We start from the raw sequence: 52,910 nt of genomic DNA, 5'->3' as shown, positions 1-52,910 counted from the left end.
GGACTTGGCGTCAGCACCCAATCCCTAAGCCACATCAATGCTTTACGCTACGCTCGCCACCACAGATCCACTGCCCTCGTGAATAAGACGGGCTAAGATCCTGACTGCGTCCGTGCGCGGCGCTTGAGGTCGGCCATCGCGAAATAGGCCGACGCCTTCCGGAGAAGCTCATTGGCCTGCGCGCCGGGTGTCGAGGCGTGTGCGGCGGTGAATCGACCTGGAGCGGCCGGCGCGTCCGGGGCCGTCGCGTCGGACACCGGTCGCGGGCCGTACATTTCGAGCATCAGGGACGCCGATGCACCCAGGATCAGACCGAACACGACGCCGAGCCCGAGGAATTGAGCCCCGTTGGGAAACACGGCTCGGAGCGGAGTCGTCGCCGACTGAATCACACGGATGTTCGTCAGCTTTGCCGATCTGAGATCGGCATTGATTTGCTCCTCGGTGGTCCGCTTCGCGTAGAGTTCAGCATTCAAGGTCGCCTGGGCGACGTCGCGTTTCAGCCTCTCGAATTCGGTTTGTTTGCTCACAAGCGTCGTCAGGTCTCGGTTGACGGTGCTGATCTCCTGCTCCTGCTGCTTGACGAGATCGAGAAGGCCGGCGATCTCGGAATTGACCTTCAGCAGCGCGACCATTGAGTCCTGATAGACGCGCACCATCAACAAAGGCGGGTCGCCCGCGCCGGCCGTGTTCTCTGAAGGGCCGCGTGACGGCGACCGACCTTTCTCGTCACTGCCGAGATTTTCGACCAGATTCGACACGAACGGAGATTGTGTCACCGGCTTGAGAAGTCGCAGCTGTGCGACAAGCGCCCCCTTTTGACCCTGTTTATCGACCAGCGAGCTGCGCGTTGCCGTCAGAGCCGCCGCAATGTCGCTGGCCCGATGCAAAAGCAGGCTTCGCTCATCCTCCACGGAGTACATTCGTTCCCGGCGGGAGAAATGCTCCAACAGTCGCGAGCGCATCTCCACTTCTTCGTTGAATCGCTTTTTCTGCTCGCGAAAGAAATCGATTGCGCCCGGCGTATCGGCGAGACGGATCTGGCGCTCGATGAACGATTCGGCGACGGCGTTCACGAACGCCGCCGTCAGACGTGGATCCGTGTATTGAAACGAGATTTTCAGGACCTCGGAATTGGGTTCAGTCCGCACCGTGAGGCGTCGGCTCAAGACGGAAGCGACCAGATCGATATCGGAGATGCCGGAGTCCTTATCCCCAGCGTGCTCCGGGACTACCCCCTCTGTGTCACGCCGGCCATGGACGATCTGCCTCAGCCATCCTCCCAATCCGGGAAGGCGGGATTGGCCGACGCCTTTGAATTTATCGAGCCCGACGCGATTGATTGCGCCGCGCACGACATCCTCGCTTTCCGCGATTCGAGCTTGAGAGGTGATCAACTCAAGCTGCTTCCGGCTGCCATCGGAAATATTCTCCGAAGCTTGACTGACAAGAAGCGATGTAGACGCTTCATAGACCGGTGCGATCAACAAATAAGCAGATAAAAACAGGGCAATACCGGCGCCCACCGCCAGGATCATCAATGCCTTATGTTTCCACATGCATCGCAACACCGTGCCTATCGAAGGCTTCATGTCTTGATCGTGCAGCATAAACGACATCCTGCTGGCGTGCGCTCTATTTATATTCGAGCCGCGGATTTAACGGCGAAACTAAAAAACGCACAAATTACTGCGAGCGTTACTCCATTTTAAGGACTTGATATTTTCTGCGATTGGGCGTTCATTCAAAAGTCGGCGCTTAATCGCTAGTGCTAAAGGATATCGTGACCTTAGCAGGATTCGTGCCTGAATTGCAACAACGCTCTTTATTCGCCCTTCGAGGCGAGACGTTTATATTTGAATTGGTGCTGGAATGCTCGTTTGGAAACGAAATCTTTCCATGAAGATCGCCGTTGCACAGGCCGTGCAAATCATCGCGCCCTACATGCTTGCCGTGTCCGGCCCATTGGTGCTGTCAGCGACACAATTCGTTCTGTCAGTCGTTCTTGTCCATCTGATGAGCCCGAAGGACTTTGGCACTTTTTCGTTCCTTATGGTGACATCACAATTTCTGATGAGCTTTTCCGGCGCCTTTCTGTGTGCTCCCCTTCCCGTCGTGATGGCGAGAGCCAGTAACACACGCGATGCCGCTACTGTCGAGTGTTTGTTTGGTGTGAATATTATTATCGGACTATTAGTTTTTGTGGTGATTACCGCGCTCAGTGCTGCTTTCGGGATTGAAATACTACCTTCAGCCCTATTCGGAGGATTTGCAAGCCTGACAATGCTGCGCTGGTTCGGTCGCGCCTACGCGTATGCAATCGGCCTGCCGCAACGTGCCACCCTGTCCGATATTGTATCCGGCGTCGTCCTCGGCGTCGGCATCGGGTTGATCGCGTGGCAGGGCAGCGCTTCCCCCCTCTTCGCTTACGGATTTCTGATGCTCAGTGCCGCCGGCGGCCTGCTGGCGTTCGGGCCTCGCCATCTCGCGGAACACCTTCGATTGCCACGCCTCGAAGAATTGTCGCGCTATGGTGCCGTCTGGAAAGAGCATTCGAGCTGGTCGCTGCTCGGACTGGTCACGACGGAGGCCACCGGCAACGCACATGCTTATTTCGTGACCCTGATCTCGGGTGCCGTCGCCTTTGCGGCGCTCGCGGCGAGCGCACTCCTGATCCGGCCGGCCATCATCCTTATGAACGCCCTCGGAGAATTCGAGAGACCGCGTCTCGCAAGGCTCGTCGCCCAACAGCGATGGAGCGACGTCGATCGCACGCTGTCCCTGTTTCGATTCATTCTCATGAGCGGCTGGTTCGCAACCTTGGGTCTCGGCGTCATTGTCGCCTATTTCGCGCCCTCGCTTCTGTTTTCGAAAGACTACGATCTGCTTTATGTTCAGAAGGCATTTGTCCTCTGGTTGGCGATCATGGGCCTCCGCCTTGTCCGCACCCCGGAAAGCATCTTGCTGCAAGCCGCAGGGCAGTTCCGGGTGCTCGCTTTCTCAAGCGTCTACTCGTCGGTGATCTCAATCATCCTCGTCGTTGTCATGGTCTGGGCGGTGGGGCCGCTGTACTCGATGGTCGGCGTTCTCGCAGGCGAGGCGATCTTCACGCTGGCTGTATGGCGCGTCGCGCGCGCCTGGCGCTGGAAGGGCAGGCAGGCGTCTCCGCACGTGCAGTTGCCGTGAACGCGTGCAGTCTTCGCGATCACCGCCGCAGACGGCTCATCGTGGCCAGCCGGACGCGCCCGGGCGGCACGGGTCGCGCCGGTCTGCGCCGCTGACGGTCGCCGCGCCCGGCACGACGCCTGCCCCGACCCCGGTTCACCATTCCGAGGGCGGTCTGCAACTGAACTGTGGACTCACCTCGAAGACACGGAGAGCGCTTTCCGTGAACGCGGAGGCCGTCCACACTTGGGTCTGGTCCCGCGGCGGCCCGTCTTGCTCAGACGAGTAGGCGGTCTCGCCGCGCGGCGGCCGCCGATCTCGGCGTCAGGCTCCCGACCGTGCGCAACGGGATCGACGGCCGGCGTGATCGCGAGATGGACGCGGCACCCGCAGAGCGGCTGGACGGCATGGCTGCCGCGCTGAGGCGCCTGCACCGCGGGAACGCCGTGCAGCGTCAGGACGGCCCGAGACACATCATTTCATCCTGAGCCATAGCCCGTCCGAAGCCGACTCGATCTCGAACAGGCGAAGGGCACGAAACGACCAGCCCGGTGAGACGGAGCCATCTCGGAGATCGAAAGAGGCGAGATGCCTGGGGCAGAGCAGCCGTCCACCGACGCACTGGCCGAGAGACAAGTCTGCCCCCTCGTGCGGGCAGGCCCGCTCGGCGGCTACGATCCGCTCGCCATCGCGCACGAGAAGCAGATGGTATCCTCGGACGGTGATCGCCACCGAGTTCCGCCCGGCGAGAAGGTCGTGCGGGCCGAGGCAAATCCGCTCTGGCCCGTCCGTCTCAGCCACCGAGATAGGCGTCCCGCACGTGGGGATCGGCGATGAGGTCCTGCCCGCGCCCCGCGAGGACGATGCGGCCGGTTTCGAGCAGGTAGGCGTAATCGCAGAGTTCTAGGGCCGCGAACGCATTCTGCTCGACGAGCAGCACGGTCGTGCCGGCATCGCGGATCGCCCCGATCACCGAGAACATCCGCTCGACGATGTTGGGGGCGAGCCCCAGGGAAGGCTCGTCGAACAGCACGAGCTTCGGGCGCCCCATCAGCGCGCGGCCGATCGCCAGCATCTGCTGCTCGCCGCCCGACAGCGTGCCGGCCGCCTGGTCGCGGCGCTCCGCGAGGCGCGGAAACTCCCCGTAGATGCGCGTCAGATCCGCCGCGACCGCCGCCCGGTCGCGGCGGAGATAGGCGCCCATGGCGAGGTTCTCGGCGACCGTCATCTGCGGGAAGACGCGCCGGCCCTCCGGGCAATGGGCGATGCCTGCCGCCAGGATCCGGCGGGGCTCCGCCCCCGCGATGTCCCGGCCGGCGAACCGGATCGCGCCGGAGCGCGGCGCGACGAGGCCGGAGATCGCCCGGAGCGTCGTGGACTTGCCGGCCCCGTTCGCACCGACGAGGGCCACGAGTTGGCCCTCGCGCACGTCGATCGTCAGCCCTTTCAGCGCCGTGACGTGGCCGTAGCCGCAGACGAGGTCGCGGATCTCAAGCATGGACCGCCTCCTGCGCGGCAGCGGCGGCCTGCCGGGCCGCGCTGCCCTGGCCGAGATAGGCCTCGATCACCGCCGGATCGCTGCGGATCCGGTCCGGCGGCCCCTCGGCGATCAGGCGGCCGTAATTGAGGACGACGATGCGGTCGGAGACCTCCATCACCATCGGCATGTCGTGCTCGACGAGCAGGATGGTGACGCCGCGCTCCCGGATCTGCCGGATCAGGCGCACGAAGACCCGCGTCTCGGAGGCGTTCATCCCCGAGACCGGCTCGTCGAGGAGCAGCATGGCGGGCTCGGTGGCGAGCGCCAGCGCCACGCCGACGAGGCGCTGCTCGCCGTAGGCTAGGGCGCCGGCCTTCTCCTGCGCCCGGCCGGCGAGCCCGACCCAGTCGAGCAGCGCCGCGGCGCGGGCGCGCAGCTGCCTCTCGCCGGCCCCCGCGCGGCCGAGGAGCGCGTCGAGAACGGGCGCGCGGCCCGCGGCGGCGCCCATCTGGTGCAGGCCGATCATCACGTTGTCGAACACCGTGTCGTCCGGGAAGACGCTGGTGCGCTGGAAGGTGCGGGCGAGTCCGAGCCGCGTGATCGCGTGCGGCGGCAGGCCCTTCAGCGACGTGCCGCGGAAGCGGACATCGCCCTGGCTGGGCTTGAGGAAGCCCGTCATCACGTTGAAGGCCGTGGTCTTGCCAGCCCCGTTCGGGCCGATCAGGCTGACGATCTCGCCGGCCTGGACGTCGAAATGCAGGTCGGCGATGGCGACGAGGCCGCCGAAGCGGACGCCGACATGCTCGACCGAGAGGATCGCGCTCATCGCTGCACCGCCGGGTTGGCTTCGAGGACCGGGATCGACCGGACCTGCCGGCGGCCGAGCAGGGCCGAGAGACCCGGCACGATGCCTCGCGGCATCACGAACAGGATCACGATCAGCACGAGGCCGTAGACGATCCACTGCGCCTCCGGCGCCATGACCGGGCGGAGCGCCACCGGCAGCAGACCGAAGATCAGGCCGCCGACGACCGGGCCCATCAGGCTGCCCTTGCCGCCCGCCACCACCATGATGACCATGGTGACCGTGGTGGCGAACAGGAACACGTCGGGATCGATGATCCGCAGGTAATGCGCGTAGAGGCTGCCGGCCGCGCCGGCCATCGCCGCCGAAATCACGGCCGCGACGGTCAGCGTGCGGGTGGCGTTGATGCCCACCGAGAGCGCCAGGGACTCGTTCTCCTTCAGGCCCCGCATCGCCCGGCCGAAGCGCCCGCCGACCAGGCGGGCGATGATCAGCCAGCACAGCGTGCCGACGGCCAGCACGAGGTAGTAGTTCTGGAGCTTGGTCTTCAGGGTCCACATCCCGAGGCCCGGTAGACCGAGGGTGATGGCCGGGATGTTGGTCAGCGCCAGCGGTCCCTGCGTCAGCTCGACCCAGTTGAGAGCCACGAGCCGTACGACCTCGGCGAAGGAGATCGTCACGATGACGAAATAGGCGCCCCGCACCCGGAAGGAGAGCCGCCCGATCAGGTAGCCGCAGCCGCCCGCCGCGACCGTCGCCAGCAGGAACCCGACCGCTGCCGGCCACGGCTCGTGGACCGCGCGGATGCCGAACCCGAGATCGACGTCGAAGCCGAGGCTCGTCAGCGCGCTGACATAGGCGCCGATGCCGAAGAACGCGATGTGGCCGAGGCTGAGCTGCCCGGTAAAGCCGAGGAGCAGGTTCAGGCTCATGGCGCCGATCGTCAGGATGCCCGTCACGATCAGCGCGTTGAGGAGGTAGGGGTTGGCGCCGAGACCCAGGGGCAGGGCGACGAGGCCGGCGAGCAGGGCGAGGGGGAGAAGCCGGGTCATCCGATGCGCTCCGCCTTCGCGAACAGCCCGGTCGGCCTGTAGAGCAGGACTGCGATGATGATCAGGAAGCCCATCGCGTCCCGGTAGCCGGAGGAGACGTAGCCGGCCCCCAGTTCCTCGGCGAGCGCCAGGATGAAGCCGCCGATCGCCGCGCCGGTGACGTTACCGAGCCCGCCCAGGATGACGATGGCGAAGGCCTTCAGCTCGGCGAGGCCGCCCATCTGCGGGAACACCACGTAGACGGGACCGAGGAGCGCGCCGGCGGCCGCCGCCAGCGACGAGCCCAGCGCGAAGGTCGCGGTGTAGATCCGGCGGACGTCGACGCCCATCAGCGCCGCCGTGTCGGAATCCTGGAAGGCGGCGCGCATGGCGAGCCCGAGCTTGGTCCGGTTGATCAGCGCATAGGTCAGGGCGATCAGGGTCAACGCCGCGCCGAGCACGAACAGCCGCAGCCACGACACCGAGACCGGGCCGATCTCCAGCGGCGCCTCCGGGAAGGGCGCGGGGATCGCCTTGGCGACGCCGCCGAAGATCCAGAGCGTGCCCGATTGCAGGATGATCCCGGCGCCGATCATCACCAGCATGGTGGTGTCGATGTCCGAGCCCCGGAACGGCCGCAGCAGCACCAGCTCGATCGCGGCCCCGAGCAGGAGGCCGCCGAGAATCGCCACCGGCAGCGCCAGGAAGAAGTTCAGCCCCAGCGCCGCGACCGCGAGGTACATAACGTAGGCGCCGACGGTGTAGAGCGCGCCGTGGGTGAAGTTCACGACGTTCATGATCCCGAAGATCAGCGTCAGGCCGATCCCCAACAGCGCGTATGTACCGCCGAGGATGAGCGCGTTGACGAGGTGCTGGACCAGTTCGTTCATGGGCTTCTCCTGGCAGGTTGCGTGCCGGACGACCGGCGCCTCGCTGCGTGCGGGGACACGCGGGTTGCCAATTCGGGAGCCGGCACCGCGCGTCTCCCTCTCCCGCAGCGACGATGGTCACACATCTTCGTTTTGCACCGCCGCGGGCCGCAGAGCGCGACAGGCCCCCTCTCCCGTGCGGGAGAGGGTTGGGGTTGAGGGATGAGAACTCTTCGGATCGAGAGCGCGATCGATGCGCGACAGGACGCGCCTCGTTCTGAAAGCTCTCGTCCCTCACCCTATCCCTCTCCCGCTCGGGAGAGGGGACCCGCGCTCGGTCCTGAAACCGCGTGGCCGAACCCGATGTGTGATTCTGTAAGCCCCCGCCGAGGGGGGAGGGACGGCGCGCGGCGGCAGCCCTACAGTGCCGGCACGATTACCTTCCCGTCCTTGATCTCGATGAGGTAGACGTCGGGCTTGCTCTGCCCGCTCTCCTTCCCGGCGGGGCCGGCCTTGGCGAAGCGGATCGGACCGTTGAGCCCGACGAAGTCGACCGACCAGAAGGCCTTGGTGATCGCGGCCGGATCGGCCGAGCCCGCCTTCTCGATGGCGTGGGCGATCGCGCGGATGCCGTCGTAGCCGCGGAAGCTCTCGGTCACGCCGGCGAAGTCGAAGCCGCGCTTCTTCCACGCGGCGATGAAGGCCTCCGTGGCCTTCGGGTCCGGCGTCCTGTCGGGCGACCAGGGCAGGAACGTCGTGAGGTGCATCGTGCCGTCGGCGGCCGCGCCGGCCTGGGCGATGATCTGGTCCGGGTTCTGCGATCCGCCGGTGGTGATAACCCGCTTCTTCAGGCCGAGCGCCGCCATCTGCTTGAACAGCAGCACGAGCTGATCGACGGAGCTCGTGATCATGATCGTGTCAGAATCCGAGGCCTTCAGCTTGGCGAGCTGCGCGCTCATGTCCTGCGCGCCCTGGTCAATGGTCTCGACGAGGCCGACCGCGACGCCCTTGTCCTTGAGCATCTTACCGAAATCGGTCGCTGCGCCGCGGCCGAAATCGTTGTTGAGGACGAGGAAATCGACCTTCTTCAGCCCGAGGCGGCCGACCATCGGCGCGAAGGTCTCGGCCTCCAGCGACGAGGGCGGCGAGATCCGGAACACGTAAGGGTTGCCGGAGGTCGTGATCTTGCCGGACGAGGAGGTCTCGACCAGCATCGGCGTCTCGTAATCCGCGAGCTTGGGCATCACGGCGAGCGTCAGGCTGGAGCCCCAGGCGCCCATCATCACCGGGGTCTTGTCGCTGGTGATCAGCTTCTCGGCGACCGCGGCGGCCTCGGTCGGGTTGCTCTTGTTGTCTTCGATCACGAGTTCCAGCGTCTTGCCGAGGACGCCGCCCTTGGCGTTGATCTCGTCGGCGGCGATCTTGGCGCCGTTCACCACGTAGGTGCCCGAGGCCGCGAACGGCCCGGTCAGGGGCTCGTTGACGCCGATGCGGATCGCGTCCGCCCGGGCGCCCGTCGCCGTCAGCGCCAGCAGGATCGCGGTCGTGAGGGTGAACCTGCTGGGCATTCGCGTGTCTCCGGTGCGTTCAGGCGGGGTGGGATCAGGCGCGGCCGAACCACGCCGCGAGGCGCGCGCGGGCGAGGCCGAGGAGCAGGCGGAGCGGGTTGAGGCCGGCGGGGGCCGGGGCCGCGACGCCCGAGAGCCGGGCATCGAGGTTGCGGGCGAACTCCGCCGCGATGCGGCCGGCGAGGTCGCGCACGAGGCCGGGGCGGCCGAACTGGGCGAGTGGCCCGGTCAGGGTGTAGCCGACGTCGAGTGCGACCCGGGCGGTGCCCGGCGCCGGTCCAGCCTCGACCCGGTAGCGGATCCGGCCCTCGGTGGCCGAGCGGCCGCCGGAGTCGGTTCCGGCGCCGTGGACCGAGCCGGTCCGCGCCGCCTCCTGCCGCGTGAGGCGGGCGCGACCGCGGAACGTCACGGCGATCGGTCCGATCCGCGCCTGCAGGCCGCCCTCCACGGCGTCAGGCGCGGGCCGCGCCGTCAGGACCGCGCCGGGCAGGCAGGCGGCGACCGCGTCGATATCGCCCAGCAGCGCGAAGACGGCCTCCGGCGGATGCGCGAGGTCGACCGCCTGCGTGAAGCTGTGAGCCGGCTCAAAGGTGTCGGACAGATCCGCCACCGCGGCGGGCGCGACCGGGGCGAGGGGCTTGGCCGGCGGAGTCAGGGGCGCGACCATCGCCTCGCCGACCCGCGCGCCGACCGGGCCGAGGGCGCGCGCCGCGCCGGTCTCCGGGAGGATTCCGCGCCCGCGCCGGTCCGCGATCACCGCCATCACGGCCCGGACGATGCCGGCATAGCCGGTGCAGCGGCAGAGATTGCCCGACAGGCCGACGCGGATCCGCCGCTCGTCGGCCTCGGGCAGCCGCAGGACCAGATCGCGGGCGGCCACAAGCATCCCGGGCGTGCAGTAGCCACACTGGAGCGCATGCTCGCGGTTGAAGGCGGCCCGCAGCTCGCCCGCGATCGCGTCCGTGTCGAGGCCCTCGATCGTGGTGACGGCGGCGCCCGCGCAGGCGCCCGCGAAGGTCAGGCAGGCGCGGGCGGGCTCGCCGTCGAGCAGCACCGTGCAGGCGCCGCAGATGCCGTGCTCGCAGCCCAGATGCGTGCCGGTGAGGTCGAGCCCGTCGCGCAGCACGTCGCCGAGATGGCTGCGTGGCTCGGCCGCGACCCGGACGGCGCGGCCGTTCACCGTCAGCGCGAGGGCCATGCGGGACGCCCCGGGTTCGGCCAGCGCGGCGCTCATGCGGCCTCCGGAAGGGGCTTGGCGTGGGGAACGGGCCCGGCCGCCGCCACCGCGCGGGCGAGGACGGTGACGTGGATGTGCCGCTCGACCGCGTCGGCCATGCCGGCCTCCCGCAGGGCCTGATCCGCGACCCGGGGATCGAAGCGCGCGGCGAAGTCGGCGCCGATGCGGCCGCCGAAGAGCGGGCGCGCATCGGCCAGGAGCACGGGCGGCCCCTCGACCGCGCCGATCACGGCCCGGCCCAGGCCCGCGCCCGGTTCGAGGCGCACGGCTCCGATGGCATGGGCGAACTCGCCGATCTTCGCACAGTGCTTGACGTAGCCCCAGGCGGCGCCCGCCGGCAGCGCCGGCACGCGCACGGCGACGAGGATCTCGCCCGCGCCGAGCGCCACTTCGAGGGCGCCGGTGACGAAGCGCTCCACCGGCAGGGTGCGGCGGCCGTTCCGGCCCGCGATCTCGACCTCGGCACCGAGGGCCGTCAGGGCGCTGACCCAGTCGGCGGCCGGATCGGCGTGGACGAGGCTGCCGCCGACCGTGCCGCGGTTGCGCACCGGCCGGTAGGCGATCGCTGACGCCACCCGCTGCAGGGCGCCGCCGGTGACGTCGGCAACGCGCCCGTCCTCGATGTCGGCATGGGTCACGCAGGCCCCGAGGACGAGCGTGTCGCCCTCGACCCGGGCTTCGCGGAGCTCGGGGATGCCGGTGATGTCGAGGATGAGATCCGGCTCGACGAGGCGCAGGTTCAGCATCGGCCCGAGGGACTGCCCTCCCGCGATCAGCTTCACGTTGCAGGTGGCCTGTGCGAGGCGGTCCAAGAGCGCGGCGAGGCTGCCCGGCCGCTCCCAGGCGAAGGGTGCGGGCTTCATGCGGCCTCCCGCGCGGTCTCGGCGGGCGCGCGGGCGGCGAGCACGGCCTCCACGATGCGTCGGGGGGTGACGGGGGAATGCAGCATCTCGACGCCCAGCGGCGCCAGCGCGTCGTTGACGGCGTTGGCCAGCGCCGCAGGGGGTGCGATGGCGCCGCCCTCGCCGATGCCCTTCTGGCCGAAGCGCGTGTAGGGCGAGGGCGTCTCCATGTGGTCGATGCGCGCCATCGGTACGTCGGCGGCGCCGGGCATGAGATAGTCGGCGAAGGTCGAGGCGAGCGGCTGGCCGCGGCCGTCGAAGCGCATCTCCTCAAGAAGCGCCGTGCCGATCCCTTGCGCGAGGCCGCCGTAGATCTGGCCGTCCACGACCAGCGGGTTCACCAGCGTGCCGCCGTCCTCGACGATGACGTAGTCGAGGATCTCCACCGCCCCGAGTTCGGGATCCACCGCCACCACGGCCGCGTGCGCCGCGTACGAGAAGGTGCCGGAATCGCGCACCGGCTTGTAGCCGGCGGTGACTTCGAGCCCGCCCGGATCGGTGTCGGGCGCGAGATCCTGCGGGCGCCGGTACCAGGTGCGGGCGATCGCCTCGAGTGGGACGTCGCCGGTGGGACCGACGACGTGGCCGCCCTCGAATCGGCACTCCTCGGGCCGCGCCTGGAGCAGGTGGGCGCCGATCCGCACGGCGCGGGCGCGCAGTTCCTCGCAGGCCGCCGCGACCGCGCCGCCGGCCATCACCATCACGCGCGAGCCCCAGGAGCCGGTGGAGTAGGGTGTCATCGCCGTGTCGCCGTGGACGAGGCGGGTGCGCGCCACCGGCACGCCCAGGATCTCGTGGGCGACCTGGGCGAGGGTCGTCTCCAGACCCTGGCCGTGGGAATGGGCGCCGATCCGCAGCTCCAGGCCGCCGTCCGGGGTCAGGCGGGCGCTGGCCTGCTCGTGGCCGGGCACCATCGGGATCCCCCAGCCGGAATAGACCGAGGTGCCGTGCGCCGCCTGCTCGCAGTAGATCGCGAGGCCGAGGCCGATCCGGCGCCCGTCCGGCTCGCCCTGACGTTGGCGGGCGCGGACCGCCTCCACGTCGACGGCCATCAGCGCCCGGGCCAGGGCCTCCGGGTAGTCGCCGCTGTCGAAGTGCTTCTTCGTGATGTTGTCGAACGGCATCTGCTCGGGCCGCACGAGGTTCTTCTCGCGCACCGCCTCGGGCGGGATCCCGGCCGCGCGGGCGACGGCGTCGAGGACGAGCTCCAGGGCGAAGCAGACGCCGGTGCGCGCCACCCCCCGGTACGGCAGGATCGGGCACTTGTTGGTCGCCACCGACCACGTGCGGCAGCGATAGGCCGGAAAGTCGTAGGGCCCTGGCAGGATGCTGGCGACCTGCGCGGCCTCCAGGCATGCCGAGAACGGGTAGGCCGAGTAGGCGCCGGAATCGACGGTGGCCTCGCAGTCGATGCCGCGCAGGGTCCCGTCCCGCTCCGCGTAGGCGGTGATGCGGTAATGGTGCTCACGGCAATTGGCGTTGGCGGTCAGGTGCTCGCGGCGGTCCTCCAGCCAGCGGACCGGGTGGCCGCAGCGGAGCGCGAGCCACGCCAGCGCCACGTCCTCGGCAAGCAGGATGGCCTTGTAGCCGAAACCGCCGCCGACATCCGGCGAGACGATGCGAATGCGGCCCTGCTCGATCCCGAGGCACTCCGAGAGGCCGTTGCGCACGATGTGCGGCATCTGGCTCGCGGTGTGGACGACGAGCTGGTCGAGGCGGTGATCGAGCTGCACGACGGTGCCGCGGCCCTCGATCGGCGCCATGCATTGCCGCCCCGTCGAGATGGTGCGGCTGACCCGGATCGGCGCGTCGAGGGCACTCTCGATGCCGACGTCGACCAGGGTCTCCAGGAAGACGTTGTCGCCCCAGTGCTCGTGGACGAGGGCGGAGCCCGGCTCGCGCGCGGCCAGCATGTCGTGGATTGCAGGCAATTCCTCCAGGTCGAGCACCACGGAGGCGGCGATGTCCTCGGCCTCCGCGCGGGTCGGGGCGACGCACATCGCCACCAACTCGCCCACCTGCCGGACCTTGCCGGTGGCGAGCACCGGCTGCTCAGAGACCTTGAAGCCGGGCAGCCCTGAGACGGCCCGGATCGGCAGCACCCCGTCGAGGTCCGCGGCGGTGAAGACGCGGTCGCGGCAGGCTTCCGGCACGTGGATGGCGCGGATCCGGGCATGCGCCATCGGACTGCGCACGAAGGCGACGTCCTGCAGGCCCGGCAACCGGAGGTCGCCGACATACTGGCCGCGCCCGCGCATCAGGCGGTCGTCCTCCTTGCGGGGCAGGGAGGCCCCGACGCCCTCGCGGCTCATCGGGCGCCTCCGAGAAGGTCCTGCGCGGCCCGGACCAGGAGGCCGTCGGGCCGGCGGAATCCGTCGAGGATCGAGAAGTGGTCGGCGCCCGGCACAGGCAGCAGGGCGCCCGGCGCGTGGGCGGCGCTGCGCAGGGCGTGGAGGTTGCGTGCGTCGTGGACGAGGGCGGGCAACTCCCGGCTGCCGTAGGCGATCGTCATGGGCTTCGGCGTGACCGCCAGCCGCAGGGGCGACAGCGTCTCGATCTCGACCTCGGTCAGCCCGAGCTTCTCGTTCAGGTAGGTCTCGCGGATCGGCGCGAGGTCGTAGACGCCGGAGATCGCCAGGACCGCGGACACGGCGGGATGTCCGAGGTGGAGAGCGGCGAGGTGCGCCCCCGCGGACCAGCCGGCAAGGATCGTCGGGCCGCCGATCCCGCGCGCCGGTCCGTGCACGGCGAGCCAGTCGAGGGCGGCACCGATCTCGGCGACGATGCCGGTGAGGCTCGCCTCGGGTGCCAGCGTGTAGCCCGGCATCGCCACGGACCAGCCGGCCGCGTTCAGGCCCTCAGCGAAGCAGGCGAAATCGGCCCGGGCGTTGCGCTGCCAGTAGCCGCCGTGGACGAAGACGAGGCAGGGCGCCCCCGTCTCCGTCGCCGGGTAGAGGTCGAAGCCCCTGCGCGCTCCGGCGGCGTAGGGGATGTCGAGCCCGTCCGGATGCGCGGCCCGGTAGGTCGCGGAGGCCGCGTTGCGGGCGGCGACCTGCGCGGCGCTGTCGGGCACGCCCGCGTTGTTGTCGTAGCAGGCGCCCCGGGCCGCCGCGTCCAGGCTGTCCCAGCGGTGGCGCGGATCCGGCGGTGTCGGGTCGTCGAGGACGATGGCGGGCATCGGCGCCACCTCAGGCCGCGATCGCCTGGGGCAGGATCGGCGAGTCGGCCTCGAATCGCTTCCCCGCGCGCAGGCAGAAGGCCGGGCGCAGCAGGCGGTCGGCGATCACCCGCGTGTCCTCGTTGTCGCGCAGCAGGAAGCGGCCGCGGTCGTCGTGCAGCACCGAGACGTCGGCCGCGTATCCGATCTTGAGGGCGCCGATCCGGTCGCCCATGCGCAGCATCTCGGCCGGATGCGACGTCACCATCGGCACCACGTTCTCCAGCGGGATGCCGAGCGCCATCATCGAGCTCATCGCCTGGGTCAGGCTGAAGCGGGCCTGGCCGAGGAAGGGATGGTTCTCGTCGTCGTGGTGCTCGTCCGGGGTGCCGGCGGGCTTCTTCACCTCGGGGACCTCGGTGTTGTAGCCGTGCATGTCGGCGCCCAGCGTGTAGGGGATCACGCCCGCCGGCAGCGAGGCGCGGGCCACGCGGTAGGAGAAGTGGCTCCCGTGGCCGACATCGACCTTCAGCCCGGCCTCCATGGCCCGGCGGATGATGTGGTGCACCTCGCCCTGCTCGTTGATGAAGCCGCCCGGGTGGCGGGTGAAGGGATGGGCCAGCACGTCGCCCGGCCGCAGCAGGGGGATCACCCGCTCGACGATGGTGTCGGCATCCTCGCCGTTGGCCCCCGATTCCGGGAGGCCCCAGAGCTGGCCGAAATGCACGTAGAGCGGCAGGTCGGCGCGCCGGCTGATCTCGGCGGCCATCTCCATCACCTTGATGCCCCAGCGGGCGAAGCCGCCGATCTCGGCATGGCCCTTGATGCCGCGCACGAGGTCGCGGTTCTCGGTGGCCGACTTCACCGTCGCGTCGATATCGACGCCGTCCGGGCTGTAGAGGTTCGGGTAGAAATGCCCCTCCAGGCCACCGACGAGGTAGGCCGACAGGAAGGCGAGCACCTGCGTCTGCGACCGCTCGGCGATGAAGTGGCGGAAGCCCGGCAGGGTCATGCAGGACGGGCCGCCCTGGTCCACCACCGTCGTGACGCCCGAGCGCACGCCGACCATGTCGGGGTTCAGGCCGAACCGGCCGGTGACGTACTGGTAGACGTGGGCGTGGGTGTCGATCATGCCGGGCAGGACGAGCTTGCCCGTGACGTCGATGACCTCGGCGGCGGCCGAGGGCAGGATCGCCTCCGCCACGGCGGCGATGCGCCCGTCCCGCACCGCGACGTCGCGGATGCCGTCGATGCCGGAGGCCGGGCAGATGACCCGCCCGCCCCGCAGAACCAGATCGTAGCGGCGATTGTCCATGTCGACCTCGTGGTCCCGGCCGGCGCGCGCCGGCCTCGCCCTTGCCAAAAGCGAAGCATGCTTCGTATTCCGGCGTTGCACGCGGCGTGCCAAGACTGGAACCGTTCTGCGGAGTCGGACGATGGATGAGGGCCTGGACGCCGGATTCGCGGCGGGGTCGGCAAAGGCGAACGGGGCGGCGGACACGCGGCACTGGCCCCTGGGCGAGCGCCCGGGCTTCCTCGCCCGCCGCATGCACCAGATCCACGTCAGCCTTTTCGCGGAAAGCTGTGCCGCGTTTCGCGTCACTCCGCTGCAGTACAGCCTGCTGTCGCTGCTGCGGGACCTGGCGGAGGCCGATCAGACGACCCTCGCGAGCGCGGTCGCCCTCGACCGGACGACGACGACCGGCGCCCTGAAACGCCTCGCGGCGCGCGGCCTGGTGAGCCGCTCGACCTCGCCCCTCGACCGCCGCGCGCAGGTCTGTCGGCTGACCGAAGCGGGGGCCGCGCTCCACAGCGCGATGGAGCCGGCGGCGCGGGCCGCGCACGCCCTGACCGTCGAGGCCCTCACCCCGGCGGAGCAGGACACCCTGACCCGGCTCCTGCGCCGCGTCATCGCGGGGCACGAGCACCGGCGCGGCCAGCCCGACATCGTGTAGGGCGCGGCGCCTGCCTAAAGAAGACACAGATTGTTCTGCGTCGAAGAGTTTCGAAAGGTTCCTTATCCCAATACCTTCGGGAAAATTGGACGGGTATTCCATTTACAGAGCGCGCGCCGGTTGCGCATAAATACGGCATGACATGCCCACAGGGCGTGCTGAGCTGATCACCCGGCGCATCTGAGCTTCCCAGCCCGGGGCGAATGCCGGTGATCCGCCCGGATCGGCCAGGGCGATGTTCTCGCGGATGGTGCGGGCGAACAGCACGTTCTCCTGCAGCACCACCCCGATCTGCCGGCGTAGCCCGGACGGGTCGAGCAGCCCGACATCGATGCCGTCGACCAGAAGCCGCCCGCGCTCGGGCAGGTACGGGCGCTGCAGCAGCTTGGTCAGCGTCGACTTGCCGGAGCCCGAGCGGCCGACGATGCCCACCACCTCGCCGGGTCGGATCTCGATGTCGAGCCCGCGCAGGATCTCCGGTCCGCCCGGCCGGTAGCGGAAGCCCACGCCCTCGAAGCGGATGTGGCCCCGCAGCGGAGGCGGGCACTGCTTGACGCCGTCAAAGCCGGGTTCGACCGGCGTGTTGAGGATGTCGCCGAGCCGGTCGACGGACAGCCGGAACTGCTGGAAGTCCTGCCAAAGCTGGGCGAGGCGCAGCACCGGCCCGCTGATCTACCCGGCCCGCATGTTGAAGGCCACGAACTCGCTGATGGTCAGCGTCCCGCCGATCACCGCCTGTGCGCCGAACCACAGCAGTGCCGCGCTCGTCACCTTGCCGGTCAGCCCGACGAGCTGGCAGCCCGCGGCGCCCAGGGTCACGCAGCGCAGGGCCGCACCGATATAGCCGGCGAGTTGCTCCTCGTAGCGGGCACGGACCTGCGGCTCGACCGCCATGGCCTTGAGGGTCTGGATGCCGCCCAGGCTCTCCACCAGCATGGACTGGTTGGCCGCCCCGCGCTGGAACTTCTCCTGCACCCGCGCCTTCAGGACGGGCGTCAGGGCGAGGGAGATCGTCGCGTAGATCGGGATCGAGGCTGCGACCACGAGGGTGAGCGTGGCCGAGTACCACGCCATCACCGCCAGGAAGGCCAGCCCGAACACCACGTCGATGACCAGGGTGAGCGCCGACGAGGTGACGAAGTTGCGCACGTTCTCCAGCTCGCGTACGCGCGCCACCGTCTGCCCGGTCGGGCGGCTCTCGAAGTAGCTGATGGGCAGCGCCACGAGGTGCCGAAACAGCTGCGCGCCGAGGATCGCGTCCATGCGGCTGGTGGTGTGGGCGAAGACGTAGGTGCGCAGCCAACTGAGCGCGGCCTCGGCAAGGTTCACCGCGAGCAGACCGACTACGAGGACCTGCAACGTCGTCAGGCCACGATGAACCAGGACCTTGTCGATCACCACCTGGGTGAACAGGGGGGCGACCAGCGCCAGCAGCTGGATGAACACCGAGACGACGAGCACCTCGGCCAGAACGTTCCTGAAGCGGCGCACGGCCGGCAGGAACCACGCCAGCCCGAACGGGGTGGGGCCTGCACTCGCGGGCGCACGGCGGACCGCAAACAGGACCTCACCGGTCCAGTTGGACGCCAGCTGTGCGAGCGTCCATGGGGTGGGGCCGCCGCCAGCCTCGCCAACGAACACGCCGGTGTCAGTGCGGCGTCCGATGACGAAGAACCGCCCGTCAGGTCCGCGTGCGATGACCGGCAGGGCGAGGGCCGAGAGGCGTTTGATGGACGATCGCCCCCGGCGTGCCTTGTACCCGCTCGCGCGGGCGATGCGGATGAGATCGTCGAAACCGCTCAGCTAGTCTGGCGAAAGATACTCGCGTGCCGCCCGATCGACGTCGAGCGCGTCTCCGGCCAATCCGAAGATGAGCGCGAGGCTGAAGAGACCGGTATCTTTGGCATATGTGGCAAAAGAGTCTGTTGTCACCTGCCAAGACCCCGAAAAACAGTCCTCATATCATCCTAAAACGGCAGATATGCTGAGATTATCATTTACGGAAGGGGCAGATGCCTTGAAGTTTTATGGAATATTCAAGGAATAATATCTTACTTTTCGCAGCACAAGGTAATTTCCACGAGAAATATGTTGAGTTTTATGTGGCATCGACTAGCTGTATTATAGTGAGTATTGGGCAATGATGTTAACAAAGTCAGACATAAACTGCCTGCGGATGGTATAAGGTTGGCCGATATCTGATGTATGCGGTATCGGATGGCCGGATAGGCAGCCAGAACGTCCGGCGGCACGCACCGTGACACTGGCACGGCCTATAGGCTGTTACGGACCTGCGGCTGCGCCAGTTTCTGGGGGATGCAGTCCCGCCGCGCCTACCCGTCCGATGTCAGCGATGAAGAATGGGCCTTGGTCGCTCCTTATCTGCCGCTGCTCCCCGAGACCGCCACCCAGCGCGAGCACAGCCTGCGGGAAGTGTTCAACGGGCTGCGCTACGTCGTGCGCTATGGCGTGCACGGCACGCCCGCCAATGCCGATGACCGCGCTGATGTAGCGGCGCTGGCCGACGCCGTGCAGGAGGCGACCGGTGACAGCGTGGATCTCGCCTACGTCGATCAGGGCTATATCGGCGAGCGTGCGGCGAGGGCGGCAGCCGATCACGACATCGCCCTGGAGGTCGTGAAGCTATCCGAGTCCAAGCGCGGCTTCGTCCTGCTGCCACGCAGATGGGTCGTCGAGCGCGCCTTCGCCTGGATGGCCCGCTTCCGCCGCTTGGCCAGCGACTACGAGCGTCTACCTGCCACCTTGGCCGGATTGCACCTCGTCGCCTTCAGCGTCCTGCTTCTATCCAGGGCCGCCGACTTCGCAACAGTCCGTAACAGCTCTAACCCCGCTTACCAGCGGTACGAGAAGCTGCCCTTGACGGCGTGATCGCACGTCCGCGCCCCGATCTGACCGTCATAGCTCAATCCCATCACTGTTCCCGGCGCCACCGCCCAGTCGAGGCCTGCGGTCACCATGGCTGCGTCCGGGGCCAGCGGCGCGCCGGCCGTCCGGAAGGCCGAGCTGCCCCGGAACGCCAGGAGAGCGGCCGGCGCCACGTCCCCGAACGCACGCCGGTAGCCGATCAGACCCTGCGCCAGCAGCGGGCCGGCGCCCCCGAACAGGTCCGCCACAACCGCCCGCGCCTGGAGGCCCGCTGTGGCCGTCTCGATGAGGTCGGTCCGCCCGAACGCCGCCAGTGCCGCCGAGCCCCCGGTCTCGGTGAAGCCGTCCCGGCGCAGGCGCAGCGCGGCCACCCCCACGAATGGCTCGACAGAGCGCTCCACCCCGCCGATCCGGTAGCCGACCTCGCCGAAGCCCTGCAGTGTGCTGCCGCCCGCCCGGCCGCTGACCGCCTGCGAGAAGCCCGGGAACAGCACGGTCCGGCGGGTGTCGAGGGCGTCCCGGCCATACAGCGCGCCGAGGCGAACCTGCACGGGTCCGAGCACTCCGCTGGCATAGGCGCCGCCAAAGCTGCCCTCGATCCGACCCGACGACTGGCGCGCGCTTATGTCGAACTGCGTGACGCCCGAGCCGCCCGCCACGCCGACGCGCCAGCCGTCGAGGTCGGCGCCCAGCCCGTCGCCGAGCACGCCCGGGCCGGCCTCGGCGCCGAGTAGGAAGCCGCCAGTCTCCCGGGTGAGGCGAGCGGTGTTGCGGGTGGCGTCGCTCGAACCGAACACCCCGAAGGCTTGCCCCCAGACGCCGTAGCGCGGCGCGAGCGGCCGCACCGGCACGAGGCCGGTGGCAGGCTCGTCCGGGGTAAGGGCGGCGTAGCCGGCCGGCAGGGTGGTGCCGGGGGCGAAGCGCTGGCCGGCGGCGCCAGTCAGGCCGGAACTGCCGGCCGGACCAGCGCCGAAGCGCAGGTGCTCGAGCAGGGTGCCCTGCGCGGCGAGGGCGGTCTGCGCCTGCACGGAGACGGCGGAGCCCTGGATTTCGCCCGACAGGCTGTTGAGCGCCTGCACGGCGCCGCAGGCTGTCTGGTTCAGGAGCGCGGTGGTCACCTGCGCGGCTGGGGTCGAGACCACCGTGGTCGTGCCGGCGCCGGCGCTCACCGCGGTGGTGACCGTACCCGTGGCTGAGACGCTCGTCGTCACGGCGGGGGGTGCGCTGCCGCCCGTGACCGGCGTGCTGGTGACGGTCGGCCCGGTGCCGTTGAGGGCACCCGCGATTGTGGCCTGGTTCGGAGTGGTTGCCGCGCTGGTGAGTGGCGCCGTCTGAGCGAAGCCGAGGGTGATGCCGTGGGCCTCGTAGGTCAGCGACGGCGTCAGGAAGGCGAGGTTGCTCGTGGTCCGCAGGCTGGTGAACGTGCCAGTGATGCCGCCGCTCGCGGTGAGCAGCGTGTAGCGCAGGACCGGTGTGTAGGTGCCCGAACCCGCCAGCACCTGCACATTGCCGCCCTGGATCGTCACCGGCCCGGTCACGTCGGTGCGGTCGTTGGACGTGGGCGTGATCCGAACCGTGTAGAACGCGCCCGGCGCGAAGGTCAGCGGGCCGTGGATCGTCAGGGTGCCGATCGCCGCGGCACTGCCCGGGGCGAGCCGGCCGCCGGCCTCGATCAGAGGGTCGCCGATCTTACCCGTGCCCGACAGCGTGCCCCCGCGCCGGACCGTCACCTCGGAGGCGCTGAGCACGCCGTCAATCTCCAGCGTGGCGTCCGCCACTGTGGTGGTACCCGTGTAGGTGCTGTGCCCAGTCAGGATCTGCCGGCCGCCGGTCAGGCTCAGGCCGCCGGTGCCGGTGATCGTACCGCTGAAGCTGCCACCGGCATCTGCCACGGTCAGCGTCTTGGTGCCGAGCGTGACGGTGCCGGCCTGGCCGACAGCCGTGTCGGCCAGGCCGGCGATCATGGTGCCCGTCCCGGTCAGGCCAGAGATGTCGAAGCTGGCGCCGGTGGCCAGCGCCACGCCGCTGGAGGCGGCGATCGAGCCAGCCCCGGCCAGCGACAGCATACCGCCGGTGATCGTGGTACGGCCGGTGTAGATGCTGGTCCCGGTCAGCGTCTGGGTGCCTGCCGTAAGGGTCAGGCCGCCGATGCCGGTGATGCTACCGCCGAAGCTGGTGCTGGCGTTGGCGATCGTGAGCGTGCTGGCGCCGAGGGTCACGGTGCCGGCTTGGCCGGGGGCTGTGTCGAGGAGGCCGGCGATGGTGGCGCTGGTCCCGGTCAGGCCGGCGATGTCGAAGGTGCCGCCCGTGGCGAGCGCCACGCCGCTGGAGGCGCTGATCGAACCGGCCCCGGCCAGGGCTAGCCTGCCGCCAGAAATCGTGGTGGTGCCCGTATAGGTGTTGGCGGCCGTGAGGATCGCGGTGCCGGTGCCGACCTTCGACAAACCGTAGCCGTTGCCGCCGTTGTCGATGGTGCCGGAGAGAGTCAGGGTGCCGCGGCCACCGAGCGTGGCATTGCCGGCTAGCGTGATCGCCCCCGAGACGCCGGCCGTGCCGGTGCCGGTGAGTGCGCCGACGCCGCCCACACCGGTGCCCGTCAGCGTCAGGGTGTTGGCGAGGGTGACGTCGTTCACGTCGAGGGTCCCGGCCGCCGCGACCGTCGCCGCTCCGGTGCCCAGCGCCGCGGCGTTAATCGCGCTGAGGGTGCCGGCCGCGATGGTGGTGCCGCCGGTGTAGGTGCTGGCGCCGGTCAGCGTGAGGGTTCCGGCGCCGGCCTTGGTCAGGCCGCCGGTTCCGTGGAGGGTGCCGGCGAAGGTGGTGGAGGTGCCGTCCCCGCCGGCGGTGAGGCGGGCGGTGCCGAGCGCGACGCGCCCCTGTCCGGCGAGGGATCCAACGGTCTCGCTGTCGGCGAGCGCCAGGGTCGCGCCGGGCGCGATGGTGACGCGGCTGAGGTCGCCGATGGCCTGCCCGCCGCGGGCGAGCAGGGTGCCGGCCGCGATGCTGGTGGCGCCCGTGTAGGTGTTGGTGCCCGCCAGGGTGAGGGTTCCGGGGCCGGCCTTGGTGAGGCCGCCGGGTCCGGAGAGGGCCTGTGCGAGGGTGACGGTGTTGGCGGGATCGGCGATGTCGAGGCCGCCGCCGTTCCGGCCCCAGGTGATCGGGCGGGTGGTGGAGGTGAAGGCGGTTCCGGTGATCTGGAGGGTTCCGCCGTCGAAGGCGAGGGCACCGGTGGCGGCGCCGAGGTTGACGTCGCGCGAGACCGAGAGGGTGCCGCCCGCCAGGACGACGCCGCCCGAGAAGGTGTTCGTGCCGCTCAGCGTCAGCGTCCCATCCCCGAGCTTGATCAGGCTGCCCTGGGTGGGGATTTCGGCGAAAGAGGCGATCCGTATGGGCTCGAACCGAGACTCGTTCTGCCAATCGCGGACGATCTGAGCGATGGTGCTGTCGTAATCGGCGCTCGTCAGCCCCGAGAGATAGCCGCTCAGGAGGTTGCCCATGTCGTTGCGGGCAGAGGCGTAGGCCGGGTTCGTGAGGGGCCAGACGTTGTCATACCCGTTGGACCGGACGAACGTCGCCAGGACCTGGTTAGCGACGGGATCGTTGTTGGCGGCCTTGATAGCGTTCAGGATCCCGGATTCGCTGCCGTTGCGCAGTGCGCTGACGACGCCGTCCAGCGCAGTCAGGCTTGCCGGCAGGCCGGCCGTCAGGACCGGGGGCTGAAGGCGGGAAGCGAGGGTGGCCTTGCGGGTCGCCCATGTGGCCGCCTCGGCGTCGTTCTCCCGTTTGCGCTGGATCAGCGCGTCCTCGGAGATGTCGTTGGACCATGTGTCCTTCACGCCCGCGGGGAGGTTCGCGGCGACGGGCCCCAGGAACTGGCCGGGCCCCCGCATGGCCTTGTCGAGGTCGATCAGGCCCCAGCCCCAGACTGCGTTGGGCGCATTGGGGTTGGCGTCGGGAACGCCATCGACGGCATTGCGGTGATAGGCGGTGGTGAGCAGGACGTCGCGGGTCTGCGTGTTGGACATGTACGGATAGCGCTGCATGATGACCGCCAGCGCACCGGTGGCGTGTGGCGCCGCCATCGAGGTCCCGCCGATCGTGGTGTAGCCGGTCTGATTGTTTGGATCGATACTCCAGTCTTGAGCACTCCAGACGGCGCTCCGCGTGTATATCGGTGCCGTACTGTTGATTTCGTCGCCAGGAGCGACGACGAACCAATATTTGGCGGCGCCGGCGCGGTTCGAGTATGACACGAGGATGACATCCTCGGAGGCCGTGCTTCCGTTGGCGCCTCGTCCGGCCGCGCCGATTGCGAGCCAGTTCTTCTCGATATCCGGCCGGAAGGACGGCAGGGACGAGCGCACGTTCGGATTGTCCCAGCCGGTGTTTCCCGCAGCGAAGACTTGGATGATGCCGTACTGCTTGGCGACATCCGACAAGGCATCGAGATAGCCGAGCTGGCCGTCGAATTTCGTGTAGGCTTGGCGTAAGCCAGGGAGCGTGTTGTAGTTGTCCGTTGGCGGGGGGCTGCCCCAGGACGAGTTGATCGCCCGGGCGCCGGCGGCCGCGAGACTGCCATAGGCGTTCTTGAAGTACGCGTAGTCGGCGTTCGCCCCGTAGATGCCTTCATCCGTCGTGTGCGTGTTCGCAACGTAGAGTTTGGCGTCGAACGCCACGCCGTGCATGCCGACGCCGTTGCGGGAGGCCGCGATCGACCCGCTCACGTGGGTGCCGTGCGGATCGTTGACGGCCGGATCGTAGGTGCCGGGAACGGTGTAGGGCTCGCCCTTGTCGAAGAAACTCGGCTGCGGAGACCGGTCGTCCGGCACCCCGGACCCATTCGTGAAGTAATAGCCGTCCGATCCGAAGGTGCCGGTGATCGTGAGCGGCTTCACGCGGCCGTCGGCGAATTCCGGGTGGGCGGTGTAGATGCCCGAATCGACCACGCCGACCGTGACGCCCAAACCCGTGTAGCCGGCCGCATAGGCATCGGCGGCGCGCATCGCCCCCAGGCCCCAGTCGGCCTGATATTCCGGCGTGCGCCACGACGCCGGATCGGTGCTGACGGCGCTCTGCGCGAGGGAAAGGTTCGGCCCGGACCATCCCAGAGCCACGAGGCCCAGGCTCGCGCCCCATGAGACCGATAAAACCGAATCCCGAAGACGCCTCTTTTCGATGAAGAACGCTGGAAATTCGATTTTCTTGTACATTTAATCCGCCCGCGATTCAAAATATCGCATCAACGGAAGATTTTCGATCAGACGTCAGGTGTCATCTGATCTCAATCTCGTTATCATGCGCGGGTAAAATCTAAGTCTACCTTCGTTTGGGTCGCAACTGGCGGTAATGGATTTCGAAAAAGCCATAGTGACGAGATAAAAAGCAACCGAAGAATGTTGATTTCCTCGCGAATTCTGTGCTAATCGAGTGCCGGCTAATCGATTACATCGACCATTCTTCATATTGGCACAGAAATTGCGTCGAGGGCGAAATCGAAGTGTCACATCAACAGGTCGGTACGCTGTATTTCTGCCACACCTTCGACGCCTGGCGATCCTATGTCGGAGCGACTCTGGCCGAGCGGTTTGACCGGACGTGCCGTGGGAAGGTGGGTATTCTCGGCCCGCCGTTGGAGGCCGCGCTCGTCGCGCTCGACGACCGGCCGAGCTCTAGCCTGCGGCGCCTGCTGCCAAGATGGGCGGCAGTTCGACGCGACGGCAGCGTTCCCGGAAGGGTCTCCGGTCAGTTTGCGCGGATGGGGCCGACGCCTCGTCCGACCCCATCCTGGGTTGGCCGCCGCTGAAGCCGGCCGCCGTCCGCGGAGGCCTCGCGGCGTGTGCCCCCTCTTTGCCGGCAGAAGCGGACGCTCACGCACGCGGGATGTGCCGGCCGAATTGTGGCAATTCGGTTACATGCCCGGCCAAACGATCGTGATCGACGCGATTTGCGCCCCCGTCCACACGATGGATCGACAATGGTGGCAAGCAATTATCATGCCAAAATCAGGAAATGCTGGGATCTGCCGCAATCGACCGGCGGCAGAACCCCGGGATGACGAATTACACATCCTTCAATAGAGGAAAAATGTACAGATAATACGGTCTATAATGACGGCACTTGAAAGATCGGAAAGTTATTTTCTATCTCATCGGCATGAGCGCCGCAGATTTTATCGCCGACTCGCCGTGTCGCGACTTCGATGATCCACGGACCTGTTTCGCCTGCGTGAGAAGAACGTCGACGACCGCCCTTCAAATCTCTGGGGCGGCCGGTTCGAACGGAGAAGCCAAGTGACCGGCCATAGGCCGATCCGTCGTACGGCGCTCGCGCACCGGACGCCCGGTCGCGGGTCCCGCTGTGCCCATAGGCAAAGCTCGGTCGCGGTCCGGCCGTCCGCCTCGTCCCAGTCCGTCCGGCCGATCGACACCGTGCCGGCGCCGGTCTCGCGATCCCGCTTGCCGAATGGCCATTCTCGCCCGTCGAAGGCGGCAGGGTCGATAAAATCGCGGCCCTGCGTGTCCGGGGCTTTCCGGCGACTCCATCGCGGCACGCCCGCCGGCGCGCCGTGCCGGTCGGCGCGCGGGTGCCGTCACCGAGGGCAGAGGCCCGGGTGAGTCCGTCCGCGGCCCGGATGCCGCGCCCCGGCCCGTCGAAGTCCCTTGTCCAGATCACAGCTCCGGAGATCGACCATGTTCCTTGGCCTGCCCGCGTCACGGGGGCGACTGCGCGTTTCCGGAACCCTCCTGGGCGCCCTGTGGCTGACCGTGCCGGCCTCCGCACAGGCGAGCGATCCCCAGAATCAGCTCGCCCTGCGTGACGTCGTCCGCGCTGCCTATATCCGCGCCGGCCAGCCCAAGACCGACGCAGAGATCGCCACCTTGTCGGTCTCCGCCCGGCCGCTGGTGACCTTCGACCCGCGCGCCGCGACGGAAGCCGACATCGTCGGTCTCGTGGGGCGGCTCGGGCTCACGGACGCCTCGCTGCCGAAGCCGCCGGACCCCGTCTCCCTGACGCGAACCCTCTCGAGCAATCCGCTGCCCGATTACGGCGGCGTCGACCTCACCGGGCGAACAGCCTTGGACCTCGGCGGCATGCTGCAACGGGGCGAGACGACGTCGCGCGAGATCGTGTTGCAGTACCTGTACAAGATCCAGCAACTCGACCATGCAGGCCCGGCCCTGCGCTCCGTCGAGCAGATCAATCCGGATATCCTGACGCTCGCCGACCAAGCGGATGCGCAGCGGATGGAGGCGCAGCGCCAGGGCCGGACGCTGCCGCCGCTCTTCGGCGTACCGGTTCTGCTCAAGATGAATATCGGCACCGCCGACGATCTGCGCACCACTGCGGGCTCGGCCGCCCTGATCGGATCCCGTCCGGCCGCCGAGGCGACGCTGGTGACCGGGATGCGGGAGCAGGGCCTGCTTATCCTGGGCAAGGCCAATATGGGCCAGTGGGCCGGGCTGACGAGCAACAATCAAAGCAGCACGGGCGGTCAGACGATCAGCCCGGTCGATCCGTCGATCGCGGTGGCCGGATCCAGCAGCGGGCCGAGCATCGCGGCTGCCATGCGCTTCGCGCCGCTTACCGTCGGATCGCAAACCTCCGACTCGATCATCTATCCAGCGCAGCAGCAAGGTCTCTACGCACTCAAGCCGACGGCGGGCCTGATCAGCACGACCGGCATCACGCCCTATTCCCGGCAAATCGACACCGCCGGCCCGATGGGCAACAGCGTCCACGACCTCGCCGCCGCCCTCAACGGGATGGTCAAGCTCGACACGACCGACACGCGCAGCAAGGACTTCGTCCGGCCTGCCGACTACAATGCCGGCCTGACCGGTGACCTGACCGGCCTGAAGGTCGGCGTCTACAGCGCGACGCCCACCGAGGATCCTCAGCGGCCCGCGCAGTTCAATTCCCTCGTCGGCGGGATGCTGACGGCCGCGCACGCCGCCGTCGTGTCGCTCGATCGCGCCAGCGTCGACGCGGCGGTGAAGACGGCGGTCCTGGCGATGTCGGACGACGATCTCGTCCAGTTCGTGAAGCTTGCCGATTCATCCGTGCAGATTCCGACCGATCCGGCCGCCAGGGCCGCAGTTCTGAGCGATTTTCGGCAATCCTTCGACAACGGGGCCAGGTGGGTCGAAGCCGCGACCACCGGGGCCTCACCATTCTACTTCTACGATGCCTACGTTTCGATTTCGAGCTACCTTGCCTCTCGTGTCTCATCGCCCGACGATTACAAGAGCGCTCTCGTCCGGCTGCTCGGAGACAAGTTCTCGCGGCTGAACGTGGATCCGAAGGTATTCGCCCGCACGATCGACGACCTCGTGGCCTTCGCCAAGAAGAACCCGGACCTCGATAGCGGCGAGATGGCCCTGGCTGGTCTGGCCGTAGATAAGGTCGGCCCCTACGCCTCCATCGACGAATTCAAACGCGCCTATGCGAATTGGATCCGGATCTCGACGACGCTGATGTCGAATGTCCGCAATGCACTCGGTGTCGATGCGGTGGTCGGCTTTCTCGGCACTGACGACGACACCAACGACGGCCTCGGCATATTTACCTTCTCGACGGAACAGACTTCCTCATCGCCCCAACTCAACGTGCCCTTTCAGGTGGGTGGGGCGCCGGCGAACATCCTCATCGACGCCAATCCCTATCAGGAGCAGACGCTGCTGAGGATCGGCCAAGCCCTCCAGCAGCAACTGAGCTCCGATGCGTTCCGGCAGTATCGGGCCGTGGCGCCCAATCCTCCCGCGACAAGCTATGGCGACGATCAGCCGGACGATAACGGGCCGCTCCTGCCGTTCGTCCTCAAGAACCTCGACGACCATGGCCGCGCCACCAAGGCCCATCTGCTGACGACCGAGATGGCGCCGCTGGTGCTCGACGTCACTGACGCGAGCATGGCGCCGCACTTCGACGGTCGCATCTCCGGCAATGGCGGCTTGATCAAGGACGGGACCGGCATTCAGCTCCTGACCGGGACGAGCGACTTCACCGGCGGGGTCGCCGTCTGGCAGGGCGGGCTTGCCGTCGACAAGACCGAGGCGCTCGGCGACCCCAGCAACAGCGTGACGCTGGAGAAGAAGAGCGCGCTGATCGCCACCCGGAGCTTCGCGCTCGGGCGGCCCGTCATCCTGCGCGACGGCGGTACCCTCGGGGTGCTCGCCGGTGCGACGCTCACGGAAGATGCGGTCGTGTCCGGCAATGGCGGCCTGTCCAAGACGGGCCTGGGCCGATTGAGCCTTCGGGCCGACAACACCTATACGGGCGGCACGCAGATCCTGGCGGGCACCGTTTCAGTATCGCGGGAGGCGAATCTCGGCCAGGCCTACGGGGCTGTCACGATCGGCGACGGGGCCGCCCTGGAGGCGATGGCGAGCTTCACGACCACGCGTCCCTTCACCCTGGAGGGTGTCTCGGGTCTGGTCGTCGATCCGGCGCAGACCCTGACGGTGTCGAACGTCGTGTCCGGTCCGGGGACCTTGTCCAAGCTCGGGCTGGGCACGCTGACGCTCTCCGGCACGAACACCTTCTCGGGCGGTGTCGTGCTCGCGGGCGGCACCCTCTCGGTGGCGCGCGACGCCAACCTCGGCGCCGCCACCGGTTCGCTCGCCTTCGACGGCGGAACCCTCCAGATCACCGGAACCGCCTTCTCCTCCACGACCCGCCCGATCACCTGGAGCCGGAACGGCGGCGGCCTCGACATCGCCGATCCCGCCAACACCGTCACCCTCGCCCAGTCCCTCTCCGGATCCGGCGGACTGACCAAGCTCGGCTCCGGGACCCTCGCCCTGGCGGGCACCAACATCTACACGGGCGCCACCACCCTCGCGGAAGGCACCTTGCTCGCCCGCGGCGGGCAGGCCATCGGCGACCGCAGCGCCGTCACCATCGCGGCCGGCGCAACCCTGGCGCTCGCCGACAGCGAGACCATCGGATCCCTCGCCGGACAGGGCCGCGTCGCGCTCGGCAACGCCCGCCTCACCGCCGGAGCGGACGGCACCTCCACCACCTTCGCCGGCACCCTCGACGGAACCGGCGGACTGACCAAGGCCGGCACCGGAACCCTGACGCTGATTGGCGCCAGCACCTACACCGGCGGCACCACTATCGCGGCCGGCACCCTCAACCTCTCCGCGACCGCCCGTCTCCTCGCCCCACTCGTCAGCTGGCCCGACACCGTCCTGGTCAACGCCGGAACCCTGGCGGGCGGGCTCATCAATGCCGGCACGGCGTTCAATAGCGGCGCCATCACAGGCGGCGTCGCCAATATCGGCAGCCTGACCACCTCCGGCACGGTGGCGGGCGGGCTGACCAACACCGGCACGGTGCTGGCCAGCGCCGGCCGGATCGACGGCGCCATCCGCAACGACGCCGGGACCCTCGCCGTCACCGGAACTGTGGCCAGCGACGGAACCTTCGCCAACGCTGCCGGTGCGACGCTGGCGGTCACCGGCGCCTACAGCCTCGCCGGGCCGCTCACCAACGCCGGCACGGTCGCGGTCGCGCGGGCCGCCAGCCTCACGGCGTCCGCCGGCCTCGGCAATGCCGGCCGCCTCACGAATGGCGGGACGATCACCGGAGGGGTCGCAAACACCGGCTGGCTCACGACCAGCGGAACCATCGCCGGCAGCCTCATCAATGCCGGCTGGACCCAGAACAGCGGCGCCGTCACGGGCGGCGTGTCGAACAGCGCTACGCTCGCCACCTCCGGTACGATCGCGGGCGGGCTGACCAACACCGGCACCGTCACGGCCAGCGCCGGCCGGATCGACGGCGCCATCCGCAACGAGGCCGGCACCCTCGCCGTCACCGGCGCGGTGGCCGGCGACAACACCTTCACCAACGCCGCAGGCGCAACGCTCGCGGTCACCGGCGCCTACAGCCTCAGCGGGCCGCTCACCAACGCCGGTACGGTCGCGGTCGCGCGGACCGCGAGCCTCACGGCGGCCGCCGGCCTCGGCAATGCCGGCAGCCTCACGAATGGGGGGACGATCACCGGCGCGGTCGCGAACACCGGCACGCTCACGAATGACGGAATCATCTCCGGCGGCCTCGCCAATGCCGGTCAGGCAGCCAACAGCGGCACCATCACGGGCGGTGTGTCGAACAGCGGCAACCTCGCGACGAACGGGGTGATCTCCGGCGGCCTCGCCAATGCCGGCTGGACCCAGAACAGCGGCGCCATCGCGGGCGGCGTGTCGAACAGCGGCATGCTCGCCACTGCCGGCACGATCGCGGGCGGGCTGATCAACACGGGTACCGTCACGGCCTCCGCCGGCCGGATCGACGGCGCCATCCGCAACGGGGCCGGCACCCTCGCCGTCACCGGGGCGGTGGCCAGCGACAGCACGTTCGCCAACGCCGCGGGCGCGACCCTGGCGGTCACCGGCGCCTACGGCCTCAGCGGGCTGCTCACCAACGTCGGCACCGTCACGGTCGCCGACGGCGGCCGATTCCTGGCCGGCGGCATCGCCAATGCCGGCCTGCTCACCGTGGCGCAGAATGCCAGCGTCGTCGACGACCTGCTCAACACCGGCCGCCTCGTCAACGCCGGCAGCTTCACCGCCGACGCCGTCAACGCCGCCGGCGCCACGCTCGTCAACACCGGCACCTTCACCACGGTCTCCGCGCCCTTCGCCAATGCCGGCACCCTGATCAGTTCCGGCACCCTCACGGGTGGGCTGGCCAATACCGGCATCGTCCAGGCCTCGGGCGTGCTCGCGGGCGCTGTGAGCAACGCCCCCGGCGCCACGTTCGCGCTCACCGGACCGACCACCGGCATCACCCGGCTCACCAACGACGGCAGCCTCGACCTCGGCCGCACCGACCTCGCGGTCGGCTCGCTGGCCGGCTCAACGCCCGAGGCCGTGCTCGGCAACGGTCAGCTCACCGTCGGCGGCGACGGCGCCTCCACCCTCTATGCCGGCCGGATCGTCGACGGCGCCACGCAGACCAGCCTGATCAAGGTCGGGCCCGGCACCCTGACGCTGTCGGGGCTCAGCACCCTGTCCGGGCCGGTCCGCGTGCTCGGCGGCGAACTCGCCGTCGCCGGAGCCCTGCCCAACGCCACCCTCGCGATCGGGCCAGGCAGTCTGCTGACCGGCGAGGCCCGGTTTGGCAGCCTGAGCCTCAGCACCGGTGCGACGCTCGCCCCGGGCATCGGCGCGGGAGCGCTGGGCCGGATCAGCGTAGCCGGCAGCCTCGTCCTGGCGCCGGGGGCGCTCTACCGGGTCGATGCCACCGCGGACGGCCGCGCCGACCGGGTCGACGTCGGCGGCAGCGCCACGGTGACGGGCGCCACCGTCCAGGCGGTTGCCGGCACCGGCCAATATGCGCCGCGTACGCGCTACACCATCCTGACCGCGGCGGCCGGCGTGCAGGATCGGTTTGCCGGGGTGAGCAGCAACTTCGCCTTCCTGACCCCGTTCCTGGGATACGCCTCCGACGCGGTGACGCTGACGCTGGCGCGCAACGACCTCGACTTCGCCGCGGTGGCGCAGACGCGCAACCAGCGCGCGGCGGCTGCGGCCGCACAGGCGGGCGCGGTCGGTTCGCCGCTCTACGACGCCGTGGCGATGCTCTCGGCGCCTCGAGCGCAGTCAGCGTTCGGCGCGCTTTCGGGGGACGGGCATGCCACCCTCGCCACGACCGTGTTCGCCAATGCCGGCCTTCTGCGCGAGGCGGTGCTCGACCGTCTGCGCTGGGACGCGGCTCCGGGGGCGCGGCCGGGCGATGGGTTGGAGTCGGCCGTGAGCCTGTGGGGACAGGGGCTCGGCAGCGTCGGGCGCGTGCGCGCGGATGGCAACGCCGCCGGGCTGTCTCGCCACAGCGCCGGCTTCCTGCTGGGCCTGGACGCGCGGGTCGGCACGTCGCTTGGCGCCCTGCGCATGGGCGCGGTCGGCGGCAGCCTGGAGTCTGGCTTTGCCAGCCCGGCCCAGGTCCAGGCCGGCGCGCTCACGAGCACGTTCGGTGGCGTCTACGGCAGCCTGGAGGCGGGATCGGCCATACTGCGGTTCGGGGCGCTGGCGGCGGACGATCCGGCCCAGCTCCGGCGCGTGGTCGCGTTCCCGGGGCTGTCGGACAGCGCCACGGCGCGGCTGGGCGGGCATAGCGTGCAGGGCTTCGGCGAGGCGGGCTATCGGATCGGCCTGAGCGCGGCGGTTGAGCTGGAGCCGTTTGCGGGCGGGACGGTGGTGTCGGTCACGCGCGAGCGGTTCGCAGAGCGGGGCGGAGCGGCCACGCTGACCGGCTTCGGGCAGGAACACACGGTGCCGAGCGCCATCATGGGCTTGCGGATGCAAGCGCCGCTGGACCGCGACGTTCCTGCTCTGGCGTTCGTGCATGGGATGATCGCCTACCGGCGGTCGTTCGGCGACTTGGCGCCGAGTGTGCCGCTGGCATTCCGGGGGACCGGGGCGCGGTTCGCGAGCCGGGGTCTGCCGCTCGACCGGGACGTGCTGGTGAGCGAGGTCGGGCTCGGGCTGATGCTCGCGCCGGGCCTGAGCGCCGGCCTGTCCTACACCGGGCAGATTGGGGCACGCGCCCAGGACCACGCTGCCAAGGGAAGCTTGGTGTATAAATTTTAAAAATTATTCCCCAATCAGACTGCAATTTGGTGGGCGTCCCGGAGTGATTACTGAGCGCCCGTTCGGAACACTGAAGATCTGGATGGGTGCAGTACACTTCCTGGCCCGGATCCCAGCGAAGGTCGGGGCCGGAATGAGCTTGCAGGTTCTGGCCTACACCATGAAGCGGATGATCCAGATCTTTGGGGTCCGTCCGCTGATGGCGGCGATCCGAACCTGAGGCCCGCCACCGCGCTCCGGGAGGCTACTCCGAGCATCTCCCAAACCTTGGGGATCCGCGTTCTCACACCGCCTCGGTCGATAGAGGCCGTCCGCCTTCTGGCGGACCGAACATCTAGCCGCTCTCAGCCGCAACCATGCGCCAGAGCTCATCGCGACCATCGGCCGGCAGGGCAGCACGCCCTTTCAATTGGCGGTGGAGATACACGACCAGGTGGGGAGCAGGGCAGGGGAGGGGGCCGAGCGACTCACTCGATGGACAGCAGACTCAGTATCGGATTGAAAAAAATTAACAGATAAGAAAGGGCGTATACGAATTAAATCTAGGATAAAAGCTATTAATTCTGTATATTTGCATAAAAAAATTATGAAATTCGCTTTATGTTTGTCGATATAGCGCCGAGCAATTGATTATATAATTCAAATCATGATTACACCCAGAGGACAATTTTGATGCGGTCACCCATCGAAGCAGCAGGGCCGGGCGCTTTCGTCGAGAGAAAGCGTGGTGCCCTCCCCTGAACATCTGAGAGCGAATCTGCCCATCCGGCGGTGACTCGATTTGGTGGCCCGCACGCAGGTGGGTTGGACGCTACGGCTACCCCGCCGCGTCACGGCGCTACTGCAAGCAAATGGCTGGCAGGCCGGCAAGGATCGGATCCAGCGTTACCCTCGCGTCGCGAGGCGCTTAAGGTCCCCAAAAAGCACAGGCCGCACAGCCGACTGTGGCTCAACGACGGCTCGTGTACGCGCCTGCGGCCGCTCTATAGCGACCATGTCTGGAACTTCGAATTGGTCGCTGGCGCGCCCATCTCCGGCTCGTGCAGACGCACGACGGGCAGAGCCGACGAGCCTGACGCTGATCAACGAACACTGCTGGGCCGCCCTGGCTGAAGGCGGCACAGCGGATCAACAGTCAGGAGGTCTGCCGCGGCTAGCGTCATCGGATGGAGCACGCGACGTTTCGAAGCCGCCGAGCTTCCGTCGCCAACTTGCTCGCACGACATGGCGAGTGGGTGCCTCGCGATGAACTTACGACAAGGCGACACCGAGGCCGGTTCAGAGCTTCGTGAGAGGGCGATGTTGTGCACGGCGGCCGGCTGGGGCTACCCTAGGTCGTTGCCTTAGGGTGTGAACCGAACCAAGCCATTGCACGGTTTGGCGGTTTGTGATTCCAGGCGGCCGTTTGCGGCCTGGAGGTGCCGATGGCGAACCTGTTCTGGTTCTCGGATGAGCAGTGGGCGGTGATCGAGCCGTTCATGCCCAGGGACCAGCCCGGACCTGAGCGGAAAGACGACCGGCAGATCATCTCGGGCATCCTGCATGTCCTGACGTGAGGCTGCCGCTGGCGCGACGGCCCGACCGCGTATGGCCCGCGCACGACGGTCTACAACCGCTTTAACCGCTGGTCGCGGCGCGGCTTCTGGAAGGCGATGCTGACCGCGCTGGCCAAGGCCGGGTGGGCTGGCGATGCGGCCGCTCTCGACAGCAGCTACGTCCGGGCTCACCGGTCTGCCCATGGCGGGAACGGGGGGCGAGGGCGCAGGCCATCGGCCCGTCGCGCGGTGGTCAAACGACCGAGATCCACGCCCTCACCGATGTCCTCGGCCGGCCCGGCGTCCTCCTGCTGACGCCGGGCAACGCCAGCGACGTGACGACTGCCCCAGCGATGCTGGCCGAGGCGCCGGGCCGGATCCGCCGTTTGAGCGCTGACAAGGGCTACGATGCCGACTGGCTGCGCACCGACCTCCGCAACAGCGGGGTCGCCCCAGTTATCCCGGGCAAACGCGGTCGCAAGCGTCGGATCCACCATGACAAGCCCCGCTGTCGGGAGCCTTGGCGCATCGAGGCGATGTTCAACCGCCTCAAAAACCTCCCTCGCATCGCCACGCGCTACGACAAGCTCGCCCGCAACTACGCCTCAGCCCTCGCTCTGGCCGCCGTCGTCGCGTTCTGGTGCTGATCGCGTCCGGACCCTAGCGGCACCCCGACTTGACGCTTCGCATGACGGCACTCGGCAGACGCCCCTCATCCCGATCTGCTCATGCAATCTCTGCATATCGGGCTTGGGGTATGTGGCATACCAAGCAAGGCGTGCAGTGCGATATCGCTTCTTGCGCACCGCACAACAGGACGCCGCCGATGACCCTGCTCGCCGCTCTCGCTCTCCTCCCCGTTGCCGCCATCGCCAACTTCGCAGTCGTGGTCGCGCTCGCCAATCACTTCGACGGCGACAAGCCGGCCGCGGGCTTCACCGGCCCGGTCCCGACCCTGGCCTAAACCATGACGGGCCGCGTCACGCGGCCTCGCTTGAGGATGTCCCGGAATTCGGTTCGGCCGGCAGGTGAGGCTCCGGGATTCATTCGCCCGCCTGCGTGACCACCTCAGCGAATGCCCGGGGCGTCAACGGACGAGAGGCTGCCCGTGCACGGAAGCCGCCTCGATCCTGGCAGTTCGCGTTTGTCCCCGACGAAGCACCGTTGGTCTCCACAGGAGGCGCGGAGACGCCGTCCGCTTCAGGGCATGTCTGTCCCGGAAGCGGTGTGACGGACATCTCCCTCCGCAGACGCCGGAAGGCCCTTCAGACGCATCGAGAGCGGACCGATCGACTGTCGGTGGCACTGGGCTGGTTCGCTGCCGCACGTGAAGAGGCCGATCCTGCTTGCGCTGTGTCTGTCATTCGGCGAGCACGAAGGCGAGGCCGAGGATCGCCACAAGCACCGCTCCGCCCGCGAGTTCCTCACGCGGCTCTTCTGCAAAACGCGGCGACCGGCTTGCGCTGGCAACGCCCGCTCCGACGAGGCCGATGATCAGGAAGCCGAGGCCGAGCAGGTCGGTGGTCTGAACGGACGGTAGCATGGGTCGATCCTCCGTCAGAGATGTCCCTTATTCCTCTGGCCACGCCCAATGTGCTTCGACGTGGGCGATCAAACCAAGTGCATGATCGCGAACGAGGACCGCAGCCTGATCGGCGTCGCGTTCCTGCAGCGCGGTGATGATGGCGGCATGCTCGCGCATCGAGACTTCATACCGCCCCGACCGATGGAGGAAGGCCGATCGAACCGCCCGCATGTGGATGAACAGGTTGGTCGTCATCTCGACCATCAATCCACAGCCGCCGAGACGGATGATCATCTGGTGAAAATCGAGGTTGGCTTCCTCATAAGCGGTCAAATGAACAGGCAATGCCGAGGGATCGAAATCCTGGAAGACTTTGCTCAGGTCGCGGAGATCGGCGTCCGTGGCGTGCGTGGCGGCGGCATGAGCTGCCGAGCCCTCCAGCGCGGCCCAGACCCTGATCATCTCGATGACTTCGCGCTTGGTCTTGCGCGTCACGAAGAGTCCGCGGCGTGGCACCGTGCACACGAAGCCCTCCCGTTCCAGAAGCGTCAGGGCTTCTCGCACTGGCGTCCGGCTGATGCCGAGATCTTGCGCAATCTGGTGTTCGTTCAGCCGGATCTGTGCCGATCCGTCGTAGAGATCCATCGCGAGGATCGATCGCTTGATGCGGTCATAGGCCTGCTCACGCAGGCTCACAGTCTGTCCGATCGAGATTAGACCCAAAGAGGTCCCAGGTGGCTGCAGCACAGTCGAGCTCCGAGAGCGCCGAAAAATCGATCTTGGCATCAAATCCGAGGAACGCGCCGGAGCGCACCTGGGAGGCCGCTTGAAAATGGGGGACCTGGAGAGCGGTGCCTGAAGCGATGGTGGCTGGAGGCCCGAGTGTTCCGGGCTGTCTGCGACGCGCATGCGTCCCGGAGATGCGATAGCATGCGGATGCCGCAACTTGGCCGGTCAGCACGACCCCGGCTCCGGAATTCCGGAGCCGGGGCCTTGAGGCTTTCGCCGGGCCTCGGCGTGGCCGAGCCCGACGTTCAGGCGTGAGCCAGCGCCAGCTTGGGAGCCGCCGCGTCGTTGTTTGCCTTGTGGTGCTGCTTGAGCATCGGCCGCAGCACCGCGATCGCCAGCAAGGCGGCGATCAGGTCCATGCTCGCCACCGTGTACAGGACCGTGGCCCAGGTGCCGGTCGCCTGCATGATCAGGTTGCCCACCGGCACGAACAGCGCCGCGAAGCCTTTGGCGCAGTAGAGCACGCCGTAAATTTTGCCGATGTGCTTGGAGCCGAACGTGTCGGCAGCGGTGGCGCTGAACAGCGAGTAGACCTCGCCCCAGGCCAGGAACACCACCCCGGACAGGATGACGAAGGCCCAAGGATTGGAACCGAAATAGCCCAGTGCCACGATGCCGATACCCTCCATCGCGAACGCGATGAACATGGTCTTCTCCCGTCCGATCCGGTCCGAGATGAAGCCGAAGAGCGGGCGCGAGATGCCGTTCATGATCCGGTCGAGCATCAGCGCAAAGGGCAGCGCCGCCATGGCAAAGAAGTACAGGTTGACCTGGAAGTTCTTCACCCCGAGATCCTGCGCGATCACGCCGAGCTGGGCCACCGCCATCAGGCCGCCCGTCACCGTGCAGGTGAACATCAGCAGCATCACATAGAAGACGGGGGTGCGCAGCGCCTCGGCCAGCGTGTAGTCGCGCCGCGACTGAAGGACCTTGGTGGAGAATGGCACCTGGTTCTTGAGTGGCGCGCGCATGGCGATGGCGGCGGCCATGATGATCGCGCCCTGGATCAGACCGAAGATGAAAAAGGCCTGGGCGTAATTGCCGCCGTCGATCATCTTGGCGATCGGCAGGATGGTGAGTGCGGAGCCGGCGCCGTAGCCGCCCGCCGTGAGGCCGACCGCCAGGCCGCGCTTGTCGGGGAACCACTTGAGCGCGTTGTTGACGCAGGTGGCGTAGACGCAGCCGACGCCGATACCGCCGGCCACGGAGCCGAGATAGAAGCCGCTCAAGCTCGTGGCGTAGGAGTTGATGACCCAGGCCAGGCCCGTCATCAGACCGCCGAACATGACGACGCGGCTGGGACCGTACTTGTCGATGAAGTACCCCTCGATCGGGGTCAGCCAGGTCTGGACGACGACGAAGATCGTGAAGGCGACCTGGATCGCGGCGCGGTCCCAGTTGAAGGTCTTCTGAATCTCGGGGACGAACAGCGTCCACGCATACTGGATGTTGGCCGCTGCAACCATGCAGATCACGCCAAGCACAATTTGTAGCCATCGATTGGTATTGGGCGTTGCCGTACCCGGCACGGCATCTGGCATGGCCATGAGCTTCCTCCCTCGTCCCTGCGCTGACATTCGGCGACGTGCTGTAGTATTGGCGTGCACGTCGGCGGGTTGCTTGCCCGTGCCGGAACCATCTCGCGGGTTCCGAGATTGACTTGGCGGCATGCATTATTCTGTGTGCCAGGATCATATGGCAAGCGAAATAATTCATTTTTTGTTGTCGACAGCGCGGGATGAAAAGTCGGTTCTGCGCGTGCATCCCGATCGGAGATCGCGACCCGTCAGCGTGATCCGCGAAGGTCGACGCCGCGTCCTCGTGGCTCTCCGGCAGAGCGAACCTAGTCTGGATCCCGAACAGGCTGTTCGGCCCGCCGCGCGCCGTCGCCATAATGTGCTCCGAATGGGCGACTCGGCGGCCCGCGACCATCCAGTCCAATGCGCCCGGACGGATGACTCGATCGGCCCCGGGGCGGGTCCGGCGATGGACGTCGCCGCGGCAAAGGCCGGTCACGGTGGCGAGACCGATCTGCGGATGCGGCCAGACATCGATACCCTGGCCCGTCAGACGTGCGGCGGGGCCGGCTTGGTGGAAGACCCTGCATTGCGGGACCGTCCGGCGATCCGGTGCCGGCACGGCGCGTCGAATTTCGAAGCCGCCGAGATCCTTTGCACGGAGACTGATGAGCGTCTCGGTCGCGTCGACGCCCACCTCATTGCGGCAACGCGGCTCCAGAACTTGATCCCGCTCATGGCGTCATACTCTCGGTCTGGTTCGGCCGCCCACGATCGTTGCCAAAGGCCTGTGAACAAGCGCCATTCCCCCTTCGGGCCACTCAGACCCGACAGGCCCCGGTCAAGGGGCCACATAGCGCGGCTTCCCGCCATGCGGTCTTGTCGAACACCACGGTGGTGAGGAACCAAGCATGGCACATGTTCTCGTCATAGGCGCCAGCAAGGGCATCGGGCTGGAGACCACAAAGGCGGCTCTGGCGGCCGGGCACCGTGTGCGCGCCTTCGCGCGGTCCGCAGCCGGCATCGGTCTGTCGGATCCGAGCTTGGAACGGTTTACGGGCGACGCAGTGAATGCGGCCGATGTCGCCGCCGCCCTCGATGGCGTGGATGTCGTGGTGCAGGCGCTGGGCGTACCGATCAGGGATCTCATCAGGCCCGTCCGCTTGTTCTCGGAAGCGACCAACCTTCTCGTGCCCGCAATGGAGACCGCCGGGGTGAAACGGCTGATCGCCGTCACCGGTTTCGGTGCGGGCGACAGCCGGGATGCGATCGGACTTCTCCAGCAACTGCCATTCCGTTTGGTGTTCGGACGCGCCTACGACGACAAGGACGCGCAGGAGATGCGCATCCGCAGGAGCAGCCTCGATTGGACGCTCGTCAGGCCCGGCGTCCTGACGCCCGGCGCCGCGACAGGCCGCTACAAGGTCCTGACCGAGCCCGCGTCCTGGCGAAACGGCCTGATCTCTCGAGCCGACGTGGCAGGGTACATCGTCGCCCAGATCGACCATCCGTCCCACGAGCGGAAAGCCGTCGTCCTGGTCCGGTAGGCCGGAGGTCGCAGACTTGCCCGCTCCGCATCGTCGGAGCCGGGTCGCCCTCGACATGAGGGCATCTCTGCCCATGACGCACCCAAGGGATAGCTCCCGATGCCAAATCCCATTCGATCCGCCGTCCGCGCTGTCCTCGAAGGCGGCGTCGAACTGGTGGCTGCCTACAACCGGGCGCGGCTGCCAAAGACCCCGAACCCCTTCGTGATCGGCATCCACGAGCCGATGCGGGAGGAGCTGACGCTGCAGGACCTCGCCGTGATCGGCTCGATACCGACCCAGCTCGACGGTCGGTACCTCAAGATGGGCGCGAACCCCGTGCGGCCCGCGTCGGGCGGTCACAACTGGTTTCTCGGCGACGGCATGGTGCACGGTCTCGCCATCAAGGATGGCAAAGCCTTGTGGTACCGCAATCGGTGGATCGGCTCGCGCACGGCCGCCGCCGCCCTCGGTCGGCCCGCCGCACCCGGCCCGCGTCGGGGCGCAAACGACACCGTCAACACCAACGTCGTCGATATCGGGGGCCGCGCCTTCGCGGTCGTCGAAGCAGGCAGCTTCCCTGTCGAACTCTCCGACACCCTGGAGACGCAACGCTACAATCCGTTCGAGGGCACGCTCGCCGGATCCTTCACCGGTCATCCGCACCGCGATCCGATCACCGGCGAGACCCACGCGATCGCCTATGAAGGGCGTGTCTGGGACGCCATCCGCCACGTCGTCGTCTCGGCGACCGGCAAGGTGGTCCGCGACGTACCGATCGCGGTCCAGCACGGTCCCTGCGTCCACGACTGCGCGATCACGGCACGCTTCGTGATCGTGCTCGACCTTCCCGTCACCTTCTCGATGCGGGCGGTGCTCGCCGGCCACCGCTTCCCGTTTCGCTGGAACAGCGCTCACCGCGCCCGGGTCGGGCTGCTTCCACGGCACGGGCGCGCCACCGACATCGTGTGGTGCGACGTCGAGCCGTGCTTCGTCTTCCATGCCGTCAACGCCTTCGACGGTGAGGATGGGCGCGTGATCCTCGACGTGATCGCCTATCCGACGATGTTCGCCTCGGAGGGCGGCGAACTCGACACGCTGGGTCGGCTTGAGCGCTGGACCCTGGACCCCACGACGCAACGCGTCGAGCGTCGCGTGCTCGACCAAGCCGCGCAGGAGTTTCCCCGCATCGACGAGCGCCGCTTCGGACAGAGATATCGGTATGCCTACACGGTGTCCGTACCCGCAGACGGCAATCCGCAGCTTGCCGGCGCGACGACGCTCTACAAGCATGATCTTGAGACGGGTGAGCGCCGCGTGCACCCGTTCGGCGAGCATCACGTCCCGGGCGAGTTCGTGTTCGTGCCTGCAAGCGAAGGTGCTGGTGAGGACGAAGGCTGGCTGATGGGCTTCGTGATCGACACGGCGCATGAAACGACGGACTTTGCGATCCTCGATGCTCGCTCGTTCGAGGCGCCCCCCATGGCGATTGTCCGGCTCGGGCACCGGATCCCGCCAGGTTTCCACGGAAACTGGTTTCCGATGCCCTGAGCCGGACAGGCCGCACACAGGCAAGGCTTGCAGGTCCGACCGACCGCGCGAGCCGGCGTCCATGTCCCCCGACGAGACAGTGCCGACGACAACCGAGGGACCCCGGCCGCTTCAGGGTCCGAAGGACTTTGCCTCACAAAACCGAAAGGGGCGCATTCTGGATGCGAATATGCTGGCCACGCGAAGACCAGACGTTGGCCTCTGCTGATCCCCCCGGCATAAACCGTATGACGCGCGCCAGCGGGTGCCGCGCCTAGGCTGGGATACGCGTGCCGTCCCAGGCGAAGACGCCTCCGGTATCCTTCACTTCGAGGTCGCCGAGCACGCGCAGGAGATGAGCCGCACTCTCATCGGGCTGAAAGACACCCTCGGCACTCGGGTCGGGCCGGAAGGGCCGCGACAGGTTGGAGGCGACTGTGCCCGGATGCAGGCCGACGACGATTGCGTCCGGTCGGCTGCGGGCCACCTCGATCGAGAGGGTCCGTAGGATCTGGTTCAAAGCCGCCTTCGAGGCGCGATAGGCGTACCAGCCCCCGAGCCGATTATCTTCGATGGATCCGACCCGCGCCGACAACGCCGCGAACACGCACCGTCCCTCCCGCGCCAGCGACGGCACGAAATGCTTGGCGACGAGCGCAGGGCCGATCGTGTTGATTGAAAGGACGGCGGCCATGGCGGCGGGATCGAGCGCCTTGAGCGCCTTCTCGGGCAAGACGCCCTCCTGATGGAGGATGCCGGTCGCGACGATGATCAGACCGGCTGATCCGGCCGCACCGACCTTGGCCGCGGCCGTCGCGATCGATGCCTCGTCGCCCAGATCGATCGGGTGGGTGCGGACGCCACGCGGGACTGACGGCTGCGAGCGGGAGAGCGCGAAGATCGGCGCATAGGCCTCACTCGCGGCGAGTCGGGAGACCAGGGCTTGGCCGATGCCGCCGGAAGCGCCGATCACGACTGCGCTTGTCGAGGTCGATGAGGTCAAAGCGATGCCTCCCGGACAGGCGCAGGGGATTGGCCTGTCTTCCGGAAGATCAGGCTCAGATTGTTGGCCGGCATCGCGACGCGCTCGATAAGGTGTAGCCCCTGCGCCCCGGCGGCGGCCGCGACGGCCTCGATGTCACGCACACCCCAGGACGCGTTCCTCGCTCGCAGGCTGTCATCGAACGCTGTGTTGCTCGGCGCGGTGTGGGCACCATTCTCTCGGAACGGACCGTAGAGATAGAGAACGCCCCCCGCCGGAAGCGTTGCGCCCGCGCCCGCCATCAACCCGGTGGTGGCGTCCCAGGGCGCGATATGGATCATGTTGATCGCGACGAGCGCATCGGCCCGCGCCACCGGCCATGGCGGACGGGCCGCATCGATCGCGAGCGGCGAACGAATGTTGGACAGGCCCGAGGCCCGCGCATGGGCGCCGATGCTGCGGCGCGCCGCTTCGTCTGGATCGCTGGGCTGCCAATCGAGCGCGGGCATCGCATTGGCGAAGTGAACGGCGTGCTCACCAGACCCGCTTGCGATCTCGAGAACGAGGCCGTCGGGCGGCATGATGCGCTTCAGGACTTCGACGATGGGTCCGGCGTTGCGAGCCACGGCCGGCGAAAACAGAGCGTCTGACATGGAGCGCCTTTAGCGCCTTTCCGTAAGGGCCGCACGGCTTACCCGCACGGCGTGCCCGTTCTCCGCCGATCACGCGCGGCACCCGAAACTGCTATCGTAACACGAGGCAGCCCGCCGGATTGGGCCGAGATCCGAACGGCGGCTTTTGGGCGTCCCAGCGGGCTAGACAGACGTCTCATATCGGCCTGTGCCGCCCCTGAACGGGCCGTCGAAAGGGGCTCTTTCGATCGGGGCTGAAGCGAAGAGTATCCGGAGAACCGGTATCTCGGCCTACGGGTGCGGACCGTGGCACGCAGGCTCAGGGAAACTTCCATCAGATCTAGCCGGATGGGACAGTGCGCTTCCGAGCCGAAACCGATCCCCTGTCCCATTCGGTCAAGCTGCCGTGCGCAGACTTGATACGTTGCTGCACGCCTTCAGCAGGCATTCTCGTTGGTCCGCGTTGAGGCGCGCGCGATGCCGAGAGCTCCCATCCTCCACCGGTTCGCCATGTCGTCAGATCCCTCGCCGGACATGGTCTTTGTGCCTGGAGGGACGTTCCGGATGGGTTCGGACCGGCACTATCCGGAAGAGGCCCCGGTCCATCGAGTCTGCATAGACGGCTTCTGGATCGACCGCACGCCGGTCACCAATGCCGATTTCCGGACCTTCGTGCGCGCCACCGGCTACGTGACGATGGCCGAGCGCCGGCCCGACCCGAAGGATTACCCCGGCGCGTTGCCGCACATGCTGAAGCCCGGCTCGCTCGTGTTCAAGCCGCCCAGGGGCGCGGTCGAACTGCACGATTGGAGCGCGTGGTGGCGCTTTAGATTCGGCGTGCATTGGCGGCGGCCCTACGGGCCGGGCTCCTCGATCGCCGGCCTTGACGATCACCCGGTGGTGCACGTCGCCTACGCCGACGCTGATGCCTACGCAGCCTGGGCCGGCAAGGTCCTTCCGACCGAGGCTGAGTGGGAATACGCCGCGCGCGGCGGTCTCGACGGGGCCGAGTTCGCCTGGGGCGACAAGCTCACGCCGGGCGGCCGGCACATGGCCAATACCTGGCAAGGCGCCTTCCCGCACGAGAATCTCGCCCTGGACGGCTACGAGCGCACCTCGCCGGTGACCGCGTTCCCGCCCAACGGCTACGGCCTGCACGACATGATCGGCAATGTCTGGGAGTGGACGACCGACTGGTACACGCCAAGGCATGAGGGCGATGCGCCCAAGGCTTGCTGTATCCCGATGAATCCGCGCGGCGGATGCGTGGAAGGCAGCTACGACCCTGGTCAGCCGGAGATCAAAATTCCCCGGAAGGTGATCAAGGGCGGTTCACACTTGTGCTCGCCAAACTACTGCCAACGCTACCGTCCGGCGGCGCGACATGCCGAGGCAGTCGACACTTCGACGAGCCATCTTGGCTTTCGTTGCGTCGTCAGATCCGGGCATCGAACGCGATCGGCCTCAGCGGGAGGACTGCGATGATCAAGAAAAGCGAGCCCTCTGAGACAGCGCCGAATATTGATTTGCCGGCGCCCCCCGAAGGCGCAACGTTCCGTCCAACCCGCCGTGCCCTGCTCTCCGGAACGGCCGCTCTGGCTGTGACAGGAACCGCTGTGCACGCGCAGCTCCGCGGAAGCCCAGGCGCGCCGAATGCCGTCGAGTTCCCGAACAGCCGTGTGTTGCCGACGCCAACGCCGCAATTCAGCGGCACGATCATGCCGACGGCAAAGGATAGCGTTGCCGCTTGGCCGCCCGCGGTTGCTGCCCCGGAGGGCGCGCCGAATGTACTTCTGATCCTGACCGACGACGTCGGTTTCGGCGCGCCGTCGACCTTCGGCGGCCTCATCCCGACCCCCGCGCTCGACAAGATCGCTGCGGCCGGTCTTCGATACACGGCTTTCCACACCACGGCCCTTTGCTCGCCCACGCGTGCAGCCATGCTCACGGGCCGCAACCATCACTCGGCAGGGACCGGAAATATCTCGGAAATGTCTTCGGGCTTTCCCGGATACAACTCGATTATTCCGCCGGAGAAAGCCACGGTGGCGCAGACGTTGCGTCTGAACGGTTATTCCACCGCCTGGTTCGGAAAAAATCACAATATCCCTGCGTGGGAAGCCAATCCCGTCGGCCCGTTCGGCAATTGGCCTGTCGGCATGGGCTTCGACTATTTCTTCGGGTTCGTCGGCGGCGATACGAGCCAATGGCAGCCGGGCAACCTTTTCCGCAACACAACACCGATCCATCCTTACGTCGGACGGAAGGATTGGAATCTCGGGACCGCGATGGCCGACGATGCCATCAGCCACATCAGGACGCTTGCGGCGGTCACGCCCAACCGTCCCTGGTTCATCCACTACGCGCCAGGCGGCACGCACGCGCCGCACCAGCCGCCGAAAGACTGGATCGAGACGTTCAAGGGCAAGTTCGACGCCGGTTGGGAAACGCTTGCCCGTCAGATCTTCGACAATCAGAAGACGCTGGGCGTGATTCCGGCGAACGCGCAATTGCCGCCGTGGCCGGATTTTCTGAAGCGGTGGGATAGCCTGTCGATCGACGAGAAGAGGCTCTTCACGCGGCAGGTGGAGGTCTATGCGGCCTATCTCGCCTACACCGACCACGAGATCGGTCGCGTCATCCAGGCGGTCGAAGATCTCGGACAGTTCGACAATACGCTGATCATCTACATCAGCGGCGATAACGGCAGCAGTGCCGAAGGCTCCATGAACGGCACGCCGAATGAGGTCGCCTATTTCAATCTTCAGTCATTCACGGTCGAGCAGCAGTTGCCGCTGATCGAGGCCTGGGGCAGCGACCGCACCTATAATCACATGGCCGTGCCATGGACGTTCGCATTCAATACGCCTTATCGCTGGACCAAACAGGTGGCGTCGCACTTCGGCGGCACACGCAATGGTATGGCAATCTCCTGGCCAAAGCGTATCGCCGACAAGGGCGGAATACGAATGCAGTTTCATCACGTGATCGATATCGTGCCAACGCTGCTCGAAGCGATCGGCATTCCACATCCCACCATGGTGAACGGGATTGCACAAGCGCCGGTGGAAGGCACCAGTGTTGTGTACACCTGGGATAAGCCCGGCGCGGATGCGCCGTCCCATCGCAAGACCCAGTATTTCGAAATCTTCGGCAACCGCGCGATCTACCACGACGGATGGGTCGCGTGCACGACACCCATAGCCACGCCGTGGAATCCAAGCGCCCCGGTTCCCGATGATGCGATCAACGGCTACAATTGGGAGCTGTACAATCTCGCGCAGGATCCCACAGAGTTGAACGATCTTGCGAGACAGGAGCCTGAGCGACTGCGTGTCATGCAGGAGCTCTGGCTTGTGGAAGCGACCCGCTATCAAGTGCTTCCTGTAAACAATTCGGTGATCACGGGTATGATCACGCCACGACCGGGCCCGGCCGCCGGCCGCAAGCAGTTCATCTATACGGCGCCGGTCTTCGGCATTCAGGCGAATTCGGCGCCCAATATCCTCAATCGCTCATATCGAATTTCGGCCGACATCGAGGTGCCGCAGGGCGGGGCCAACGGGATGCTGATTACCCAAGGCGGCCGCTTTGCCGGCTGGGGCCTGTACCTGCGCGAGGGCAAGCCTGTGTTTACAATGAACCTGCTGGGCATGGAGCGACCGAAATGGGAAGCCGCGGTCGCGCTGTTGCCCGGTCGGCACACCATTATCTTCGACTGGCAGATGGACGCGAAAGGCGGCCCGTTCTCGCGAGGCGGGTCGGGTACGCTTTCCGTCGACGGTCAGGAAGTGGCACGGCGTTCCCTGCCGCGTACGCTGCCCTTCACCTTTGCCTGGGATGAAACCCTGGATGTCGGTCTCGATACCGGTACGCCTGTCGATGACTCTGACTATCAGGTTCCATTCAACTTCACCGGCAAGCTGAATCGGATCATTGTGGACCTCGGGGAGTCGAGCGTGACGCCTGAAGCGCTCCGCGATTTTCAATCGCAGGCGCAAAAGCGCGGATGAACGATCTGCAGGCTCTGCCTGCGGCGTCATCAAACGCGCTGCAGGCCTTCTCCCAATCTGCCCGCCATTGAGAAAGTTTGTGATGTGGCCTTGCAGGGCATGAGTCACTCCTCTCCGGAGGCGATTGGCGCAGGTGGAGGCCGGGCTTGGATCGGCGTTCGGGGACGTTGTCCTTCAGCGCAGTGGCCAGCGATGCACGCTCCTCCCGCGCGGCAGGTCCGTCGGCTGCAGGCGTCCACGCAGCTTTGGCTTGTCGCCGGTCGTGTTCTGGCGCTGTCCGGGAACGCGCCGAGCAGGCTGCATGCTTGAAGAACAAGCCGGTCTGCATCGCACATCCGGGTTCACCCCACCGGCCGATGACGACGCCCGATGTCTGACCCCTCACCGTCCCACCTGGCCAAATCGACCTCGGATGTGAGGCTAGCCCGCGCGGCCGCGTTCTTGGGCAGAGATACTCCGTATCTGACGTCAAAGCTTCGTCACGAGCGGCTTATTGTCCGCCGGCTGCTGTGCCGGAGCGACCCAGAGTGGCGCAGAGATCGTCAGGTACGTTGCCGTGCCGGCGAAGCGGTTCTTGACATCGAACTCGCGGAAGAAGCGCACATTCGTCGAAACCGGGATTTCGCCCAGCTTGAAGGTGTAGCCAATCTGGGCACCGAGTGACGTGACTCGACCTTTGAACGAGCCGATCCTGTCGCCCGAACCGCTGTCGCCGGTGAGCTGGTTGTAATAGTAGCCAACGAGACCGACCGACAGTTCCTTGCTCAGGTCCTTCGAAGCCGACCATTCCAGATGGAACTCCGTGCCAGTGAGGTATTGCGTCGCTGGATTGATCCAATTGAATGTGATGCCCGGCACGACCGAGAGCTCGTAGCCGAGAAGCGGATCGAGGTAAGTGAGCGCGGCGCTGAGATCGATCGCCGGGCGATTGAGCGCGATATTGGAGAGCTGGCCGTTCTCGAAACTGCCGGACGGGACGACGCCGAGGAGCGTGCCGCTCCAGTGGAAGTTGCCGGAATGCCAGCCTACGAACGAGGCGAGATAGATGTCGCCGACGGTAAAGTTGGCGTCCCGCTCGCGGCCGGCAATGATACGGTCGATGCGCGGCGAGGCGAGGACGGCCCCGGCACTGACATTGGGTGTGCCGAACGGAATAGTGATGGAAAAGCCGAGATTGCCGCCCAGGATCTCGAACGGCGTGACCCAGATCGGCGTCACGAAGTTCGCGCTCGTGTCGTTCTTGATGTTGGCGGCGACGACGCCGCCGCCCTGGAAGAGGCGGTTTCCGCCGAAGTTGCCGGAATAGTAGTAAGTCTCGCTCTCGAAGTAGAAGCCCGGCGGCGGTGTCACCCCCGCGAGGGGGCCGCGGTTGCCGAGAACGTAGATGCCTTGCGCATATTCCGCCGCCTGCGCATCCGGCGCAGCAACAAGCCCCGTGGCGCAGGCGATGGCCAAATAAAATATTCGCCAAGCCCTGCGCATCGCAACGCCCTCAGTATATTCGACGTTGCTGAAGGGTCTCACAAATCGAATGCAGTGGCAATGGCCAAGCTAGGATTCTGGCGGCGCGCTCGTCGCGACATTATTTATTTTCCTGGGGCGAGACGGATGCAAAATCTATCATCCCGCAGGTCGATATAAAATGATCGCCCGATGTGCGCGATTCGGATCCGGGTGGCCGATTGGGCCAGGATGCTTCGTTTGCAGGAACACAGGCATCGACCGACGTGAAACGTCTTTCCTTCGAGCCGCCTACGCGAAACCCGGCCAGGCGAATACAATATAAATCTTGGGAAGTGGCGCGACTAAGACTTACAACCCGGGATGCAGCAATGTCCGCGCGTCATCGCACCGACTGTCGGAAAGCGGATGGGGTGGATGGCTTCACGGCGAATTTCAGAGCGAACCGCTCGGTACCGAGGCGCTTCTGGATGGCTTGCGCGACGAACTCGGCATCGCGGCCGACCGCGCCGAAGCGGCCCGAGCCCCAGGTGTGCAGCCAGGGCAGGCCGATGAAGTAGACACCGTCCTCCTTCGTCACCCCGCGCTTGTGCTTGGGGCTTCCTGCACCGTTGAAGACGGACGCATCGAGCCACCGGAAATCCGGCGTGAAGCCGATGCACCAGATGATCGACGTGATGCCGGAGCCCGCAAGGATAAGGCCGGTGACGGGCTCGCCCGGCTCCCAAACGGAAGTGTAGGGCTCCTGAACCGGAGCCTGGATGTCGTTCTCGGCGATGTACTTGTCGATGGCCGCGTTGATGCCGTTGTACGTCCGGTCTGCCCCGTCGAGTGAGCGCTTGAGGTTGTCGCGGAAGCGCAGCGTACCGTCGTGGTAGTCGTCCAACGCGCCGTAGAGCTTCATGCCCTCGCGGGCGAAGCGGCGCAGGTCGATGTCGCGCCCGCCGTCGCGGCCGGTCACGTAGTGGTTGGTGTTGTCGCGGACGCCGTCGCGCAGCGGGTGGTTGTCGACCGTCATCTCGTAGTAGCCCATGTCGGCGAGCCACGTGACGACGTCGCGGCCCCGGTAGAACCGGGCGCAGCGCGGCGCGTCGCCGACCGCGAGATGGACCATGCGGCCGGCGAGCTGAAGGTCTTCGGCGATCTGGGCGCCGGACTGGCCCGATCCCACCACCAGAACCGCGCCCGCGGGCAGTTGCGCCGGGTTGCGGTACTGGTTCGAGTGGATCTGCGTGACCGAACCCGGCAGCTTCTCGGCCATACGCGGGATGATCGGCGTATGATATCCGCCCGACGCGACCACGACCTCGCTCGCCGTGTAGTCGCCGTCCGAGGTCCGGACCGAGAAAAGACCATCTTCGCGGCGTTCGACCCGTGTGACTGCGACACCTTCGCGGATCGGCGGGTTCACCTTGGCGACGAAGCCCTTCAGGTAGGCGACGATCTCGTCCTTCTTCATGAACCCGTGAGGATCTGGCCCATCGTAGGGGTGCCCCGGCAGGTCACACTGCCAGTTCGGCGTGACCAGGCAGAACGTGTCCCAGCGCTGCGTGGACCATGTATGCGCCGCGGATTCCTTCTCGAACACGAGGTGCTCGATGCCGCGCTGCTTCAGGTGGTAGCTGACCGAGAGTCCGGCTTGGCCGCCACCGACGATGGCGACAGGGACGTGACGGGACGTGGATGTCATGGCTCTGACTCCGGGATGTTCCCAAGGACGCTCTGGTTCAAGGCTCGAAGGTCTCGACCGTGACGAGGCCGCCCGGGGCCTGCCGCTTCGCCGCAGCCTCGATCCGGGCGAGTTGGGCCATCGCCGACGAGCAGGCGAAGCCGTACCTCTCGCGCACCCGTTCGCTCGCGATGTTGAGGGCCGTGCGGGTCTTCTCGACGAAGTCGTCGAGGGCATAGCTCTCGCCTGGGGCGAGGAAGTCCTTCACGACGAGGGAGGGCGAGTAGCAAGCCTCGCGCCGGCCATCGGGCCAGCGGATGTGGAAATGCATCTCAGGCATGGATCGGCTCCCGTTCGACGCGGGCGCAGGCCGCGTAGGTCGTGAGGTGTCGCTCGGCGCAGGCGCGCCAGGAGTGGGTGGCGGCCCGGGCCGACCCGGCAGCGTGCAGGCCGGCGCGGGTCATCGGGGCCAGGGCGGCCGTCATGGCGCCGGCGATGTCCAGGGGATGGCCAGGATCGACGAAGAGGGCGTCGTCGCTCCGGAGATACTCGGTGAAGGGCGGCCGGCGGGAGACGATCGCCGGCAGGCCGCAGGCCATCGCCTCCAGCACGCAGAGGCCGAAGCCCTCCGTCCAAGAGGGAAAGGCGAGAACGTCCGCCGTCCGATAGAAGGCCGGCATCTCCTCCTGAGAGGCCGGCCCGGTCTCGATGACTGCCTCGCCGCGCCCGACCACAAGTCCGTGGGCGCTGAGTGCGGCGCGGCATCGGGCGCCGTAGGACGCATGATCGAGGAGCGATGCGCCGCCCACGACCACGAGCTGCGCCTGCGGGTGGCGTCTGCGCAGGAGCGCGAAGGCCTCGATGATGCCGGCGGTGTTCTTGCGCTCTTCGAATCCGCCGACGCTCAGGACGATCGGCCCGCCACCGAGGCCCCAGCGCGCCCGCACGATCGCGTCGGCTTCGGTCGGCATCGCTCGGTAGATCGACAGGTCCACCCCGTTCCCGACGACGGGGATCTCCGTACCGAGATCGCCCGCGATCCGGTCCGCCCAGGCGCGGCTGACGCAGAGCAGGCGCGTGGCCTCACGAATCGAGCGATCCTGCCAATCCGCCAGCACCGGGTCGGAGAAGCTGTCGAGGTGATGGACCGTGCGGACGAAGCCGGGGATCAAGCGGCGGTGCTTGAGCGTCGCGAGGGCATTGCCGCCGATGCCGCAATGGGCGTGAAAGACGTCGAAGTCACAGGCGGCGGGGGACGCGAAGTGGCGCAGGTAATCGTCGATCCGAGCCCGGACGAGGTCGACCGTCGTGCCGGCGACCGGCTTTGCCGCCACTGAGACCATCGGGCAGGCGGCAGGGCGAAAGAAGCCGCGCCCGGACGGATCGGGCGCGTGGACCACGGCCTCGTGCCCGAGCGCGCACAGGGCCTCGGCCAGGGCGAGGCAATGCGCGACCCCGCCCCGCGGATTGGTGGAATGCGTCAGGACGGCGATGCGCAGGGCCGTCATCGGACGGCATCCTTGTCGTCCTGGCCGCAGCCGATCAGCGGGCCGACCGCGAAGTCCCAGACCACGGCTTCCTCGCCGGAGGCATCGCGCACCCGGGCGACCCGGCTTGCATCGAGCTGACCGACCGTGGCGACCGCGATGCCCCGTTCGGCGAACCGCGCGCACAAGGCGGCCGTGCGCTCACGGCGAACGCTCAGGAGGTAGCCGAAGCTCGGAAAGGCGTTGAGCCAGCGGGCGAGCGGTACATCCGCAGGCCGTGGGATCGCGTCGAGGTCGATGACACCGCCGACCTTCGAGCATTCCAGCAGCATCAGGGCGGTGCCGACGACGCCCGCCATGCTGATGTCCTTGGCCGCCCGGCAGAACCCGTCCTCCGCGAGGCCCGGCAGCAACGCGAGATCACCGCGCAGGCGCTCGCCCGCCGTGCCGGTCGAGGCGTCCCAGTACGGGTAGGGTTCGCGGAAGCGTCCGCGCAGGCCGATCGCCGCGACGAGGTCGTCGCCGGGCGCCGCGTCGAAGCTCGTGAGCAGACGCGGCCCGGCCCGGCCGAGCACGGCGACCGCCAGGTTGCTCGCCTGGGCGCGCGTGTTGGTGTGACCGCCGACGATCGGGACCCCGTAGAGCGTTGCAGCGTCGGACAGGCCTGCCAGGATCGGGTCCGCCGCCGCGGCATCCCGGCTCCACAGCGCGTCGACCACGGCGAGCGGCCGCCCACCCATGGCGGCGATGTCGCTGAGGTTGACCATGACGCCGCAATAGCCGGCGAAATACGGATCGGCCGCGACGAAGCTGTCGAGGAAGCCTTCGATGGCGAACAGCAGGTGGCCGTCGCCGTCCGGTATGGCGGCACAATCGTCACCGACCGGCACCGCGGCGCGCCGGCTGGTCAGGCCGAGCCGCGCGACCACGGCATCGATGTCGCGCTTATGGGCGACGCCGCGCGCGTCACGGATCTGGCCGGCCAGGGCCTGGAGGTCGAAGCCCGCCGTCATCACGCGGCCTTGCGGAACGTGACGAGCCCGTGCTCCGGATCGTGCATCGGCGGGTAGGCCGCGAGGTCCGCCTGCATCAGGTGATGGGCTCGCCCGTGCAAGGCGACTTCCTCGAGGCTCGTCCAGTTCAGGGCCCGGAACAACGGGACGTTCCGGTCCTGCACATGGGCCAGGAACCGCGTGCAGCCCCGCGCATGGGCCGAGGCGACCGCGACCTGGATGAGCCCGGCGCCCAGCGCGGCGGTGCCGCGGAACGGTCCGGCGACGGCCAGGCGCGAGCCCCACCACTCGCCGGGACGCTCCGATCCGTGGTGGATGCGAACGGTGCCGACGACGGCATCGGCGTCGCCGCCGAGCGTCGAGAGGGCACAGATCGGGATGGCGTGCGCGTCGACGGCGTCCCGGTCGTCTTCGGTGAAGATGCGCTGCTCCGCGCAGAAGACCTGGCGGCGCAGCGCCTCGCAGGCGCGCCGCTCCCACGCACTCGTGGCGAACTTGATGCGGAAGTGGCTTGGCCAGTACGGCGGTACGGGTTCGAGGATCATGAGGTCGCCCTCGCGCGCTCGTAGGTGGAAAGCGCC

Annotated in this window: 36 protein-coding genes and 5 pseudogenes (1 of these 41 only partly in view); 13 read left to right on the top strand and 28 right to left on the bottom strand. The window is 67.6% G+C overall.

What is annotated here, in order from left to right; genetic code table 11:
* Positions 1 to 92: 92 nt before the first annotated feature.
* Entirely contained in the window at positions 93 to 1,610 is a 1,518-nt protein-coding gene (locus tag BM396_RS05360; protein WP_158713308.1) for a GumC family protein, read from the bottom strand.
* A gap of 289 nt (positions 1,611 to 1,899) precedes the next feature.
* Between BM396_RS05360 and BM396_RS05355 the strand changes: the two genes are divergently transcribed.
* Together BM396_RS05355 and BM396_RS33235 are read left to right on the top strand one after the other, a co-directional pair.
* Positions 1,900 to 3,186, top strand: coding sequence for an MATE family efflux transporter (locus BM396_RS05355; RefSeq protein ID WP_139239459.1), 1,287 nt, complete (start codon positions 1,900 to 1,902; stop codon positions 3,184 to 3,186).
* Between the two features lie 242 nt (positions 3,187 to 3,428).
* Positions 3,429 to 3,626: pseudogene (locus BM396_RS33235) on the top strand (IS3 family transposase); the annotation flags it as partial.
* A 13-nt stretch (positions 3,627 to 3,639) separates the two neighbouring features.
* Here BM396_RS33235 and BM396_RS05350 read toward each other — a convergent pair.
* The 11 genes from BM396_RS05350 to BM396_RS05300 form a co-directional block, all read right to left on the bottom strand.
* On the bottom strand, positions 3,640 to 3,966 hold the full coding sequence (locus BM396_RS05350; RefSeq protein WP_081948780.1) for a Rieske (2Fe-2S) protein: 327 nt from the start codon (positions 3,964 to 3,966) through the stop codon (positions 3,640 to 3,642).
* Positions 3,959 to 4,663 carry an ABC transporter ATP-binding protein gene (locus BM396_RS05345; protein ID WP_043387758.1) on the bottom strand — a complete coding sequence of 235 codons (705 nt, stop codon included), beginning with the start codon at positions 4,661 to 4,663 and terminating at the stop codon, positions 3,959 to 3,961. Before BM396_RS05345 ends, BM396_RS05350 begins: the two co-directional genes overlap by 8 nt.
* Positions 4,656 to 5,471: an ABC transporter ATP-binding protein gene (locus tag BM396_RS05340; protein ID WP_043347347.1), complete on the bottom strand. Its 816-nt coding sequence runs from the start codon at positions 5,469 to 5,471 to the stop codon at positions 4,656 to 4,658. The genes BM396_RS05345 and BM396_RS05340 overlap by 8 nt, the downstream gene beginning before the upstream one ends.
* Positions 5,468 to 6,502: a branched-chain amino acid ABC transporter permease gene (locus BM396_RS05335; RefSeq protein ID WP_043387759.1), complete on the bottom strand. Its 1,035-nt coding sequence runs from the start codon at positions 6,500 to 6,502 to the stop codon at positions 5,468 to 5,470. Before BM396_RS05335 ends, BM396_RS05340 begins: the two co-directional genes overlap by 4 nt.
* Positions 6,499 to 7,371 carry a branched-chain amino acid ABC transporter permease gene (locus BM396_RS05330; RefSeq protein ID WP_043387761.1) on the bottom strand — a complete coding sequence of 291 codons (873 nt, stop codon included), beginning with the start codon at positions 7,369 to 7,371 and terminating at the stop codon, positions 6,499 to 6,501. Before BM396_RS05330 ends, BM396_RS05335 begins: the two co-directional genes overlap by 4 nt.
* 398 nt (positions 7,372 to 7,769) lie before the next feature.
* A complete protein-coding gene (locus BM396_RS05325) occupies positions 7,770 to 8,918 on the bottom strand; it encodes an ABC transporter substrate-binding protein (RefSeq protein WP_043387763.1) in 1,149 nt (382 codons plus the stop codon).
* Between the two features lie 34 nt (positions 8,919 to 8,952).
* Positions 8,953 to 10,152, bottom strand: coding sequence for a xanthine dehydrogenase family Fe-S subunit (locus tag BM396_RS05320; protein WP_043387765.1), 1,200 nt, complete (start codon positions 10,150 to 10,152; stop codon positions 8,953 to 8,955).
* Complete coding sequence (locus BM396_RS05315) at positions 10,149 to 11,018, bottom strand: FAD binding domain-containing protein (RefSeq protein ID WP_043387767.1); 870 nt, start codon at positions 11,016 to 11,018, stop codon at positions 10,149 to 10,151. Before BM396_RS05315 ends, BM396_RS05320 begins: the two co-directional genes overlap by 4 nt.
* Entirely contained in the window at positions 11,015 to 13,369 is a 2,355-nt protein-coding gene (locus BM396_RS05310; RefSeq protein ID WP_043387768.1) for a xanthine dehydrogenase family protein molybdopterin-binding subunit, read from the bottom strand. Before BM396_RS05310 ends, BM396_RS05315 begins: the two co-directional genes overlap by 4 nt.
* Positions 13,366 to 14,235 (bottom strand): alpha/beta hydrolase, encoded by an 870-nt coding sequence (locus tag BM396_RS05305; RefSeq protein ID WP_043387772.1) that lies wholly within the window; start codon positions 14,233 to 14,235, stop codon positions 13,366 to 13,368. Before BM396_RS05305 ends, BM396_RS05310 begins: the two co-directional genes overlap by 4 nt.
* Positions 14,236 to 14,245: 10 nt before the next feature.
* Complete coding sequence (locus BM396_RS05300) at positions 14,246 to 15,529, bottom strand: amidohydrolase/deacetylase family metallohydrolase (RefSeq protein ID WP_043387769.1); 1,284 nt, start codon at positions 15,527 to 15,529, stop codon at positions 14,246 to 14,248.
* Positions 15,530 to 15,650: 121 nt separating this feature from the next.
* On the opposite strand from BM396_RS05300, the gene BM396_RS05295 reads away from it, so the two are divergent.
* Positions 15,651 to 16,169 carry a MarR family winged helix-turn-helix transcriptional regulator gene (locus BM396_RS05295; RefSeq protein WP_043387770.1) on the top strand — a complete coding sequence of 173 codons (519 nt, stop codon included), beginning with the start codon at positions 15,651 to 15,653 and terminating at the stop codon, positions 16,167 to 16,169.
* Positions 16,170 to 16,271: 102 nt separating this feature from the next.
* On the opposite strand, the gene BM396_RS33230 is transcribed toward BM396_RS05295, so the two are convergent.
* Together BM396_RS33230 and BM396_RS33225 are read right to left on the bottom strand one after the other, a co-directional pair.
* Complete coding sequence (locus tag BM396_RS33230) at positions 16,272 to 16,829, bottom strand: ATP-binding cassette domain-containing protein (RefSeq protein ID WP_051976275.1); 558 nt, start codon at positions 16,827 to 16,829, stop codon at positions 16,272 to 16,274.
* Positions 16,830 to 16,841: 12 nt separating this feature from the next.
* A complete protein-coding gene (locus tag BM396_RS33225) occupies positions 16,842 to 17,951 on the bottom strand; it encodes an ABC transporter transmembrane domain-containing protein (RefSeq protein WP_280142387.1) in 1,110 nt (369 codons plus the stop codon).
* 534 nt (positions 17,952 to 18,485) lie between these two features.
* Here BM396_RS33225 and BM396_RS05285 point away from each other — a divergent pair.
* The gene (locus BM396_RS05285; RefSeq protein WP_051976277.1) at positions 18,486 to 19,058 is read left to right on the top strand and encodes a transposase; all 573 of its coding nucleotides are present in this window, start codon (positions 18,486 to 18,488) and stop codon (positions 19,056 to 19,058) included.
* Here the strand turns inward: BM396_RS05285 and BM396_RS33625 are convergent.
* Positions 19,022 to 24,166: a S8 family serine peptidase gene (locus BM396_RS33625; RefSeq protein WP_170867469.1), complete on the bottom strand. Its 5,145-nt coding sequence runs from the start codon at positions 24,164 to 24,166 to the stop codon at positions 19,022 to 19,024. The two genes, BM396_RS05285 and BM396_RS33625, sit on opposite strands and share 37 nt — an antisense overlap.
* Positions 24,167 to 25,741: 1,575 nt before the next feature.
* Here BM396_RS33625 and BM396_RS05275 point away from each other — a divergent pair.
* The 5 genes and pseudogenes from BM396_RS05275 to BM396_RS32655 all read left to right on the top strand — a co-directional run bounded on the left by BM396_RS05275 (position 25,742) and on the right by BM396_RS32655 (position 35,149).
* Complete coding sequence (locus BM396_RS05275) at positions 25,742 to 32,650, top strand: amidase family protein (protein WP_091994707.1); 6,909 nt, start codon at positions 25,742 to 25,744, stop codon at positions 32,648 to 32,650.
* 52 nt (positions 32,651 to 32,702) lie between these two features.
* Positions 32,703 to 32,870 (top strand): annotated as a pseudogene (locus BM396_RS31810) (IS5/IS1182 family transposase); the annotation flags it as partial.
* A gap of 586 nt (positions 32,871 to 33,456) precedes the next feature.
* Positions 33,457 to 33,786, top strand: a pseudogene (locus BM396_RS05270) (IS3 family transposase); the annotation flags it as partial.
* 288 nt (positions 33,787 to 34,074) lie between these two features.
* Positions 34,075 to 34,832 (top strand): annotated as a pseudogene (locus BM396_RS05265) (IS5 family transposase).
* A gap of 179 nt (positions 34,833 to 35,011) precedes the next feature.
* Positions 35,012 to 35,149 carry a hypothetical protein gene (locus BM396_RS32655; protein ID WP_170867468.1) on the top strand — a complete coding sequence of 46 codons (138 nt, stop codon included), beginning with the start codon at positions 35,012 to 35,014 and terminating at the stop codon, positions 35,147 to 35,149.
* 396 nt (positions 35,150 to 35,545) lie between these two features.
* On the opposite strand, the gene BM396_RS05260 is transcribed toward BM396_RS32655, so the two are convergent.
* From BM396_RS05260 to BM396_RS05245, 4 genes and pseudogenes are all read right to left on the bottom strand, one after another.
* Positions 35,546 to 35,728, bottom strand: a complete 183-nt coding sequence (locus BM396_RS05260) for a hypothetical protein (RefSeq protein WP_043347259.1) — start codon at positions 35,726 to 35,728, stop codon at positions 35,546 to 35,548.
* A 27-nt stretch (positions 35,729 to 35,755) separates the two neighbouring features.
* Positions 35,756 to 36,457 (bottom strand): GntR family transcriptional regulator, encoded by a 702-nt coding sequence (locus BM396_RS05255; protein ID WP_051975917.1) that lies wholly within the window; start codon positions 36,455 to 36,457, stop codon positions 35,756 to 35,758.
* A 287-nt stretch (positions 36,458 to 36,744) separates the two neighbouring features.
* A complete protein-coding gene (oxlT, locus tag BM396_RS05250) occupies positions 36,745 to 38,046 on the bottom strand; it encodes an oxalate/formate MFS antiporter (protein ID WP_051044668.1) in 1,302 nt (433 codons plus the stop codon).
* 253 nt (positions 38,047 to 38,299) lie between these two features.
* Positions 38,300 to 38,737, bottom strand: a pseudogene (locus BM396_RS05245) (pirin family protein); the annotation flags it as partial.
* A 190-nt stretch (positions 38,738 to 38,927) separates the two neighbouring features.
* Here BM396_RS05245 and BM396_RS05240 point away from each other — a divergent pair.
* Both BM396_RS05240 and BM396_RS05235 read left to right on the top strand, forming a co-directional pair.
* Positions 38,928 to 39,563, top strand: a complete 636-nt coding sequence (locus tag BM396_RS05240) for an NAD(P)-dependent oxidoreductase (protein ID WP_043378900.1) — start codon at positions 38,928 to 38,930, stop codon at positions 39,561 to 39,563.
* A 99-nt stretch (positions 39,564 to 39,662) separates the two neighbouring features.
* On the top strand, positions 39,663 to 41,093 hold the full coding sequence (locus BM396_RS05235; protein ID WP_043378897.1) for an 8'-apo-carotenoid 13,14-cleaving dioxygenase: 1,431 nt from the start codon (positions 39,663 to 39,665) through the stop codon (positions 41,091 to 41,093).
* Between the two features lie 253 nt (positions 41,094 to 41,346).
* Here BM396_RS05235 and BM396_RS05230 read toward each other — a convergent pair whose 3' ends face one another.
* Positions 41,347 to 42,045, bottom strand: coding sequence for an SDR family NAD(P)-dependent oxidoreductase (locus tag BM396_RS05230; RefSeq protein ID WP_244538808.1), 699 nt, complete (start codon positions 42,043 to 42,045; stop codon positions 41,347 to 41,349).
* Between the two features lie 26 nt (positions 42,046 to 42,071).
* Positions 42,072 to 42,707: a DUF938 domain-containing protein gene (locus BM396_RS05225; RefSeq protein ID WP_043378892.1), complete on the bottom strand. Its 636-nt coding sequence runs from the start codon at positions 42,705 to 42,707 to the stop codon at positions 42,072 to 42,074.
* A 489-nt stretch (positions 42,708 to 43,196) separates the two neighbouring features.
* Between BM396_RS05225 and BM396_RS05220 the strand changes: the two genes are divergently transcribed.
* Together BM396_RS05220 and BM396_RS05215 are read left to right on the top strand one after the other, a co-directional pair.
* Positions 43,197 to 44,171: a formylglycine-generating enzyme family protein gene (locus BM396_RS05220; RefSeq protein WP_244538807.1), complete on the top strand. Its 975-nt coding sequence runs from the start codon at positions 43,197 to 43,199 to the stop codon at positions 44,169 to 44,171.
* The gene (locus tag BM396_RS05215; protein ID WP_081948551.1) at positions 44,168 to 46,699 is read left to right on the top strand and encodes an arylsulfatase; all 2,532 of its coding nucleotides are present in this window, start codon (positions 44,168 to 44,170) and stop codon (positions 46,697 to 46,699) included. Before BM396_RS05220 ends, BM396_RS05215 begins: the two co-directional genes overlap by 4 nt.
* Positions 46,700 to 47,167: 468 nt before the next feature.
* Here BM396_RS05215 and BM396_RS05210 read toward each other — a convergent pair whose 3' ends face one another.
* The 7 genes from BM396_RS05210 to BM396_RS05180 form a co-directional block, all read right to left on the bottom strand.
* Complete coding sequence (locus BM396_RS05210; RefSeq protein WP_244538806.1) at positions 47,168 to 48,154, bottom strand: SphA family protein; 987 nt, start codon at positions 48,152 to 48,154, stop codon at positions 47,168 to 47,170.
* A gap of 388 nt (positions 48,155 to 48,542) precedes the next feature.
* Positions 48,543 to 49,850, bottom strand: a complete 1,308-nt coding sequence (locus BM396_RS05205) for an MSMEG_0569 family flavin-dependent oxidoreductase (RefSeq protein ID WP_051975916.1) — start codon at positions 49,848 to 49,850, stop codon at positions 48,543 to 48,545.
* A gap of 37 nt (positions 49,851 to 49,887) precedes the next feature.
* Positions 49,888 to 50,169: an MSMEG_0570 family nitrogen starvation response protein gene (locus tag BM396_RS05200; protein ID WP_043378887.1), complete on the bottom strand. Its 282-nt coding sequence runs from the start codon at positions 50,167 to 50,169 to the stop codon at positions 49,888 to 49,890.
* Complete coding sequence (locus tag BM396_RS05195) at positions 50,162 to 51,337, bottom strand: MSMEG_0565 family glycosyltransferase (RefSeq protein WP_043378886.1); 1,176 nt, start codon at positions 51,335 to 51,337, stop codon at positions 50,162 to 50,164. Before BM396_RS05195 ends, BM396_RS05200 begins: the two co-directional genes overlap by 8 nt.
* Positions 51,334 to 52,329: a sll0787 family AIR synthase-like protein gene (locus BM396_RS05190; protein ID WP_043378884.1), complete on the bottom strand. Its 996-nt coding sequence runs from the start codon at positions 52,327 to 52,329 to the stop codon at positions 51,334 to 51,336. The genes BM396_RS05195 and BM396_RS05190 overlap by 4 nt, the downstream gene beginning before the upstream one ends.
* On the bottom strand, positions 52,329 to 52,874 hold the full coding sequence (locus BM396_RS05185; protein ID WP_043378882.1) for an MSMEG_0567/Sll0786 family nitrogen starvation N-acetyltransferase: 546 nt from the start codon (positions 52,872 to 52,874) through the stop codon (positions 52,329 to 52,331). Before BM396_RS05185 ends, BM396_RS05190 begins: the two co-directional genes overlap by 1 nt.
* On the bottom strand, positions 52,871 to 52,910 hold the end of the coding sequence (locus BM396_RS05180) for an MSMEG_0568 family radical SAM protein (protein WP_043378880.1). It continues 1,064 nt past the right edge of the window; only the last 40 of its 1,104 coding nucleotides appear in the window; its start codon lies beyond the right edge, outside the window; it ends in the stop codon at positions 52,871 to 52,873. The genes BM396_RS05185 and BM396_RS05180 overlap by 4 nt, the downstream gene beginning before the upstream one ends.

The sequence above is a fragment of the Methylobacterium sp. UNCCL125 genome (assembly GCF_900116795.1).
GTDB classification, from domain to species: Bacteria; Pseudomonadota; Alphaproteobacteria; order Rhizobiales; family Beijerinckiaceae; genus Methylobacterium; species Methylobacterium fujisawaense.
The sequence above is the reverse complement of the archived record's forward strand: the minus strand, read 5'-3'. Positions and strand labels throughout refer to the sequence as shown.

Coding starts and splice junctions, on each gene's coding strand:
- BM396_RS05330 (WP_043387761.1), bottom strand. CDS start 7,371: ATGAACGAACTGGTCCAGCACCTCGTCAACGCGCTCATCCTCGGCGGT.
- BM396_RS32655 (WP_170867468.1), top strand. CDS start 35,012: ATGACCCTGCTCGCCGCTCTCGCTCTCCTCCCCGTTGCCGCCATCGCC.
- BM396_RS05215 (WP_081948551.1), top strand. CDS start 44,168: ATGATCAAGAAAAGCGAGCCCTCTGAGACAGCGCCGAATATTGATTTG.
- BM396_RS05325 (WP_043387763.1), bottom strand. CDS start 8,918: ATGCCCAGCAGGTTCACCCTCACGACCGCGATCCTGCTGGCGCTGACG.
- BM396_RS05240 (WP_043378900.1), top strand. CDS start 38,928: ATGGCACATGTTCTCGTCATAGGCGCCAGCAAGGGCATCGGGCTGGAG.
- BM396_RS05220 (WP_244538807.1), top strand. CDS start 43,197: ATGTCGTCAGATCCCTCGCCGGACATGGTCTTTGTGCCTGGAGGGACG.
- BM396_RS05275 (WP_091994707.1), top strand. CDS start 25,742: ATGTTCCTTGGCCTGCCCGCGTCACGGGGGCGACTGCGCGTTTCCGGA.
- BM396_RS05185 (WP_043378882.1), bottom strand. CDS start 52,874: ATGATCCTCGAACCCGTACCGCCGTACTGGCCAAGCCACTTCCGCATC.
- BM396_RS05320 (WP_043387765.1), bottom strand. CDS start 10,152: ATGAGCGCCGCGCTGGCCGAACCCGGGGCGTCCCGCATGGCCCTCGCG.
- BM396_RS05235 (WP_043378897.1), top strand. CDS start 39,663: ATGCCAAATCCCATTCGATCCGCCGTCCGCGCTGTCCTCGAAGGCGGC.
- oxlT (WP_051044668.1), bottom strand. CDS start 38,046: ATGGCCATGCCAGATGCCGTGCCGGGTACGGCAACGCCCAATACCAAT.
- BM396_RS05285 (WP_051976277.1), top strand. CDS start 18,486: ATGCAGTCCCGCCGCGCCTACCCGTCCGATGTCAGCGATGAAGAATGG.
- BM396_RS05195 (WP_043378886.1), bottom strand. CDS start 51,337: ATGACGGCCCTGCGCATCGCCGTCCTGACGCATTCCACCAATCCGCGG.
- BM396_RS05345 (WP_043387758.1), bottom strand. CDS start 4,663: ATGCTTGAGATCCGCGACCTCGTCTGCGGCTACGGCCACGTCACGGCG.
- BM396_RS05315 (WP_043387767.1), bottom strand. CDS start 11,018: ATGAAGCCCGCACCCTTCGCCTGGGAGCGGCCGGGCAGCCTCGCCGCG.
- BM396_RS05310 (WP_043387768.1), bottom strand. CDS start 13,369: ATGAGCCGCGAGGGCGTCGGGGCCTCCCTGCCCCGCAAGGAGGACGAC.
- BM396_RS05335 (WP_043387759.1), bottom strand. CDS start 6,502: ATGACCCGGCTTCTCCCCCTCGCCCTGCTCGCCGGCCTCGTCGCCCTG.
- BM396_RS05205 (WP_051975916.1), bottom strand. CDS start 49,850: ATGACATCCACGTCCCGTCACGTCCCTGTCGCCATCGTCGGTGGCGGC.
- BM396_RS05260 (WP_043347259.1), bottom strand. CDS start 35,728: ATGCTACCGTCCGTTCAGACCACCGACCTGCTCGGCCTCGGCTTCCTG.
- BM396_RS05340 (WP_043347347.1), bottom strand. CDS start 5,471: ATGAGCGCGATCCTCTCGGTCGAGCATGTCGGCGTCCGCTTCGGCGGC.
- BM396_RS05305 (WP_043387772.1), bottom strand. CDS start 14,235: ATGCCCGCCATCGTCCTCGACGACCCGACACCGCCGGATCCGCGCCAC.
- BM396_RS05355 (WP_139239459.1), top strand. CDS start 1,900: ATGAAGATCGCCGTTGCACAGGCCGTGCAAATCATCGCGCCCTACATG.
- BM396_RS05200 (WP_043378887.1), bottom strand. CDS start 50,169: ATGCCTGAGATGCATTTCCACATCCGCTGGCCCGATGGCCGGCGCGAG.
- BM396_RS05190 (WP_043378884.1), bottom strand. CDS start 52,329: ATGACGGCGGGCTTCGACCTCCAGGCCCTGGCCGGCCAGATCCGTGAC.
- BM396_RS05300 (WP_043387769.1), bottom strand. CDS start 15,529: ATGGACAATCGCCGCTACGATCTGGTTCTGCGGGGCGGGCGGGTCATC.
- BM396_RS05360 (WP_158713308.1), bottom strand. CDS start 1,610: ATGCTGCACGATCAAGACATGAAGCCTTCGATAGGCACGGTGTTGCGA.
- BM396_RS05295 (WP_043387770.1), top strand. CDS start 15,651: ATGGATGAGGGCCTGGACGCCGGATTCGCGGCGGGGTCGGCAAAGGCG.
- BM396_RS05225 (WP_043378892.1), bottom strand. CDS start 42,707: ATGTCAGACGCTCTGTTTTCGCCGGCCGTGGCTCGCAACGCCGGACCC.